42 protein-coding genes and 4 pseudogenes are annotated in these 54,714 nt (G+C 70.3%); 19 read left to right on the top strand and 27 right to left on the bottom strand.

Going from position 1 to position 54,714, the window contains the following annotated elements:
• The 8 genes and pseudogenes from GUY61_RS01660 to GUY61_RS41765 form a co-directional block, all read right to left on the bottom strand.
• Positions 1–2,489: sensor histidine kinase KdpD (locus GUY61_RS01660; RefSeq protein ID WP_166628222.1), on the bottom strand; the 2,489-nt coding region annotated here is incomplete at its 3' end.
• Positions 2,490–2,637: 148 nt separating this feature from the next.
• Positions 2,638–3,243, bottom strand: a complete 606-nt coding sequence (gene kdpC, locus GUY61_RS01665) for a potassium-transporting ATPase subunit KdpC (RefSeq protein WP_166628223.1) — start codon at positions 3,241–3,243, stop codon at positions 2,638–2,640.
• Positions 3,240–5,351: a potassium-transporting ATPase subunit KdpB gene (kdpB, locus tag GUY61_RS01670; RefSeq protein WP_166628224.1), complete on the bottom strand. Its 2,112-nt coding sequence runs from the start codon at positions 5,349–5,351 to the stop codon at positions 3,240–3,242. Before kdpB ends, kdpC begins: the two co-directional genes overlap by 4 nt.
• Before the next feature lie 77 nt (positions 5,352–5,428).
• Positions 5,429–7,090 (bottom strand): potassium-transporting ATPase subunit KdpA, encoded by a 1,662-nt coding sequence (kdpA, locus tag GUY61_RS01675; RefSeq protein WP_166628225.1) that lies wholly within the window; start codon positions 7,088–7,090, stop codon positions 5,429–5,431.
• A 7-nt stretch (positions 7,091–7,097) separates the two neighbouring features.
• Complete coding sequence (gene kdpF, locus GUY61_RS01680; protein WP_166628226.1) at positions 7,098–7,187, bottom strand: K(+)-transporting ATPase subunit F; 90 nt, start codon at positions 7,185–7,187, stop codon at positions 7,098–7,100.
• Positions 7,188–7,517: 330 nt separating this feature from the next.
• Positions 7,518–7,735, bottom strand: a pseudogene (locus GUY61_RS41760) (hypothetical protein); the annotation flags it as partial.
• Between the two features lie 22 nt (positions 7,736–7,757).
• On the bottom strand, positions 7,758–9,146 hold the full coding sequence (locus tag GUY61_RS01685; protein ID WP_166628227.1) for an NACHT domain-containing protein: 1,389 nt from the start codon (positions 9,144–9,146) through the stop codon (positions 7,758–7,760).
• A 506-nt stretch (positions 9,147–9,652) separates the two neighbouring features.
• Positions 9,653–10,557, bottom strand: a pseudogene (locus GUY61_RS41765) (NADP-dependent oxidoreductase).
• Positions 10,558–10,742: 185 nt separating this feature from the next.
• Between GUY61_RS41765 and GUY61_RS01695 the strand changes: the two are divergent.
• Both GUY61_RS01695 and GUY61_RS01700 read left to right on the top strand, forming a co-directional pair.
• Positions 10,743–11,645 (top strand): helix-turn-helix domain-containing protein, encoded by a 903-nt coding sequence (locus tag GUY61_RS01695; RefSeq protein WP_166628228.1) that lies wholly within the window; start codon positions 10,743–10,745, stop codon positions 11,643–11,645.
• Positions 11,646–12,086: 441 nt separating this feature from the next.
• On the top strand, positions 12,087–12,479 hold the full coding sequence (locus GUY61_RS01700; RefSeq protein WP_166628229.1) for a hypothetical protein: 393 nt from the start codon (positions 12,087–12,089) through the stop codon (positions 12,477–12,479).
• 240 nt (positions 12,480–12,719) lie between these two features.
• On the opposite strand, the gene GUY61_RS01705 is transcribed toward GUY61_RS01700, so the two are convergent.
• Positions 12,720–13,283 (bottom strand): hypothetical protein, encoded by a 564-nt coding sequence (locus GUY61_RS01705; protein ID WP_166628230.1) that lies wholly within the window; start codon positions 13,281–13,283, stop codon positions 12,720–12,722.
• A 291-nt stretch (positions 13,284–13,574) separates the two neighbouring features.
• Entirely contained in the window at positions 13,575–14,138 is a 564-nt protein-coding gene (locus GUY61_RS01710) for a TetR/AcrR family transcriptional regulator (protein WP_166628231.1), read from the bottom strand.
• A gap of 140 nt (positions 14,139–14,278) precedes the next feature.
• Between GUY61_RS01710 and GUY61_RS01715 the strand changes: the two genes are divergently transcribed.
• Positions 14,279–15,580: an oxygenase MpaB family protein gene (locus GUY61_RS01715; RefSeq protein ID WP_166628232.1), complete on the top strand. Its 1,302-nt coding sequence runs from the start codon at positions 14,279–14,281 to the stop codon at positions 15,578–15,580.
• 5 nt (positions 15,581–15,585) lie between these two features.
• Here the strand turns inward: GUY61_RS01715 and GUY61_RS01720 are convergent, their stop codons facing one another.
• Together GUY61_RS01720 and GUY61_RS01730 are read right to left on the bottom strand one after the other, a co-directional pair.
• The gene (locus tag GUY61_RS01720; RefSeq protein ID WP_166628233.1) at positions 15,586–15,981 is read right to left on the bottom strand and encodes a hypothetical protein; all 396 of its coding nucleotides are present in this window, start codon (positions 15,979–15,981) and stop codon (positions 15,586–15,588) included.
• Between the two features lie 304 nt (positions 15,982–16,285).
• The gene (locus tag GUY61_RS01730) at positions 16,286–17,326 is read right to left on the bottom strand and encodes a vWA domain-containing protein (protein WP_166628234.1); all 1,041 of its coding nucleotides are present in this window, start codon (positions 17,324–17,326) and stop codon (positions 16,286–16,288) included.
• 167 nt (positions 17,327–17,493) lie between these two features.
• On the opposite strand from GUY61_RS01730, the pseudogene GUY61_RS39585 reads away from it, so the two are divergent.
• Positions 17,494–17,592 (top strand): annotated as a pseudogene (locus GUY61_RS39585) (glycosyltransferase family 2 protein); the annotation flags it as partial.
• Between the two features lie 75 nt (positions 17,593–17,667).
• Here GUY61_RS39585 and sbnA read toward each other — a convergent pair.
• The 8 genes from sbnA to GUY61_RS01770 form a co-directional block, all read right to left on the bottom strand.
• Entirely contained in the window at positions 17,668–18,654 is a 987-nt protein-coding gene (gene sbnA, locus GUY61_RS01735; RefSeq protein ID WP_166628235.1) for a 2,3-diaminopropionate biosynthesis protein SbnA, read from the bottom strand.
• Between the two features lie 27 nt (positions 18,655–18,681).
• On the bottom strand, positions 18,682–19,746 hold the full coding sequence (gene sbnB / locus GUY61_RS01740) for a 2,3-diaminopropionate biosynthesis protein SbnB (RefSeq protein WP_166628236.1): 1,065 nt from the start codon (positions 19,744–19,746) through the stop codon (positions 18,682–18,684).
• Positions 19,743–20,756 carry a TauD/TfdA family dioxygenase gene (locus GUY61_RS01745; protein WP_166628237.1) on the bottom strand — a complete coding sequence of 338 codons (1,014 nt, stop codon included), beginning with the start codon at positions 20,754–20,756 and terminating at the stop codon, positions 19,743–19,745. Before GUY61_RS01745 ends, sbnB begins: the two co-directional genes overlap by 4 nt.
• 23 nt (positions 20,757–20,779) lie before the next feature.
• Positions 20,780–23,281 carry an amino acid adenylation domain-containing protein gene (locus GUY61_RS01750; RefSeq protein ID WP_166628238.1) on the bottom strand — a complete coding sequence of 834 codons (2,502 nt, stop codon included), beginning with the start codon at positions 23,279–23,281 and terminating at the stop codon, positions 20,780–20,782.
• A gap of 20 nt (positions 23,282–23,301) precedes the next feature.
• Positions 23,302–25,836: a Pls/PosA family non-ribosomal peptide synthetase gene (locus GUY61_RS01755; protein ID WP_313896457.1), complete on the bottom strand. Its 2,535-nt coding sequence runs from the start codon at positions 25,834–25,836 to the stop codon at positions 23,302–23,304.
• Between the two features lie 1,413 nt (positions 25,837–27,249).
• Positions 27,250–28,959, bottom strand: coding sequence for a DUF6895 family protein (locus tag GUY61_RS01760; protein ID WP_313896459.1), 1,710 nt, complete (start codon positions 28,957–28,959; stop codon positions 27,250–27,252).
• Between the two features lie 37 nt (positions 28,960–28,996).
• Entirely contained in the window at positions 28,997–29,203 is a 207-nt protein-coding gene (locus GUY61_RS01765; protein ID WP_166628240.1) for a hypothetical protein, read from the bottom strand.
• Positions 29,204–29,459: 256 nt separating this feature from the next.
• Positions 29,460–31,307, bottom strand: a complete 1,848-nt coding sequence (locus GUY61_RS01770; protein ID WP_166628241.1) for a sigma-54-dependent Fis family transcriptional regulator — start codon at positions 31,305–31,307, stop codon at positions 29,460–29,462.
• 217 nt (positions 31,308–31,524) lie between these two features.
• Between GUY61_RS01770 and GUY61_RS01775 the strand changes: the two genes are divergently transcribed.
• From GUY61_RS01775 to GUY61_RS41065, 11 genes are all read left to right on the top strand, one after another.
• Entirely contained in the window at positions 31,525–33,459 is a 1,935-nt protein-coding gene (locus GUY61_RS01775; protein WP_166628242.1) for a hydantoinase/oxoprolinase family protein, read from the top strand.
• A gap of 42 nt (positions 33,460–33,501) precedes the next feature.
• Positions 33,502–33,906: an acetone carboxylase subunit gamma gene (locus tag GUY61_RS01780; protein ID WP_208105430.1), complete on the top strand. Its 405-nt coding sequence runs from the start codon at positions 33,502–33,504 to the stop codon at positions 33,904–33,906.
• A gap of 27 nt (positions 33,907–33,933) precedes the next feature.
• Entirely contained in the window at positions 33,934–36,060 is a 2,127-nt protein-coding gene (locus GUY61_RS01785; protein ID WP_166628244.1) for a hydantoinase/oxoprolinase family protein, read from the top strand.
• 27 nt (positions 36,061–36,087) lie between these two features.
• The gene (locus GUY61_RS01790; protein ID WP_166628245.1) at positions 36,088–38,391 is read left to right on the top strand and encodes a hydantoinase B/oxoprolinase family protein; all 2,304 of its coding nucleotides are present in this window, start codon (positions 36,088–36,090) and stop codon (positions 38,389–38,391) included.
• Positions 38,392–38,451: 60 nt separating this feature from the next.
• Positions 38,452–39,507 carry a zinc-dependent alcohol dehydrogenase family protein gene (locus GUY61_RS01795; protein WP_166628246.1) on the top strand — a complete coding sequence of 352 codons (1,056 nt, stop codon included), beginning with the start codon at positions 38,452–38,454 and terminating at the stop codon, positions 39,505–39,507.
• A gap of 361 nt (positions 39,508–39,868) precedes the next feature.
• Positions 39,869–40,675, top strand: coding sequence for a hypothetical protein (locus GUY61_RS01800; RefSeq protein ID WP_166628247.1), 807 nt, complete (start codon positions 39,869–39,871; stop codon positions 40,673–40,675).
• 14 nt (positions 40,676–40,689) lie between these two features.
• A complete protein-coding gene (locus tag GUY61_RS01805; RefSeq protein WP_166628248.1) occupies positions 40,690–41,469 on the top strand; it encodes a CoA transferase subunit A in 780 nt (259 codons plus the stop codon).
• 2 nt (positions 41,470–41,471) lie between these two features.
• Entirely contained in the window at positions 41,472–42,110 is a 639-nt protein-coding gene (locus tag GUY61_RS01810; RefSeq protein WP_166628249.1) for a 3-oxoacid CoA-transferase subunit B, read from the top strand.
• Entirely contained in the window at positions 42,107–43,690 is a 1,584-nt protein-coding gene (locus tag GUY61_RS01815; protein WP_166628250.1) for a class I adenylate-forming enzyme family protein, read from the top strand. Before GUY61_RS01810 ends, GUY61_RS01815 begins: the two co-directional genes overlap by 4 nt.
• Positions 43,687–44,925 carry an acetyl-CoA acetyltransferase gene (locus tag GUY61_RS01820; RefSeq protein WP_166628251.1) on the top strand — a complete coding sequence of 413 codons (1,239 nt, stop codon included), beginning with the start codon at positions 43,687–43,689 and terminating at the stop codon, positions 44,923–44,925. Before GUY61_RS01815 ends, GUY61_RS01820 begins: the two co-directional genes overlap by 4 nt.
• On the top strand, positions 44,922–45,050 hold the full coding sequence (locus GUY61_RS41065) for a hypothetical protein (protein ID WP_279576751.1): 129 nt from the start codon (positions 44,922–44,924) through the stop codon (positions 45,048–45,050). Before GUY61_RS01820 ends, GUY61_RS41065 begins: the two co-directional genes overlap by 4 nt.
• A gap of 71 nt (positions 45,051–45,121) precedes the next feature.
• Here GUY61_RS41065 and GUY61_RS01825 read toward each other — a convergent pair whose 3' ends face one another.
• The 5 genes from GUY61_RS01825 to GUY61_RS01845 all read right to left on the bottom strand — a co-directional run bounded on the left by GUY61_RS01825 (position 45,122) and on the right by GUY61_RS01845 (position 47,628).
• A complete protein-coding gene (locus GUY61_RS01825; RefSeq protein ID WP_243766099.1) occupies positions 45,122–45,904 on the bottom strand; it encodes an ABC transporter permease in 783 nt (260 codons plus the stop codon).
• A complete protein-coding gene (locus tag GUY61_RS01830; protein ID WP_313896461.1) occupies positions 45,901–46,527 on the bottom strand; it encodes an ABC transporter ATP-binding protein in 627 nt (208 codons plus the stop codon). Before GUY61_RS01830 ends, GUY61_RS01825 begins: the two co-directional genes overlap by 4 nt.
• Before the next feature lie 89 nt (positions 46,528–46,616).
• Positions 46,617–46,898 carry a hypothetical protein gene (locus GUY61_RS01835; protein ID WP_166628253.1) on the bottom strand — a complete coding sequence of 94 codons (282 nt, stop codon included), beginning with the start codon at positions 46,896–46,898 and terminating at the stop codon, positions 46,617–46,619.
• Between the two features lie 130 nt (positions 46,899–47,028).
• Positions 47,029–47,313 (bottom strand): DUF2933 domain-containing protein, encoded by a 285-nt coding sequence (locus GUY61_RS01840; protein ID WP_166628254.1) that lies wholly within the window; start codon positions 47,311–47,313, stop codon positions 47,029–47,031.
• 51 nt (positions 47,314–47,364) lie between these two features.
• Entirely contained in the window at positions 47,365–47,628 is a 264-nt protein-coding gene (locus tag GUY61_RS01845; protein WP_208105431.1) for an SHOCT domain-containing protein, read from the bottom strand.
• A 198-nt stretch (positions 47,629–47,826) separates the two neighbouring features.
• Between GUY61_RS01845 and GUY61_RS01850 the strand changes: the two genes are divergently transcribed.
• The 3 genes from GUY61_RS01850 to GUY61_RS01860 all read left to right on the top strand — a co-directional run bounded on the left by GUY61_RS01850 (position 47,827) and on the right by GUY61_RS01860 (position 52,056).
• The gene (locus tag GUY61_RS01850) at positions 47,827–51,096 is read left to right on the top strand and encodes a heavy metal translocating P-type ATPase (RefSeq protein WP_243766100.1); all 3,270 of its coding nucleotides are present in this window, start codon (positions 47,827–47,829) and stop codon (positions 51,094–51,096) included.
• 35 nt (positions 51,097–51,131) lie between these two features.
• Positions 51,132–51,632, top strand: coding sequence for a hypothetical protein (locus tag GUY61_RS01855; RefSeq protein WP_208105432.1), 501 nt, complete (start codon positions 51,132–51,134; stop codon positions 51,630–51,632).
• Positions 51,633–51,855: 223 nt separating this feature from the next.
• Positions 51,856–52,056: a hypothetical protein gene (locus GUY61_RS01860; RefSeq protein ID WP_166628255.1), complete on the top strand. Its 201-nt coding sequence runs from the start codon at positions 51,856–51,858 to the stop codon at positions 52,054–52,056.
• A gap of 63 nt (positions 52,057–52,119) precedes the next feature.
• Here GUY61_RS01860 and GUY61_RS01865 read toward each other — a convergent pair whose 3' ends face one another.
• Positions 52,120–52,668, bottom strand: a complete 549-nt coding sequence (locus GUY61_RS01865; RefSeq protein WP_166628256.1) for a hypothetical protein — start codon at positions 52,666–52,668, stop codon at positions 52,120–52,122.
• 358 nt (positions 52,669–53,026) lie between these two features.
• A complete protein-coding gene (locus GUY61_RS01870; protein WP_166628257.1) occupies positions 53,027–53,413 on the bottom strand; it encodes a hypothetical protein in 387 nt (128 codons plus the stop codon).
• A 232-nt stretch (positions 53,414–53,645) separates the two neighbouring features.
• On the opposite strand from GUY61_RS01870, the pseudogene GUY61_RS01875 reads away from it, so the two are divergent.
• Positions 53,646–54,714: pseudogene (locus GUY61_RS01875) on the top strand (hypothetical protein); the annotation flags it as partial.

The raw sequence follows: 54,714 nt of genomic DNA on the forward strand, positions 1-54,714 counted from the left end.
GTCTTGAGGGCGAGCACCATGGTCAGGCCGCCGCCGGGGGTGTCCTCGGCGGTGAGTGTGCCGCCCATGGCTTCGGCGAAGCCGCGGGCGACGGCGAGCCCGAGGCCGACGCCGTTGCCGCGGGGGACGTCGCCGTGGCGCTGGAACGGCTTGAAGATCTCTTCCTTGGCGGAGTCGGGTACGCCGGGGCCCCGGTCGATGGTGCGCAGCTCGACGCGGTCGCCGAGGGCGCTGGCGGCCAGCAGGACGCGGCTGCCGGCGGGGCTGTACTTGACGGCGTTCTCCACGACGTTGGCGACGATGCGCTCCAGTAGTCCCTTGTCGGCGGCGACCATGGGCAGCGTCTCGGGGATGTCCAGGGCCACACTTTCCTCGGGGACGCCTTTGAGAGCCAGGGGCACCACCTCGTCGAGGTCGGTTTCGCGTACGAGGGGGGTGACGGCGCCGCTCTGCAGTCGGCTCATGTCCAGGAGGTTGCCGACGAGGTGGTCGAGCCGGTCGGCGCCCTCCTCGATGGCGGCGAGCAGTTCGGCCTCGTCCTGTGCTGACCAGGCGACGTCGTCGGAGCGCAGGGAGGACACCGAGGCCTTGATGGCGGCGAGCGGGGTGCGCAGGTCGTGGGAGACCGCGGCGAGCAGCGCGGTGCGGATGCGGTTGGCCTCCTCCAGGCGGCGGGCCCGTTCGGCTTCGTCGACCAGGCGCTGGCGCTCCAGGACGACGACGGCCTGGGCGGCGAAGGCACCCAGGACGCGGCGGTCCTCGGCAGGCAGCACGCGGCCTCGCAGAGCGAGGGCCATGCGTTCGCCGGCGGCGACGTCCACGTCCGCGTCGTCGGGGCAGGCCGCCGGTTCCGGCCCGACGCTGCCGGCGCAGGTCCACCGGCCACGGTCGTCGCTGCGCTCGAGCAGGGCCACGGATTCCATGGCGAAGGTCTCGCGGACCCGTTCCAGGAGGGCCGGCAGGGCGGTCTCGCCGCGCAGCACGCTCCCTGCGAGGAGGCTCAGTATCTCGGCCTCCGCGCGGAGCCGGGCGGCCTGGTGGGTGCGGCGGGCAGCCAGATCCACCACGGACGCCACAGAGATCCCCACCACCACGAAGATCACGATGGCCAGGATGTTCTCGGGGTCGGCGATCGTCCAGGTGTGGGTCGGGGTGGTGAAGTAGTAGTTCAGCAGCAGGGAGCCGACGACGGCCGAGGCGAGTGCGGGGAGCAGGCCGCCGAGCAGGGCCGCCGCCACCGTGCACGTGAGGAACAGCAGCATTTGGTTGGCGAACCCCAGGCCGGATCCGATGCTGGTGAGCACGGCCGTGAGCAGGGCGGGTCCCGCGGTGCCGGTGAGCCATCCGGCGACCGTGCGGGTGCGGCCCAGGCGCGCCGCGCGGGCGATGGGCAGGCCGCGGCCTTTGGCGGCGTGCTCGTGGGTGACGATGTGCACGTCCAGGTCCGGGCCGGATTCGCGGGCGACGGTGGCGCCGACGCCGGGTCCGAAGATGTACTGCCACGCCTTGCGGCGGCTGGTGCCGAGCACGATCTGGGTGGCGTTGACGCCGCGGGCGAATTCCAGGAGTGCGGTGGGGATGTCGTCGCCGATCACGGAGTGGAAGGTGCCCCCGAGGTCTTCGACCAGGTTGCGCTGGACGGCGAGTTCTTTGGGCGACGCGCTGGTGAGGCCGTCGCTGCGGGCGATGTAGAGGGCGAGGATTTCGCTGCCGGAGCCTTTGGCGGCGATCCGGGCGGCGCGGCGGATCAGGGTGCGGCCCTCCGGGCCGCCGGTCAGGCCGACGACGATGCGCTCGCGAGCCTGCCACACGGTGGAGATGTCGTGCTCGGCCCGGTACTGCTGCAGGTAGGCATCGACCCGGTCGGCGGTCCACAGCAGGGCCAGCTCGCGCAGGGCGGTGAGGTTGCCGGGCCGGAAGTAGTTCGACAGCGCCGCGTCGATCTTGTCGGCGGCGTAGACGTTGCCGTGGGCGAGGCGGCGGCGCAGCGCCTGCGGGGACATGTCGACCAGCTCGATCTGGTCGGCGCGGCGCACCACCTCGTCGGGAACGGTCTCACGCTGGCGTACCCCGGTGATCGCCTCCACGACGTCGCCGAGGGACTCGAGGTGCTGGATGTTGACCGTGGAGACGACGGTGATGCCCGCGTCGAGCAGCTCCTCGATGTCCTGCCACCGCTTGGCGTTGCGCGAGCCGGGGATGTTGGTGTGGGCCAGCTCGTCGACAAGGGCCACCGAGGGGCGGCGGGCGAGGACGGCGTCCACGTCCATCTCGCTGAACGTCGCTCCGCGGTAGGTGATCTCCCGGCGCGGGACGATCTCCAGGCCGTGCAGCATGACCTCGGTGCGCGCACGGCCGTGGCACTCGACGAAGCCCACCACCACGTCGGTGCCCCGCTCCAGGCGCCGGTGCGCCTCGGAGAGCATGTCGTAGGTCTTGCCGACGCCGGGGGCGGCTCCGAGGTAGATGCGTAGTTTGCCGCGGGCCATGGCTCCATTGTCTTCCGGGAGATCGGACGGTTCTGCCTCTGGTTGATCAGGTCTTGGGGCTGCGCCATCGGGAGATCCTGACACCGCCGGGACGAGGGGCACGGGTGCGGCCTTCGCGGCCGAGTGGTCCGGGCGGCCGTGAGCGGTGTCAGCCGCTGAGGTCGCGCAGGGCCATGTTCAGCCCCAGGACGTTGACGGTGGGCTCGCCGAGGAATCCTGCGAGCCTGGAGTGGGTTTGGTCCTTGACCAGCTTGTGGACCGCGGACGGGTCGAGACCGCGGGCCTTGGCTACGCGGTCGGCCTGGATGTCGGCATACGCGGGCGAGATGTGCGGGTCGAGGCCGGAGGCGCTGGCGGTGACCGCGTCGGCAGGCACGGCGGAGGGCGGAACGCCGTTGAACGCCGCGATTCGCGCCTTGCGCTCCTTGATCTGCTCCAGCAGCTTCGGGCTGGTGGCCGCGAGGTTGGACGCACCGGAGGCGAGCGCGTCGTACTGGCCGGCCGAGGGGCGGGGCTGGAACCATTTGGGGTCGGGCTTGCCGTCCCTGCCGTTCCAGGTCTGGCCGATCAGAGCGGAGCCCACGACCCGGCCGTCGGCCTCGACCCGGGAGCCGCCCGCCTTGCCGGGGAAGACGGCCTGGGCGATGCCGGTCACGGCCAGGGGGTAGAGCACACCGGTCACCACGGTGAGCACCAGCAGTGCGCGCGCTGCGGCCCACACCAGGCGTGAGGTGTTGCGAACGGTGGCGTTCATGATCCGATCCCGGGGATGAGCATGATGAGCAGGTCTATGATCTTGATGCCGAGGAACGGGGCGACGAGCCCGCCCAGGCCGTAGATGCCGAGGTTGCGGCGCAGCATCCGGTCGGCGCTCATCGGCCGGTAGCGCACGCCCTTCAGGGCCAGTGGCACGAGTGCCACGATCACCAGGGCGTTGAAGACGACCGCGGACAGGATCGCGGACTGAGGGCTCGCCAGACGCATGACGTTGAGCGTGTCCAGGCCCGGGTAGGCCACCGCGAACATCGCCGGGATGATCGCGAAGTACTTCGCGACATCGTTGGCGATCGAGAACGTGGTCAGGGCGCCGCGGGTGATCAGCAGTTGCTTGCCGATCTCCACGATCTCGATCAGTTTGGTGGGGTTGGAGTCCAGGTCGACCATGTTCCCGGCCTCCTTGGCGGCCGAGGTGCCGGTGTTCATGGCCACCCCGACGTCCGCCTGGGCCAGGGCGGGCGCGTCGTTGGTGCCGTCGCCGGTCATGGCGACGAGCTTTCCGCCCGCCTGCTCTCGTTTGATCAGCGCCATCTTGTCTTCGGGTGTGGCCTCGGCGAGGAAGTCGTCGACTCCCGCTTCCTCGGCGATGGCCCGGGCGGTGAGCGGGTTGTCGCCGGTGATCATCACGGTCCTGATGCCCATGCGGCGCAGCTCGGTGAAGCGCTCCCGCATGCCGTGCTTGACCACGTCCTTGAGGTGGATGACGCCCAGGACGCGCACGCCGCCGGAGTCTTCGCCGGCCACGAGCAGCGGTGTGCCGCCCGCTGCGGAGATGGTGTCCACTGCGCGCCGGGCGTCGTCGGGGACGGTGCCGCCGCGCTCGGTGACCCAGGCGGTCACCGCGGCGGCGGCGCCCTTGCGCACCCGGTGGACGCCGCCGTCCCCGGTGACGTCCACACCGCTCATCCGGGTCTGCGCGGTGAACGGGATGAACTCGGCGTGGCCCAGTTCGCCCTCGTGGCGGGCGCGCAGGCCGTACTGCTCCTTGGCCAGAACCACGATCGAGCGGCCTTCCGGCGTCTCATCGGCCAGCGAGGACAGCTGGGCGGCGTCGGCAAGTTCGGCGCCGTCGACGTTGTCCAGGGTCATGAACTCAGCGGCCTGTCGGTTACCGAGCGTGATGGTGCCGGTCTTGTCCAGCAGCAGGGTCGACACATCGCCCGCGGCCTCCACGGCGCGGCCGGACATGGCCAGCACGTTGCGCTGCACCAGACGGTCCATGCCGGCGATGCCGATGGCGGACAGAAGCGCTCCGATCGTGGTCGGGATCAAGCAGACCAGCAGCGCCACCAGCACGATCATCGACTGCTCGGCCCCTGCGTGGATGGCGAACGGCTGGAGGGTGACCGTAGCCAGGAGGAAGACGATCGTGAGTGCGGCGAGCAGGATGTTCAGCGCGGTCTCGTTCGGTGTCTTCTGCCGGGCGGCACCTTCGACGAGGTTGATCATCCGGTCGATGAAGGTCTCGCCGGGCTTCGTGGTGATCTTGACGATGATGCGGTCGGAGAGCACCTTCGTGCCGCCGGTGACCGCCGAGCGGTCGCCGCCGGACTCGCGGATGACCGGGGCGGACTCGCCGGTGATGGCCGACTCGTCCACGCTGGCGACGCCCTGGACGACATCGCCGTCGCCGGGGATGACATCGCCGGCCTCGCAGACCACCAGATCACCGACGTGCAGGTCGGTGCCGGGCACCCGCTCCTCGGCCCCGTCCACCAGACGGCGCGCCACGGTGTCGGTCCTGGCCTTGCGCAGCGCATCGGCCTGCGCCTTGCCGCGGCCCTCGGCGACCGCTTCCGCCAGGTTGGCGAAGACCACGGTCAGCCACAGCCACACCGTGATCGCCCAGCCGAACCAGCTGGGGTCGACAACCGCCAGCGCGGTGGTGAGCACCGAGCCGACCTCGACCACGAACATCACCGGTGACTTGATCATCACACGCGGATCGAGCTTGCGCAGCGCGTCGGGCAGGGACGTCATCAGCTGCCTGGGGTCGAACAGGCCGCCCCTGACGCGTTCGTGCGCCGGCGTCGTCGCAGCCGGGGCCAGGTGCTCGCGAGGCGGGGGGGAAGTGGTCGTGGACATGGGGGTGGAGCCCTCTGCTGGGTGTGCGGGTGGTGGTTGCTCGGGCGGCGGTTGCTGGGGGGTGCGGGCACGTGCGGTCATGACAGCCCTTCCGCGAGCGGGCCGAGAGCCAGGGCCGGGAAGAACGTCAGCCCGGCGACGATCAGCACCGCTCCGACGAGCAGCCCGGTGAACAGCGGCTTGTGGGTCTGGAGCGTTCCCGCGGTCGCGGGGATCGGCTTCTGCTCGGCGAGCGCACCGGCCAGCGCCAGCACGAACACCATCGGCAGGAACCGGCCCAGCAGCATGGCCAGGCCGATGGTGGTGTTGAACCACTGCGTGTCGGCATTCAGGCCCGCGAAGGCGCTGCCGTTGTTGTTGGCGCCGGAGGTGTAGGCGTACAGCACCTCGGAGAACCCGTGCGGACCGGAGTTCAGCATCGAGTGCGGCGGCGTGGGCAGGGCCATGGCCAAAGCGGTGAAGCCCAGCACCAGGGTCGGGGTGATGAGGATGTAGCAGGCCGCGAGCTTGATCTCCTTGGAAGAGATCTTCTTGCCCAGGTACTCCGGGGTTCGGCCGACCATGAGCCCGGCGATGAACACCGCGATGACCGCCATGATCAACATGCCGTACAGGCCCGAGCCGACACCACCGGGAGCGACCTCGCCGAGCATCATGCCCAGCAGCAGCACACCGCCGCTCAGGCCCGAGAACGAGGAGTGGAAGGAGTTCACCGAGCCGGTGGACGTCATGGTCGTGGAGACCGCGAACAGCGCCGACGGGCCCTCGCCGAAGCGAGTCTCCTTGCCCTCCATCGCCGCGCCCGCGGCCTGCGACGCCGCGCCCGGGTGGGCGAATTCCAGCACCGTCACCGCGACGACCCCGGCGAGCCAGATTGCGCCCATCGCCGCCAGGATCGCGTAGCCCTGCTTCACACTGCCCACGAGCCTGCCGAAGGTGCGCGGCAGGGAGAACGGGATGGCCAGCAGCAGGAAGATCTCAAACAGGTTGGTCAGCGCGTTCGGGTTCTCGAACGGGTGGGCGGAATTGGCGTTGAAAAAGCCGCCCCCGTTCGTCCCCAGGTCCTTGATCGCCTCCTGGGAGGCCACCGCCCCGCCAGGCAGATGCTGGGTGGCCCCGGTCAGTGTGGAGACCTCCTGCGGCGAGGCGAAATTCTGGACCGCACCCGCGGCCACCAGCACGACCGCCGCCACGACGGAGAGCGGCAGCAGGATCCGCACGACCCCGCGCACCAGGTCACGCCAGAAGTTGCCCAGCTCGCCGGTGCGGGACCGGGCGAAGCCGCGCACCAGCGCGATGGCCACCGCCATGCCCACGGCCGCGGAGACGAAGTTCTGCACAGCCAGACCGCCGGTCTGCACCAGGTGGCCCATGGCCGCCTCACCGGAGTAGGACTGCCAGTTTGTGTTGGACACGAACGACGCGGCGGTGTTGAACGCTTGGTCCGGGCTGATCGGCTTGAAGCCGAGCGAGAGCGGCAGCACGCTCTGGACCCGCTGCAGCAGATACAGGAAGAGCACGGAGACCGCGGAGAAGGCCAGTACGCCACGCAGGTACGCCGGCCAGCGCTGCTCGGCATCAGGGTTCGCGCCGATCGCGCGATAGATCAGGCGTTCGGTGCGCAGGTGTTTCTTCGAGCTGTAGACGGCGGCCATGCAGTCGCCGAAAGGACGGTGCACCAGGGCCAGCGCCGCCATCAGCGCGGAAACCTGGAGCACGTCCGCAAGAACCGGGCTCATCAGGCTGTCAGAACCTCTCCGGGAAGACCAGGGCGAGGACGAGGTAGCCCAGCAGGGCGACGGCAACGATCAGGCCGATCACGTTCTCGGCAGTCACAGCTTCGCCACCCCTTTGGCGACGAGGGCCGCCAGCGCGAACACCGCGACGGTGGCCAGGACGAAGGCCAGGTCGGCCATCGCTTGCTCCTAGGGAAACTTTTCGGGCCAAGGTGCTCACGAGTGCGAGCACAAGAACCAAGAAGACACCGCGATCCGCCCTGCGCAGCGACCGTTGACGGTCTCCTAACGCCCCCACGAGCGATCTTGACGAAACCCTGACGAGGACTGCTGGAGAGCAGCCGCTTGGAGTTCGAGGTACCGCGGCCGAGCTCCCGGGCGCCGGGCGGGTGACGGCCCCGCCCGGCTCCCGGCCTTGACCCGGTGTCCGTCAGTCCTGGTCGCCGTCGTCCTCGTCGAGCCCGGCCGCGTCCGGGTCGCGCAGGGGCCGCAGCCCGTTGCGCGCGGTGGACGGGGTGAAGCGACGTCCTCGTCGCGGATCTCGTGGCTCTCGGCACGGGGCTGGGCCACGGCCGCGTCGACGTAGCCGGCCGTCCGCGGCACCACGGCGTTCAGGACGAGCCCGGGCGGGCCGGGCCGGTCCTCCACGGCCCACTTGCCCCCACGTGAGTCACCGGTCGTCGGCGTGCTCGTGCGTGGCGGCGAGCCGGTGCTGCAACTCGATGTGCCGGAACTGGTGGACGGCCCCGACCCGACGGAGCACACCCCGCTCGTGGGCGTCGGCGAGGAAGGCCATGAGGTCGTACGGCAGTCCCGGGCGCAGGGCCAGATAGCAGCGGGCGACGGCGTAGTGGCCCCAGGCGGCCTGCCGGATCCCGATGGCCAGCCCGGTCAGGACGGCCGGGACGAGCCCGACCACGAACGCCCACAGGGGGCCGGCCGCCTCGGCACCCCACACCCGCGTCGAGCCCGTCAGCACGGCGCACCAGCCCTGGATCCCGATGATCACGGCGCCGACGACCGCCGCGGCCAGTACGCACGTGACGAGTGTGCGCCGGTCGTTGGCGAGCAGGGCCCGGCCGTCGACCGACACCGCCCTCCAGCGCTCGGCCGCCGCGGCACCGGGGCCCCCGGCGTCCCGGCGCAGGTAGTCCGCGACCTCCCCGGCGCCGAGCGGCTGGAGGTGGATGCCGGCCAGTTCCGCCGGCCGCGCGGGGACCGCGCCACGAGGCCGCAGCGCCGCCCGGTACTCGGCGGGACGGCTCGACACGACCATGCCGCAGCCGTACGGCAGCGCCTCGCTGACGCGGTGCAGGGCCAGCGCCCCCACCGCGGGCGGGAGCTCGTCGAACCCGTCGAGCACCGGCAGGACCAGCCGCCGCTCCAGCAGAAGCCCGGCCAGGGTGACCTGCCCGCAGGCGTCGGGCGCCGGAGCACCCAGCTCCGGGTGGTCCTGCACGAGCCGGCGCTCCATCCAGGCACGCAGGTCCAGCGCGGCCGGCTCCCAGGAGGCCAGCGGGAACAGCACGGGCACCGGCTCGTCGGCCTCCCGCCGCTCGAGCAGCGCCAGCACGAGCCGCACCAGCAGCAGGGTCTTGCCCGACCCGGGCTCACCGAGGACCAGCAGTCGCCGGGCCGGGACACGCCGCGTGAACACATCGGCGATCTCACCGTCCCGGCCGGCGAGCCGCTCCGGGTCCGAGGCCTCGGCCAGGCCGGGGTCGGCGCCCCGCCAGGCGACGGGCAGCGGGTACGGGTCCGCCAGGCGCCGCACCACCGCCTCGGCCTCCCACTGCCGCCGTACGGCGTCGGCGAGCCGGTCGGCAACCTCCGCGGGACTGCGCGCCGCGACCGACTCGGCCCGGTCGGCCCGGTCGGCCCGGTAGGCGCTCCAGGCCAGATAGGCGCCGGCCCAGGTCGGCGGCAGCGCCACGAGCACGGAAGCCGGATCCTCCAGGCGCGGAGCGGCCACGAGCGCCCCCGCGGTGGCCACGGCCAGCAGGGTCGGGTACACGATCCCGGCGCGCCGCACGCGTGCCCCGGGGACAACACCACTCATCCGACGAAGAATTGCGTACGTAGGCGGCAGCGGGCCTCTGATCGGCGCGTCGCCACACCAGTGGGTGAACGGCGCCAGGGGGCGTTCCCGGTCCGGGGCAAGGCACCGGACGTGGTTTCCCGGGGGCGACCTGAGCCGGTGGAACGCCGGCGCGGCAAGGGCGGGCAGAACTCGCCGCTGAAGAATGGGAATCGATCCGGCCGCTCCTGCCGGGCAGACGGGTTCGGAGCCCGCGCCCGGGCGGCTTCGGCCGCAGGCCGCGAGCGTGCGTGATCCGGCGGTTCCGCACCCGGCGGCCCGTGGCGGGACCTTCAGCCCGATCAGGACGACGGACCGGTTGCCCCCGCCCGCGTACGCGTGGTGCGGACCGAGCGGTGCAGACGCCGGCGACCACGCGGGTGACGAAGGTGGTGCCGGTCAGGCCGGTGGCCGCCGGGGCCCACGCCCCGCCGGGCTCACCCCGGCCTCCTGCCCGCCGGTCGCCGTGTGCCCGGCCGTCGGGCGTGTCAGAGGCCGAGGACGAGCTTGCCGCGCACCCGGCCCTCCTTGCTGACGCGGTGCGCCGCGGCCGCCTCCTCCAGGGGGAGGACGGACTGGACCTCGACGTGCACGGCCCCGGAGTCGATGAGCGCGGCGATCGTGTGCAGCGCCCCGCCGTCGGGAGCGACGACGACACCGCGGGCCGTGATGCCGGGGCGGCGGTGCGCCTCGTCCAGGGGCTCCGGGAGCGTGATCAGGGTTCCGCCGGGCCGCAGGAGCCGCCACGGCGCGTGCTGCACCGGGCCGCCGACGGTGTCCAGGACGATGTCGAACGGATCCCCGGCGGACAGGTCCGCCGTCGCGCGGTCGGCCGGTTTGTCGACGCCCAGCCGGCGCAGGAAGTCCAGGTTGCGCGCGGAGGCGGTGGCGGTGACGTGCGCCCCGAAGTGCCGGGCGAACTGTACGGCGAAGTGGCGACGCCGCCCGCCCCCGCGTGCACCAGGATCCGCAGACCGGCTCCCACCCCGGCCGCCTCCAGCGCCTGCCACGCCGTCAGGGCGGCCAGCGGAACGGCGGCGGCCTCCGCAAAGGACAGCCGGGCCGGCTTGGGCACCACCGCGGAGGCGGGCAGGACGGCCAGCTCCTGGTAGGCGCCCCCGTACGGCAGGGGCAGCATTCCGTACACGGCCTCGCCGACCGCCGGGCCGCCCGGCACCGTGGCCCGCACCACCCCCGCCACGTCCCAGCCCATGCCCAGCGGGAACGGGCGGTCGTTGCGCACTGCCCCTTCGCGGTGCTTCCAGTCGACCGGGTTCACCCCGGCAGCCATCACCTCCACGAGAACCTCGCCTTCCGCCGGATCCGGTTCCGGTCGCCGGGTGAGTTCCAGAACGCTCTCGTCGCCGTACCGCGAGAAGACCACTGCGCGCATCGAAGCCGCTCCTGTCATATCGGTCCTGCCCGTTCGTGTCCGCCGCGTCCGTCGTTTCGCGACGCAGCCACGGTGCGGGACCGCCGAAGAGGGAGCCACTACCCCCCGAGTACCAGGCGGGGAGGGAGCGGGGGGTACTGGCAGGGACAGGCTGCCGCGCGCCCTCCCGCGGGATACTGGCGCGCATGAACCCAGCCAGCGAACTCGGCAGCTTCCTGATGTCACGGCGTGCCCGGGTCACGCCGACGGCGGCCGGACTCCCCGCCTTCGGCCGGCGCCGGGTCGCAGGGCTCCGGCGCGAGGAGGTCGCCGAACTCGCGGGCGTCAGCGCCGTCTACTACACGCGCCTGGAACAGGGCCGCGCCCACAACCCCTCCGACGCCGTGCTCGATGCCCTGGCGCGGGTACTGCGGCTCGACGCGACCGAGCGTGTGCACCTGTACGACCTGCTACACCGGGCCCGCGACCGGAGCACCGCCGCGTCCGCGGCCGGCGCCGGAGAACCGGCGGCGGGCGTGCCCGTACGGGACGGGCTGCGGCGTCTCCTGACAGCGGTGGGCGCGGTCCCGGCGTACGTCCTGAGTCCGGCGATGGACGTCCTCGACGCCAACGACCTGGCCCACGTCCTCGTCGGCGCTCCGGACCCGGCTTCCGGCGGGAGGCTCAACCTCGCCCGTCATGTCTTCCTCGACCCCGCCGCCCGGGAGCTGTACCCCCGGTGGGAAGACGTGGCCCGCCAGACCGCCGGCTTCCTGCGCTTCTCCGCCGGCCGGCGCCCCCATGACGCGCGGCTCGCGCGGCTCGTCGCCGAACTGTGCCGCCACAGCCCGGAGTTCCGCTCCCTGTGGGCGACCCAGGAGGTGCGGGAGAAGTCGTACGGCACGAAGAGCTTCCGGCATCCCGTGGTCGGCGGCTTCGACCTCACGTACGAGACACTCGCACTTCCCGGAGACGAGTGCCGGTCCCTGGCGGTCTTCACCGCCCCCGACGCCCGTGCGGACGCCGCGCTGCGGCTGCTCGGCAGCTGGACGGCACCGGCCCCGACCGGCACACCAGCCGACAACGCGCATCACGGATTCGGGTGGTGATCCGCGACCGCCTCGCAGAGCGGTCGCAACGGCGGACTCCCCACGAAGCCGGTCTCGCCGGCGGTGAGAGATCCGGCCATGTACGGCGGCACGGCGGGAGTCCAGGACGGCGCGGCAACCGGCGCGGTCGCCGGATCCGCGCGGGCGCCGAGTTCGCCGAGGATGACGTGACGGTCACCGAACGAGACGGGTGCTGCAAGCCGAGGGATTCTTGCGGATTGCCGGGCGAACGCCGCGCCGCCGCCTCGTCGTCGCCGAGCACAACTGAACCTGCCTGCTGACCGGGCCTGTTCCAGGGCTGTGGCACCGGGGAAGACGCCCGGCTCGAGGAACCGCAGGTGCCGTCTCAGCGGACCGCCGCTCCTCGGGGCCGGCGGCCCGATCCCGCGAGACGACACGTCCTGGCCAGGGCAGCGGAAGCCGCTGGTAGATTCACCCGTCGTGCGATCACGTGAGTACGACCTCGACTTCCGTGACCGGGCAGGCCGGACCCGGGCCTGGGGCATCGGCCTGCTGGCCGTGGCCGGGCTGCTGTGGACCTGGTGCGCGCTGCTGCTCCTCACCCCGTACGAGGTGGACCGCGAGCCCGACGACCAGTACCCGGTGGAATGCGAGTCGCGGCTGCTGACGGGGCGCGGCACGGCCAACGAGGGCCTGGGACACGGCGACTACTGCCAGAACGAGCGCGACTGGCCGGAGGCCGTGGCCGTGCTGGGGCTGTCCCTGCCGGTGTCCGTGGCCGGAGCGGTCCTGTTCACCAGTGGCAGCGTCGGCCAACGGATGAGCGCCCACGCCGAGGCGATGCGCGAACTGGACCGGATTGCCGACGAGTGAGGGCGCTCATCCCGTGAAACCGGTCCTGCGCGGTGTGTTCGCCGCGCCGCGGTCCACGAGGATCGCCGGGCCGCAGCCCGCGGGCGGCTCGCTCCGCTTCCACCGAGCGCAGCAGGCGGGTGGTCTCGCAGTCACCGCGCGTTGACGATGTGCGCAGGGCGCGGTGACGACGGCGGGGCGGCTCATCGCCCGGGGGCCGGCTGCCGGTTGGCCGACGGCCGGCCCCGCACAGTCGGCTCGTCAGCCGAGACCGGGGGTCAGCCGCCACACCGTGAGGTCGAACGCGAAGGCGGTGGAGCAGGACAGCGGGACCGTCGTGCCGAGTACCTTCACCGTGGCCGCCGTGCGGAGCGGTGTGTTGGTGCCCTTGGTGATCACGTAGTGGCCGGCGGGGTCCTCGACGACCTCGTGCACGGGCTCGGGCCTGCCCGCGGCCGCGTAGGTGCCGCCGATGACCGCGTCGCCCGCCGGTTCGGCCGTGTCGTCCAGCTTCCTGACGGGGATGGCGGCCGCGATCGTCCCGTTCGAGAACAGCGTGGTGTCCTCGGGGCCGTAACCGCCGCCGTACTCACCCTCGGGCGTCTCGATCGACACGCTGGTGTGCGAGCCGAACGCGGAGTTCTGGTAGAGGTCAACGGCGACGGTGACGCCTGCGGACTGCCCGGCACAGGACAGCGCGTAGCCCTTCTCGATCGTCTTCACCGGCGTGGATCCGCCCTGCGCCGCAGGGGTCGCCTGTGCCGCCCCGGCGGTGGAGGCGACCACCCCGGCACCGATCAGGCAGGCCAGCGCGACTCGTGTCATGGTTCTCAACTCGGTTCCCCCCTGGGCTCTGAGCCCAAGTGTGTCGTTTTACACGCGTTGCGGGGGCTGAGACACACAAGACACGTATTCGGTTGCGGTAAGCACCAGGAATCTTCACGCGGCTCCCCGGCCGTGGAGCCGCACCATCCCCAGCCGCGGCAGGCTCGCCGACGGCGACCTGTTCACTGTCGGCCGCCCGGCACAGGGACAGCGGGACGACACCCGGAGGCACGAGGCTGCCCGTGGGCTCAGGCGGCCGGTGGCGGATCCCCCGTCCGGCGAAGGGCGGCGTCACGAGACCGGCCTGAGGTAGTTGAGGGCGAGTCGGGTGAGTTCCTCGAGGAACTGCTCCCTCGGGATGGGGGGTCGGTCGAGCAGATATCGGACGGTGACGTGCTCGACTGTGCGCACCAGCATCCACACCGCTGTGTCGAGGGGGGTGTCCGGGCGCAGGCCGCCGCGCTGTGTCGTCAGATAGGCGTGGACCAGCTCGCCGATGCGCTGCTCGAAGGCGCGCAGCGTGCGACCGTCGTCCAGCCGGGGGCCGTGCTCGACCGCGGCGCGCAGGAACGGCGGCTCGACGTCGAGTCCGTCCAACAGCGCTGCGAGGGTGGTCCGGACGATCACGGGCGCGGGTTGCTCGAAGTGGCCGGACATCCGGGTGGTGACGCTGGAGACGAGCGCGTCGCTGTAGCGCTCCAGCACCGCCGAGACGATGGCGTCCTTGTGGGGGAAATACTGGTACAGCGAGCCGGGGCTGATCCCTGCGGTCGTCGCGATCCGGCTGGTCGACGCGCCCTCGTAGCCGTACTCGGCCAGGACGTGCCGGCCGGCGTCGAGGATGCGTTCCACCATCGCCCGGGACCGTTCCTGGCGTGGTGTCCTGCGCGGTGAAATGCGAGCGGCCGTGGTGCGCCGCGCGTTCCGGCGAGGCGATGACATGGGCGTCAGGAAGCGAATTGAACGCGAGTACGACGGGCAGTCAGCATCGACTCATGGTCGCACACGAGCCGCCGCAGCGTGATACCCCCGTCGGGCCGAGTGACGTGACGACGCCCCCGTCTCCGTATCCGCGACGCTTTCGCGAGACCGAGGGCCTCAACCGCCGTCTGGGCAGACCGCTACGGCTGCTGCTGCGGCGCCAAGGCAGGACGGACCCGGCGCTGTTGGCGGCCATCGGGGAGCGGTTGACGGCGCGCGACACGGTCGGAGCGGCGCTGGCGAGCGCCATGCGGATCACCGACACGACGCATCCGGACAGGGTGACGATGAGGCAGTTCCGGGTTGCGCTCGCCGACGGGATCGACGCGGTACCGAACCCTCCGCCGGCTCTGCGGGAATTCTTCGCCGCGGTCGACCCGGTGCCGGACTGGGTCGACTTCGACCTGGTCAACGAGGGCGGCCGGGTGGCCCGCAGGTTCGGCCGCAACGCCGCTGACGTGATGCTGCAGCTGGCGCTGATCGGCTCCTACCGGTTCGACGGACCGCCTCGGCTGCTGGTCGAGACCGGCGGCCTGACCGGCGGTTCCGCCCTGCGCAGGATCGCCGAGACCCAGCAGTGGGCGACCGCGGTCACCGGTCACGACGCGATGCGCCGCTCCGGGCCGGGCTTCCGCCTCACGGTGCACGTCCGGCTCATGCACGCCCTGGTCAACCATCAGATGGAGCACAGCGGGCGATGGGACACCGGCCGCTGGGGACTGCCGGTGAACCAGTCCGATCTGGCCGCGACCCTCGGCCTGTTCAACGCGGTCCAGTTGCTCGGCGTCCGACTGCTCGGGGTACGCGTCACTCGCGCCGAGTCGCGAGCGCTCATGCACCTGTGGAAGTACGTCGGCCATCTGATGGGCGTGGACGAGGACTGGCTCTGCGACCACGAGCGATCCCAGCACCGGTTCAATTACCACCTGTTGCTCACCCAGAGCTACGGGGGCTCGGCCGGACCGCCCCTCGCCAACGCCCTCGTGGAGGCCCAGACCGCCCTGCACTTCGCCCACTTCGCCCGAGTGCGCCGCTCCTACGCCCGAGCGCGGCTGCTGAGCATGCTGCGGTACTTTCTCGGCCGCCGGGGTGTGCGGGATCTGCACCTGCCCGTGGCCCTGCCCTGGGCCGTGCCGCCCCTGCTGGCCGTCAACCTCCTGCGCTACCACGTCCTCGGTCGCACCTCTGCGGGCCGCGCATACCTGTTGCGCAGCGGTGACCGGTTCATCCGGCGGAATCTGCGGCGCTACTTCGGCGAACAGACCCCCGATGTCGGGGCACTTGAGGCCGGGCCCTCGGGGAATCCCTCGCACTGACGTCGTCACTCCTCCGGCAGCCGTACCCAGGGCGCCAGGCGCTCCCCGGCAGCCAAGTCGTCGCGCGAGTACCGGAACACGGTTCCCCGGACAATGTCGAGCTGCCCGGCGGCGATCAAGCCCGTGGCGGGCTGCGTGCCGCCGGCATCGGCCTCGAAGGCGACCAGCACGGCAGGTGTCTCACCGATCTGCCGGGACACGGTCCGGACCTCGTCCGGTGTCGGCTCACGGAAGGCCGGGTCGTGGAAGGCTGCCGGGCACATGACGAAGGCCGGATCGCTGAAGACGAGCTCCAGGCCGTGGTGGTACGACAGGTCGTGACTGGCGCCCAGCCGCAGACGAGCAGCGTCCCAGGCGACAACGTCCCAGTCCCACCAGGAACCTTCTGGAAGTTGAATCACGAGCCTGCCCCCCTGACATCGAACGCCAGCGCAGGCTACACCGGCGCCCAAGCTCTCGACTCGACCGCTTGGCACCGTGAGGTGTCTACCGCCTCACCACCACCCGAGCACGGGCCGGGGAGCCCGCCTACGCGGGCACCGGCCGGCCGCCGAGAATGCAGTACCCCGATGCGCCGCAGACCGTGAAGGACCTGGTCCTCGCGGCCGGCCGGACGGCGGCCAGGGCCGGTGTCCTGGCGGGAGGGATCCCGGCCGGGCTGCGGCCGGACCGGTAGACTCCGGGACCCGACCGGGTTCCAAGGCGTCAGAGCATAAGCAGGAGCCGCGTGTTCGGTACGAGCTTCCGGTTCACGCTGGTGCTCTGCACGAAGATCGTGAAGTCGTCGTTGTGGTCCGGCTTGACGCGAACTTCCTCGGCCGGCAGACCGAGCAGGCCCCGGGCCTCGGGCCCCGTGTACACCCGGTCCGTCTTCTTCTCCAGCACCGCAATCTGCTTCTGCGCCTGGATCTTCTCCGACTTGCTCAGCTGGTAGAACGCACCACCGGTACGGTAGGTGTGCCCGCATTCGATGACCCAGTCCCGGATCGCCGCGTTACGAGCCACTGGGATCAGCTGGTACTCCGACGGATTCACCGGAGTGAGGCCGGCCGCCTTGATGGTGTCCTTGTTGACCGCCTCCGCACCCATGGAGAACACCGCCCGCGATCCCCGGATGCCCTGTGCGCGGCCCACCATGAACTTCTCGGTGGCCTGCTGGATGACCTGCCCGGCCTCCTCCAGACCCTGTGTGCTCGTGGCGTCCCAGATGGCGATGTTGTCCTTCGGGAAACCGCACTGCATGGCCTCGCGCTTGCCCATCTGGTCCGGCACAAGGACGGCCAGCGTCCAGTTGTCCTCCTGTGTCCCGATCATCTCGGCCACGGCCTCGACCAGTTCACGCGGATCCCTGGTAGGGGCATCCGGGCAGCGGTGACTTGCGTTCTCCTGCCCGTCGGTGAGTACGAACGTCAGGAAGCTGTGGTCGCCGTACAGTTGAGCTGTCTGCGCCAGCTCCCGCTGTGACTTCAGTGCGGCCGCCAGCAGAGCCGTCATTCCACCGACCCGATACAGCTGCTTCAGCGACGGCATCCGCAGCACGTCCTTGTCGTAGACGACGCACTCCACCTTGTCTGCGAAGACGTACACCGTGACGCGGGTCTCCTGGTCCAGTTCCCTCGATCGGCGGGCAAGATATGCAATCTGCTGGTCGGCGACTTCGACGACCTTGCGGCGCAGGTGCGACATGGACGAACTGGCATCCAGCACAAGAGCAACGTGATTGATGTAGTTCTGGTCTCCGGACATGACAGCTCCCCCGCTTTCCGACGCGATGCCCCTACCGTCTCACCCACCACTGACAATCGATCTTGGCTCCGAGCTTGTCCCACCTCGCGCGGTTGTTCGATGCCCGCACGCCCGGCTATCGCGCGGCTGCAGGCCGCGGCCTGCACCGGCCCGAGATCGTCGTCCACCACCCCGCCACCGACCCGGCACGCCACGCAACGTTCTACCGCTTCAACGCACGCAACCGGGTGTGGCCGGCACGCCGCAACCTTCCGCTGCCCCCGGTCACAACGCGGAGGTTGCCGCAGTTTGAGGACCCACCCAACCGGGGGCTTCCCGCGGGGGACGCGACCGGCCACGCGTCAGACCCACTGGAACACGGCATCCGACCCCGCCCGGACGCCTGCCTCGTCGCTCAGGGCGTCGTGCGGCCAGCCCGCCTGGTAGACGGTGTCCAGGTAGCGCTCACCGAGGTCCGGGGCGATCGCCACCGCGGTCAGTGGCCGTCCTGGGTGACGGGCCAGCCAGTCCGACGCTCCGCTGACCACCGTTCCGGTGGAGCCGCCGAAGAGGAAGCCCCGGCCGGCCAGCAGGCGGCAGGTGTGGATGGTTTCCGCCTCTCCCACGTGCACCACCTCGTCGACGTAGGACTCGTCGAGCAGAGAGGGACGGACGCTGGTGCCCAGACCGGGAATCAGCCGGCGACCGGGCTTCCCGCCGAAGGTCACCGAGCCGGCCGCGTCCACCGCCACGATCCGCACCCGCCGGCGCCACTGCCAGAACCAGCGCGCGCACCCCATCAGCGTGCCCGTGGTGCCGGCCCCCACGAAGAGGACGTCCAGGTGGGGGAAGCGGCTGGCGATCTCCGGGGCCGTCGTACGGTAGTGCGCCTTCCAGTTGTTGGGGTTGGCGTACTGGTTCAGCCACACGTACCGGTCGTCTGAGGCGCACAGCGCACGCACGTGGGCGAGGCGGGCGCCCAGGAAACCGCCGTGCAGATCGGGTTTGTCGATCACGTGGACCGTGCTGCCCAGCGCCTCCATCAGCCGCCTGGTCGGCAGGTTGCACCGGGTGTCGGTCACGCACAGGAATCGGTAGCCCCGGCTCGCCGCGATCATGCTCAGTGCCACGCCGAGGTTGCCGGAGGAGGACTCGACCAGGACCGAGCCGGGCTTCAGGGTGCCGTCCTGTTCGGCGGCCCGGACCATCTCGGCGGCGGCCTTCAGCTTGATCGAGCCGGCGAAGTTGAAGCCCTCGCACTTCAGGAAGAGCGGGATGCCGAAGGTCGCCCGCAAGTTGACGTAGAGCTCCTCCTCGTTGAAGTCGGTGGGCTCGGAGATGACGGGCATGGCGGTCCCCTCGTTCATGGCGGCCGGTCAGCCGTACCGGCGCAGTTCGTTGAAGAAGCCGTCGACGACGCGCAGTTCGCCCCGCCGGGCCACTTCGTCGTGGACGTACCTGCCGATGGCGAGGTCCAGCACCCCCAGACCGAACGGTGAGAACACCACCGTCCGGTCCGCGGGGGCCGGCGCCCGCCCCGTCAGGACGTCGTGCAGGGTGCCGTTGACGAACTCCCGGTCCCCGGCCAGCTGTTCGGCCAGGTGCGGCGAGGTGTCGGCCTTGAGGCAGTGCTCGACGTCGTCGACGAAGTTGGCGGACGCGAGCAGGATCCGCGGGTCCAGGTCGCGCAGTGAGATGTGCAGCACCAGAGGGTGGTGTGCGAACCACGACGGGTCGTGGACGTGTGGCCGTGCCGCGACCGTCGCGAAGACCACCAGGTCGCTTGAGCGGATGAGTCCCTCGGCCGTGTCGTGCAGGGTGATGCGGCCCTTCGTCCCCGCCCTGCGCAGGTAGCCGCGGAAGCCGGCCGCGTGGTCGGTGGACAGGTCGTGGACGCCGGTCTCCTCGAACGTCCAGCCGGTGGCGGTGAGATGGGTGTGGAGGTAGCGGGCGATCAGGCCGGTACCGATGAAGCCGACGCGCCGGGGGCGCGGGCGGGTGCGGCTGAGCCGGTCGGCCGCCAGGGCCGCGGAGGCCGCCGTGCGGGTGGCGCTGATGACCGAGCCCTCCAGGCAGGCGTACGGGTAGCCGGTGTCGGGGTTGTTGAGGATGACGACGGCCGACGCGCGCGGGAGCCCGGAGGCCGTGTTCCCGGGGAAGCTCGCTATCCACTTCAGGCCGTCCACGCGCAGCGGCCCGCCCATCGATGCGGGCAGCGCGATGATCCGTGCCGCCGGGCGGTCCGGAAAGCGCAGGAAGTACGACGGTGGATTGACCGTCTCACCGTCGCCGTGCAGCCGGTACACGGCTTCGACCAGTTCGACGATCTCCTGTTCGCGCTCCCGCAGGGCCCGCTGGACCTGGGCGCCGGAGATGACGGCGAACCGCGGCTCGGCCGCATCGGCGGGCACCGTGGCCCGTGTGGAGTCCGTGGCGGTCATCGCGCGGTCACCTCGGGGGCCGGTGCGCAGTCGGCAGGGCGTACCGGCTCGGCCATGGCGACCAGCACCTCGCGCGGGTCCTCGTACGGCTCCCTGCTGTGCGCCATGCGAATGTTGTCGACGAGCATCAGATCTCCGTCCTGCCAGGGCTCGCGCAGGGTATGGGCCTCGTAGACCTCGTTGAGCAGGCGGACGACGTCCTCGCCGATCGCCTCGCCGCCGCCGAACCGGGTGGTGAACGGCAGCGCGTCGGCGCCGTAGACGTCCACGAGGTACTCACGTATCTCAGGGTCGATCGTCCACTCGCTCAGGAAGGCGATCTGGTTGAACCAGCAGTGCCGGCCGGTGGCCGGGTGGCGGACCACGGCGCTGCGCCGCTGGCTGGTGCGCAGCCTTCCGTCCGGCCCCCACGCACAGTCGATCCCGTTGTCGCGGCAGTAGTGCTCGACGGCGGCGCGGTCGTCGGTGCCGAAGGCCTCGGCGACGGATGCCCCGATCTCGTCGTTGTAGGTGCGGTCGAGCAGCCAGCCCTCCCGCAGGAAGCGCTCGGCCAGCGGGACGGGCAGTGCCTGGAGTACGGCCGCGGCGTCGGCCAGGCCCGTCGCTCCGCCGTCGGCGGGCGCCTCGAGGCACGCGAACAGCATCAGGCCGGGGAACCGGAGGGTGTAGCTCAGCTCGTGGTGCATGCACATCGGCTGGTTGGACGGCCACTTGGCGGAGGAGTACACGCCGTCGCCGTAGGAGCGGCGTGGCGCGAAGGCCTCCCGTTCGGTCATCAGGCCGGTGGCCAGCGCCCGGAAGGCGGCCCCGGCGCGTTCGGGATCGTAGAGTCCGAGGCCGCGCACGAGGACCGCTCCGTGCTCGGCGACCACGGCGCGCAGTGCGTCCTGGTACTCGGCCGCCCAGCGGGCCGGGTCGCCGGCGTCCTGGACCAGCAGGACCGGGGGCCTGCCGGGACGCAGGTCCACATCGGGCAGGAGCGCCGGGGATGAGGTGGGTGAGGCGCGCATCTCTGGTTCCTTTCGGTCGCCGCTCAGGCGGGCGTCGACGGGGCGGTGGACGGGCTGGGCGGCGGGGTGGTGACGGAAGTCCGGGGCGCCGTACTGCCGTCGAGCAGGCGGGCCAGGTCCGCGAGGACCGGGTGACGGGTGATGTCCTTGACGTCGACGGCCCGGTCCAGGGCGATCGCCAGCCTGACCGCCGACAGTGACGTGCCGCCCCGGTCGAAGAAGTGGTCCCGGCGGCCGATCCGCCGCGGCGGGATGCCGAGCACCTCCCCCCAGGCGGCTGCCAGGCGCCGCTCGGCCGGGGTGCCCGGAGCGTGCCCGACGTCCCCGGCGGTGTCGAGTTCCTCGGCGAGTGCGGTCAGTGCCGTGCGGTCGGTCTTGCCGTTGGCGGTCAGCGGCAGGTGATCCCGCCAGTGGAAGGCCGAGGGGATCATGTATCCGGGCAGCGACGCGGTCAGCCGGTCCCGCAGCGCGTCCGGCGGGACCGGCTGCTGTCCGGCGCAGAAGGCCACCAGGTGCCCGCCCCCGGCGACCACCACCGCGCACTCCCGGACTCCCGGCGTCCGCAGCAACACGTTCTCGATCTCGCCGATCTCGATCCGGAAGCCACGGATCTTGACCTGGGTGTCCCGGCGACCGAGGTACTCCAGCTTGCCGTCGGGCAGCCAGCGGCCGCGGTCACCGCTGCGGTACAGCCGCCGGCCCGGGCGGTGCGGATCCTCGGTGAACGCGGCCTTCGTGCGCTCCGGGTCGCCCACGTATCCGCGCCCGACGCAGATCCCGGAGAAGACGATCTCACCCGGAGCGCCGAGCGGCACCGGTGCGAGATGCTCGTCGACCACGTAGACATGCACGTTGCTGACGGGGCGGCCGAGCGGGATGCGGTCCCGGGCCGGCACCTCGTCCATCACCTCGTGGTTGGTGTCGTCGGAGGTCTCCGTCAGCCCGTAGGCGTTGACCAGCCGGGTTCCGGGCCGGGCCGCGAACCAGCGCCGTACGAGCTCCGTCTTCAGCGCCTCGCCGGTGGCCGACACGCACCGCAGGTCCGGCAGCGGGCGCGGGTGCTGCTCCAGCTCGGCGAGAACGGTCTCGAGATACGACGGCACGAGCTGGAGGACGTTGACCCGACCCCGGGCGATGGTGTCGACGAAGCGCGCGGTGTCCAGGATCGCCTCCTGTTCGACCAGCAGCGTGCGACCGCCCGCCACGAGGGCCGCCACCAGCTGCCAAAGGGAGATGTCGAAGCACTGGGGTGCGGTCTGGGCGACGACCTGCCCCTCGCCGATCCCCAGGTCGTCGATCTTGGCGAGGACGTGGTTGACGAAGCCCGCGTGCTCGCACATCGCGCCCTTGGGCTCGCCGGTGGAGCCCGAGGTGAAGTAGATGTACGCGAGCTGGCCGGCGGCGACGGCCACGGGTGGGTCGTCGTCGGCGTGGGCCTCCGCGCAGGCGTCCTCGATGCGTTGGGCCCGGACGTCCGGGGGTACGTGGACGGGCCCACGTCCGGTCAGTGCCAGGCGGCATCCGGCCCGGTGGAGCATGGCCGCGATGCGCTCGGGCGGGAAGTGCGGCTCGACGGGCAGGTAGACGCCGCCCGCCTTGAGGACGCCCAGGACGGCCACCGCCCACTCCAGGGTGCGCTCGGTGACCACCGCGACGACACCCTCGGGCTCCAGCCCTCGCACCAGCAGCGCCCTGCTCAGCCGGTTGGCACGGGAGTTGAGCTCCCGGTAGGTCCACTGCCGGTTTCCCTGTGCGACGGCGACGGCGTCCGGATGCATCCGCACCCGCTCCTCGAACAACTCGTGCACCCGGCGGTCGGGCAGTTCCCGCCGCGGACCGGCGAGGCCGTCGAGCTGGAAGCCCGTCTCCGGTGGGGACAGCAGGCTCTGCCGTCCGTGCTCGGCGTCCGGATCGGCGGCGATCGACGTGAGCGCCACGAGGTGATAGCCGGCGATGCGGGGTGCGCAGTCGGCGTCGAGCACGTCGGTGCGGTACCGCAGCCGGAGGGCGAGCCGGTCGCCGTACCGGACCGTGCCCACGCGCAGCACGGTGCCCTCGGGCAGTCCGCCGCCGCTTCCGCTGCCGCCGCCGGTCAGGTCGCACTCGGTCTCGAACGGCGGTCCGTCATGGCGGAGTTCGCGCGCGAGCGCGTCGACCGGAAAGTCCCGGTGCGCCGCCACCGCGGACTCGGCCGCGCGGGTACGCCGCACCAGTGCCCGCCAGGAGCGGGGGGCGGTCGTCAGCCTGCAGGGCAAGGGACTGGCGCCCGGCTCGGTCACCAGACCGGTCGTGACCTCCTGCTCGCCCGAGAGCGCGGCGAGCACCTTCGCGTGCGCGGCGAGCAGCGCGGTCTCCGGCGGCACCGGCAAGCGCCGCAGGCCCGCCAGGACGCCGTGGGGTACGGCCGTCTCGTGTTCCGCGGTGCCCGGCTCCGGCGCACGGGTCCACCGCGGGATCCGGGTGACCCCGCCGGCGGTGAGCACCCCGCGCCAGAAGTCCCGGGACGCGTCGGCTGAGTTGTCCATCGGTTCCCTTCCCGTCCCGGTCACGGAGCCGGGTGCGCGCAGTGGGAGGCGCCGGTCCGCTCGACGGCCGGATTGCCGCCCCACCGCGCACCCGGCGGGACGTCCTCGCCCTTCATGAGGAAGGAGTCGGCGGCGAGTTCGGCACCGTCGCCCAGCGTCACGCCGTAGTGGACGAAGGCGCCGACGCCGAGCGTGCAGCCGGCGCCGATCGTGACGTGGTCGGACTTGAACGTGCCGTCCTCCTGGGAGTGGCACTGGATCTTGCTGCCCGCGTTCAGTGTTGCGTCGCTGCCGATGGCGGTGAGCGTCCGCTCGGTGATGAAGCAGCCGTCATCGAAGACCCTGCGGCCGATCCGGACGCCCATCAGCCGCCAGACGACGTTCTTGAACGGAGTGCCGTTGAACACGATGAGGTGTCTGTCGGGCACCTTCCACAGGCGCTCGTGCCACCAGAAGTACGGGTCGTAGATGGAGCACAGCTGCGGACGCAGTCCGCCGAACCGCAGGACGGCGCGCTCCACGAGGACGAAGTAGAGGGCGGTGAAGACCACGCCGGACGCGACGGACGCGGCGATCAGCAGTTGTCCGGCGGCGCTGCCCGGGTCGTACGCGGTGACGGCGGCGGCGCCGATCACCAGGAGCCCGAAGGAGTGCAGCCACCGCAGGACCAGGAACTGGCCCATCGAGCGCAGGTTGTAGCGGTTCTTGGCGGCCAGTCGGCGGCGCTGCTCGTCGCCGGTCCGCAGGTGGTCGAAGCGGGTGTCGCGCTCCACCGAGCGGGGGATCTCGAAGGGGGGAGAGCCGAGCAGCCCCACTCCCTCGCGCACGTGCCCGTCGAGCGGCACCATCACCTTCGTCGCCAGGAGGCAGTCGTCGCCCGTCCTGCCCCCCGCGGGATAGGCGATGTTGTTGCCGAGGAAGTTGTGCGGTCCGATCGACACCCGTGCCAGGCGGAACGAGGTGCTCGAGTACTCGGCGTTGAGGACCGACAGCCCGTCGGCGACCATCGTGCCCCTGCCGACGGACGTCAGGACCGGGCTCTCGTGCTTCAGTTCGGTGCCGAAGTTCGAACCGGTCTGCTCGACGTGCGAGAGGTCGTAGCCGATGGCCCGCAGGTAGTGGACGATGTAGGAGCTGTCGCCGAACAGCCAGGTGAACAGCTTGATGTTGCTCGCCACGGCGACTGCGCGGTGCACCGAGTAGTGGAACCCGTACAGCGGATAGACCCGGCCCGGGCGGACCAGCAGGTTCGTCAGGCGGGGCAGGACGGTCACGGCGGCGAGGCCGGCGGTCAGGAGGCCGAAGAACAGCACGAAGGACAGGACCAGCGCCTTGCCGTAGAACCAACCCGAAGTGACGCCGTGTACGGCGGGATCGAACAGCGTGGGCATGTCCGGCAGCCAGGCGAACAGCATGTACGAGCCGCCGACGGACAGCGGCAGGTACACGAGGAACAGCTGGAGCAGGGTGACGAGGCCGTAGGCCGCCCGGCGCGCCGTGCCGCAGTCCGCAGGTGCGATCCCCGGAAGGCTCACGTCCGTCCGCTGGGCCGGAGAGCCGTGCCACCGCTGGCCCGCCGGGACCGACACGCCCCGGTGCAGTGCGGACGCGTGGCCGAGCTGCGCCCCGTCGCCCATCACGGTGTCGATGTCGATCACGGTCCGCTCACCGACGAGTACGTCCCTGCCCAGGACGACCGGGCCGGTCTGGATGCGCCCGGCGTGAGCCCGGTAGCAGAGGAGAGCGCAGTCCTTGCGGATCACGGTGCCCGCGCCGACCGTGAGCAGGTCGGTGCAGACCGGCACGGTGCGGGTGAGGATCGTGACCCCCCTGCCGATGCGTGCACCGAGGGCCCGCAGGTACAGCACGTACAACGGGTTGCCGACGAGGAGGACCATGGGGTTGGCGTGGAGCAGCACCCTGACGGTCCACAGGCGGAGGTAGGCCGGCCCCCACACCGGGAACTCGCCGGGTTTCCAGCGGCCGACGAGCATCCACTTGGCCGCGACCGGCAGGGCGCAGGCGCCGGCGAAGACGGCACCGCCGAAGACGGCCGAACGCAGGTAGACGCCGGCCACTCCCTTGCCGCCGGAGACCCAGGAGTAGCCGCGTGCGAGGACGATCCCGGTGAACAGGCAGTAGCCGCAGAAGAACAGCAACTGTGCCGTCCCGCACAGCACATACCGTCGTGTGCCGTGCGCGGACGGTGTCTGCTCCGGGGTGCGGACCGGTTCCGGGGCCGGTGGGGGCGGGCTGTCCGCGAGGGCCTGCGCGAGCGAGCGGATCGTCGGGTGCCGGTAGATGTCCCTCATCGACACCGACGGCAGATCCGCCCGTTTCCTGACCCGGGCACAGAAGTGCGCCATCAGCAGTGAGTTGGCGCCGAGGTCGTCGAAGAAGTGGCTGTCGACCGGGACCCGGTCGACGCGCACCACGTCGGCCAGCAGCTCGGCGAGGGTCGTCTCGGTGCCGGCCGCCGCGTCGGTGCGTCCGCTCGCGGTGGCCGCGGGCTCGGGCGGAACGGCCGTGGAGACCTCGCTGGATTTTCCCGCCACGTGAACTCCTCGGGGGTGATGGTCACAGCCTGTGGGTGCGGTGCGGTTCATTGCGTGTGCCGGCTGCCGGGACGAAGGGTTCCCGCAAGGGCTCCGTGCTCTTCGGTCGCATGCCCGCGGGCCCGTGCGGCAGCCTCCTCGCACGACGGGGTCGGCGGCCGCGGCCTGCGGCGGCCCTGCTTCTGCGTCTGCTGTCGGAGGGCCGCGAGCAGCGGGCTGGCCCACAACCGGCGGGGTTGCGGCGATGCCGAAAAAGTGGGGTGCAAGGGGACGGGATCTGCGCTGCCGCACACCAGGGGGTCACGCAGGTGCCGGTGTGCCGTGATGATGCCGGGTGACGTATCGTCACCGCCGGTCCCGGACGATTCATGGACGACGTGTTACGCGGCAGCCTTTGCCGTGGCTGGGAAATCCGCGTTGTGGTCGACCGCATTCTGCTGCGCCTGGTACTCGCTGGGGTATATCTCACTCGGCGTCTTCATCGGATTCGGCCTCCGTGGTGAGAGCTACCGGACAAGGCGCAGGCACATCGCGGCGGAATCAGCGTTCCGGCGGGGTGTCGCACCGTTGCACCGTGCATTCCGCCGCGCGCCTTGCGCCCGTGCGACACGTGTCCCACCCACCATGCTGCTCGCGGTGCAGACAGCCCGCAAACGCGGTGATCATTCCGTATTTCCGGCTGGGGGGAGACATCGGCGGGAGCATCGGCATTCGGTCGGCCTTGACGCCGAAGCGGTGCCGCTCCGCCGACGGTGCCCGTCCAAGGCGCTGCGCAACTGCGACCGTCTCCGCGTACTTCGCAGTGTCCGGAGTGCGGCCACGGTCGCGGGTGAGGTGCTGAGATCCGTCGGCCTCCAGGACGACGCGCTGCCCATGAGGCAGCGGCAGGAGGAAATCCGTCCGGGAGCGCAGCAACGCCTCGCGGCCGCGCTCTCGCACGGTCCTGTGGTACCAGCGCAACCGCACTTCGGGCAGGAGAGCCGGATCCCCGGGGGACGGCCCGGGAATCTGGTGGTAGGCGACGAAGAGGTTCTTCCGGCGTTCCGAGTTGCGCGGCAGGCTCTTGAGGAGTCGCAATTCGGCTGTATCAACGCCGGGCAACTGTGTCCGTCGGCGGCGTGCACGGCGCAGTCCGAAAAGGACCGCGACCGGGTAGCGGCCGTTGGCTGCGGTACCCCAACCCGGCGAGCTCCGCAGGCTCCGGCTGCGCGGTGTGACCCCGGGCACGGGGCCGGCCCATCTCAGCCGACCCGACCGAAATGAGGAGGCTGGCTCGCGCACGGCCGCATAGTGCCGTTGCCAGTCCGCCAGCCACTCCGGGTTCCAGTGGCAGGCCCGCGGACTCCACTTCACGCGGTTGCCGACGCCGCGGGCATGCGGGGTCGACTGCGGTGCGGTTCGCTGCCGAGCAGTTCAGTTCTGGGTCGGTGTTGGTTCGCTTCGCCACTGCCTGGGGAGGGCGGGTGGTTTCTTGACTGTGGTGGCGAGGGCGGTGACCGCGCTTCGGGTCCAGGAGTACTGGGCTTTTACGCGTGTTGTCCGGTCGTCGGAGGCGGGGTAGCCGAATGCGCCGTCGGTGTTCTGCTGGGCGATGAGGAAGGCGATGGCGTCCTGGGTGATGCGGTGCCGGCCCCATCCGTTCTGGGCAAGGGTACGGATGGTCGCTGCGATCTGGCCGAGGTGGTAGGTCTCCAGGGACTCGTGCAGGGAGACAGCGGAGTTCAAGGGGTAGGCACGCTGTTCACGGTGCGTGGCTTGCCGGGGAATGAATGCCGCGGTGGACGGGCTGATGAGACCGAGGCCGATCAGCTGGTTGACACCGTCGGCAATGTCGGCAGGGATGCTGTCGAGGGAGCTGACCACGTCAGCTGTCGCCTTGAGGAAGTCGTCCAGGGAGGGGCATGCGGCTCCTGCTGCGCGGAGGGCGAGGCTGAGCTCTCCTGCGACTTCCATGCCCTGTTCCTGCCAGAAGGCCGGGTTCGCGTCGGCGAGGTGTGCTGCGTAGTACTCGAGTACCGGCCGGGCGAGGTGGTGTTGCTGGATTGCGGCGGCCCCGACAGCGGCGGCCGTGACTCCGGCAAGCCCCACGCGGGGGTCCTGGGCCATGCTCTCGTTGCACAGCCACACGACCGCGCGCCTCAGGGGCATCTCGACGGAAACTCTGGCGGTCGGCGGGTGGGGGAGTGGCCTGACGGGGCGTCGGGGGCTTCGCTCGAGCAGGCCGGCCAGGGCGGCGACGATGGTGGTGTGGTAGCCCTCTGCCCAGCTCCGGAAGTAGTTGTCTCCGCCGTGGATCCCGGGGTGGAGGATGCCTTCAGGGCCGTTCATGCGTCCGCTGTCCTCCTGGACGGACTCCAGGAAGGCCCAGGCCCGGTCTGCCGCGTGGGAGTCGGTGGCACCGAGGCAGTACAGGCAGCACAGAAGCTCGCCGACCAGGTCGGCGTTCGCACGGGCTTCGGCCAGGACGAGGAGGGCCTCGAGGAGTTCGACACCCTCGCCGGGGTGGTATCCGCGAGGCCACACGGGCTCACGCAGGCCGAAGTCCGTGACGTAGAAGATTGTGTGAGTGATGGCGTAGACGTCGCGGTCGGCCAGCTTGAGGACGTTCGGACGGCGGCACAGGATCGTGAACGGCAGGACATCGTCCATGGATGTCAGGCCGTGTTCGATGCCGCACAGGTACAGGGTGTGGAGCAGGTCGAGCTGCCTGTACGGAACGCGCTCGAACGCTGCCGCATATCCGCCGTGAGTGGCCTGTTGAATGATGCGCTTGAATTCCGGGTCCTCACGGCCGCAGAGCCGCAGTGCCGCGTAGGTCCCCGCATACAGCAGCAGAGCTGTCTCGTCCCGGGCAATCATCTCTCGATAGGAGGGTTGCCGGGCGACGTCCTCAACCTGCTGAAGAATGGCCGCATAGTCACCGTCAAGGGGCGCATCATCGAGCCGGGCACGCAGCCCCACCAGAAAAGCCGTCTCGATCAGAGCTTTGCGGGTGAACAGCACACTGTCGGGCTGAGCGTTGCGCGGATCCAGCAGATCCCGGCGCGCAGCGAGCCAGGCAACCGCCCGGTCCTCCACCGCGCGCCTTCGAGATGACCGGACGCCGGGTTCTTCTGTTTCCACCGTGTTCCTCCCGGCAGTCACCTTGATCAGCGATCGTTCAGCTGTCTGCGGGCGCAGGGGCGTCCGCTACCTCGTTGGCGACGACCAGGACGTAGCGCTCCCAGGCCAGCACATAGCCTGCGACATCGTCCAGTTGGCTGACCTGGCCGACGACGCGCTCCAGGGGAACGCTGAGATCGACCAGGCCGCTGGTCCTGAGGAAATCCAGCGCTTTGCGCGCGTCAACCGGCGGGGGACAGGACATGGCGAACCTCCTGCTAGAAAGTCCAGCATTTCCCCTCTACTATCTTCCCCCTGGCCATGGCAGCGGAATATGCGTGCGATAACTCATATAGTCACACCACTCCGCTCGGATTTCCCATATAAGGCTCCAGCGAGCCTCCCAGTAAAATACTGGATGGCGCCCACCTGCTCGTCAGATCCAAGCGGCCGCCGAGGCCGGCTGCCAGGGCCTGGGCGCGCAGACCGGCGGGACTCCCTGCCTGCCGCGCACGAGCTCGTCAGATCGTGGTGACACCGAAGCTCTTGAGCTTGCGGTACAACGACGAGCGCGCGATCCCGAGTATCGCCGCTGCCTGGACGCGGTTTCCGTTGGCGTCGTGGAGGGCCTTGATGATGGCGTCGCGCTCGATGGCCTCCATACCGGTGAGTCGGCGCCGGGCCGCGTCGTGGCAGTACCCCGGCAGGTCCTCTGGCTGGATCTCCCCGACGGGGCGTCTGAGCAGCGTCGCGGTCAGGGCTTCCTCGAGCTGCCTGATGTTGTGGGGCCATGTGTAGCGGCAGATCACCCGGAGCGCCGCCGGGCTGACCCGGGTGTCCCTCTTTCCGGAGATCTTGTTGAGCACCTGGGCGACCACTGCGGGGATGTCCTCGCTGCGGTGGCGCAGCGGCGGCACCGTCACGGCCTGCTGGAAGTGCACCAGAAGGTCGTGGAACGGCAGATCGGAGTCGATGTTGGCGTCGGAGAGCGTGGCGGCGACGTAGACGGGCCGGTCGCTGTCGGCCAGGGCGAGCAGGAAGGTGTTGAGCCGTTCGACGCCGTCCGTCGAGAGCTGGTCGATGTTCCTGAAGATGTACAGCGTCGGGAGGGCTGTCGCCTCCAGGGCGGTCTCGGCATCGGCGTCGGCGTAGCTCGAGCGCGAGATGTCGACCGCGTCGATGAGCAGGCTTCGCCCGCGGGGATTGACACGATGGTAGATCTCGGCGACGAGTGAGAACTTGCCCGTGCCGGTCTCTCCCATGACCAGCAGCGCCTCATGGCGGGACAGGGCCGAGGCGATGTCGCCGCACGCCCTCCTCCACAGGGGTGACCGGCCACTGCCGCTCAGCGTGGACGGTGTGAGGAGCTGCGACAGGCTCAGGTTCGCCCCGGTGCCCATCCGCGGGGTGCGGACTGCCTCCTCGGCGACCGGGGAGCCCGGCCCGGGGGCAGTGCCCTCCGCGATCAGGGCGACCTCGACGACGATGCCGACCACGTCGTGTCCTGCGGTGATGCGGGTGCCGCGGACGCGGACGACCTTGCCCGTGTTCAGTTCGAGCTGGTCCACGGCGCGATCCTGTCGGCTCATGAGGTGTCGCGCGTGGTCATGGACGGTCTGCTGTTCCCCCGGCGTGAGCAGCACGTGGGCGAAGGCGTTGGCCATCGTCACGGATCCGCCGAGTGCCATGACGGCGTCGCGCGACCGCGCGTCGGTACGGACGAACGTCTCGAAGAGGGCCTGCTGACTATGGCTGCGGTCGATCAGCAGGTTGCGTTCGATCTCGTGGACGGCCGACCTCACCAGCGAGTGCATCAGCGGATTCGAGTGCTCGGTCAGGCAGCTGATGTCGAGCACTCCCTCGATACGGCCGCTGAGCGGATCCCGCACGGGAGCTCCCGAACACGCGAAGGGCTGCAGGCATTCGTGGAAGTGCTCCGGTCCCACGATCTGGACCGGCTGGCCGGACTCGAAGACGGTGCCGACGCCGTTCGTCCCGATCCCGCGCTCCGCGTATTCGAAGCCGGGGGCGAAGGAGACGTTGTCCAGCATCAGCCCGATCGTCCGGGCCGTGTCGACACGGGTCAGCACCCGGGCCTTCCCGTCGGTCAGGGCGATGCTGAGCGGAATGTCCGCTGTCTCCTCGCTCAACCGGTCGATGATCGGCCGTGAGCAGCGGACCAGCCGGCTGGACATGTCCAGGTCGGTGTGGAAGGTCGCCTGAGAGGCGGTTGCGTCCACACCGGCTGTCCGCGAGCGCTGCCACGACGCGACCACGACATCGGGGACCGCACCCTCCACAGCCGATCCGGAGGTGAGAAACCCGGTGCGTGCGGCGGCGATCACGACTCGCCGGTCGGCAGCTTCCATCTGGCACCCCTTCGCAGGTGGGGATCCTTCGATCTTCTCGACCGGAACACTCCCAGGGAAGGGCCGGGAGCAGAACCGGAGACCGGTGCAACTGTCCGAATGTGGGACACGCCGCCCGCCGGGCGAGGCCGCACATTTGTCGCCAGCCCTCCTGGGAGCCGCCCGCAGGAGTTTCTGCATCACCCCTCATCCCTCGGATAACCCTAAGGGAACCCTCATGCAACGTCTGATCAACATCGACAATGGTGGAACCCTCACCGACATCTGCGTCTGGGACGGACAGGACTTCACCTACACCAAGACGCTGACCACGCCGTTCGACCTGTCCAAGTGCCTCTTCGACGGCATCACCAAGGCGTCGGAGGCGATCCACGGGGTCGCCGACATCGAGGCTCTGCTGCACAGCACACGGCACATCCGGTACTCGACCACCCAGGGAACCAACGCCCTGGTGGAGCGCAAGGGTCCCCGCATCGGGCTCATCACCGACGATCCGGCAGTCGTCGGGGAGCTGCGATCCACCGGGGGCGAGGCCGGTCTCTTCGACGACCTCGTCGGCACCCGGGTCGCGGTCATCGATCCCCGCGCGGACGAGGAGTCCCTCGGCTTCGACCTCGTGCAGCGGGTCAACAAGCTGACGACCGACGGCGCCGCCCGCATCGTGGTCGCGGTCGGTGACGCCGGCGGCCAGGACGAGCGCCGTCTGCGCGGCATTCTGCTGCGCAAGTTCCCCCGGCATCTGCTGGGCTCGGTGCCGATCCTCTACTCCTGGGAGCTCACCGCGGACCGCGTGCGTGCGCGGCGGATCTGGTCCGCGGTGATCAACGCCTTCCTGCACCCGACGATGGAACGATTCCTGTACCACGCCGAGGACCGCCTCCGCTCGCACCGCGTCCGGAATCCGCTGCTCATCTACCGCAACGACGGGGCCTCCTCCAGGGTGGCCAAGTCGGTGGCGCTCAAGACGTACTCCTCGGGTCCGCGCGGCGGCCTTGAGGGGACCCGTGCCCTGGCCAGGGCGTACGGCCTCAAACACGTCCTGATGATCGACGTCGGGGGAACGACCACCGATGTCGGATCCGTCAAGGACTCCCGGATCGAAGTCGACCGCCGCGGCTCGATCGAGGGCGTGCCGATCTCGTTCCCCATGAGCAACGTCCACTCGACCGGGGTCGGCGGCAGCTCGGTCATCACCGTCCGGGACGGCGGGATCACGGTCGGGCCGGAGAGCGTCGGTGCGGCGCCCGGGCCCGCCTGCTTCGGGTTCGGTGGCAAGAGCGCCACCATCACCGACGTCAATCTGCTGCTCGGTGTCCTCGACCCCACGACCTACCTGGACGGCGGGTTCAGCCTGGACGCGGAGCGTTCGAAGGCCGCCGTCACCGCGACGGTCGCCGAACCGCTGGGCATCACCCTCGAGGAGGCACTCGTCCGGATGGAGGCGGCGTACTTCGCCACCATGGCGGACGCGTTCGCCGACGCGATCGAGGACGCCTCGCAGACGACCATCGCGGCCTTCGGCGGCGCCGGCCCGATGAGCGCCTGCGGCGCGGCCCGGCTGGGCGGCGTCAAGACCGTACTCGTCCCGAAGCTCGCGGCGGTCTTCTCAGCGTTCGGGATCAGCTTCTCCGACATCGGACAGAGCTACGAGGCCGGCCTTCCGGAACCCTCGGCCGCGGCGGCCGCAGTGGTGCACGACTCGCTGCTGGAGCGCGCCGAGCGCGACATGTTCCAGGAAGGGCACGAACTGGTCTCGTGCGTCCAGGAGTGGAGCATGGTCGTGGAGGAGCAGGACGGCACACTGGTCTCCGAGGTCCCCTACGCATACGGCGACGTCCCCGAGGTCGGTCCCGGCCGTCACGGTTCGCTCAGGCTCACGGTCACCGCCGCACTGCCTCATGCCGATCTCGCCGGCAACGAGGCGCTCGCCCCCGTGCCGGCCGTCGCATCGGGCACCCGGCGGGTGCGCGCGAGCGCGGACCGGGTGGAGGACGTGCCCGTCTACTCGCTCGTGGAGCAGCAGCCCGGTGCCACCGCCGCGGGCCCGGCCATCGTCGAGGGCCCCTTCTTCACTGCCCGTGTCCTGGAGGACTGGCAGCTCCACGTCACGGCCGGCGGCGACCTGATGCTCACCGACACCCGCCGACTGTGAATCCCCCGGCTCGCGAAAGGCCAGATCACCATGCGCGTACCCATGACCGAATACCTGCTCATCGACCTGGACACCGAGCGATGGATGTGCCGGGTCTGTGACCACGACCTCGGCGACGCCCGCGGCAACTACAAGGAGGGGACGCTGGTCTACGACCGCGACCCGCGCGAGATCCACCAGCCGATCATCGACCCGCAGCGGTACGAGTTCACGTTCTCCCCGGACCCGGCGTACTGCCGCATCCTCGAGTTCTACTGCCCCGGCTGCGCCACCCAGATGGAGACCGAGTACGTGCCGCCGGGGCACCCGCCGGCCGTCGACATGCTCTGGGACATCGACGCGCTGCGCGCCCAGTGGCAGGAGCGCGGCACCGACCCCATGACGGCCGTCGCGTACGGGCCCGGCGAGGACGTCCAGCGGCACAGCCACGCCGCCGACGCCCACTGACAACTCAGCCAGAAAGGAGACCGTCACATGAAGCGCATCTCCGTCGACATCGGCGGCACGTTCACCGACTGCTTCTTCGTCTGGGACGAGAGTTACGTCGAGGCCAAGGCGCTGACCACCCATCACAATCTGGCACTCGGCTTCAACGAGGCGCTGGACCTGGCCTGTTCACGGGCCGGCCTGGACCGCGACCAGGTTCTCTCCGAGGTCGACTCCGTGCGTTACGCGACCACGCTCGGTACCAACGCGCTCATCGAACGCAAGGGCCCCAAGGTCGGCGCCATCGTGACGCACGGATTCGAGGACACCATCCCCCTGTCCCGGGGCCGCGGCTACGGCGAAGGGCTGGACCCTTCCATGCAGCAGAACCTGCCGGCGGCCGAGCGCCCGGAACCGCTCGTGGCCCGGCAGCTCATCCGCTCGGTCAAGGAGCGTGTCAACTCCGCGGGCAAGGTCGTCGTCCCCCTCCACGAGAAGGACGTGCGCAGCATGGTGCGCGAACTCGTGGACGCCGGCGCCGAGGCGCTTGTCGTCTCGCTCACCAACGCCACCGAGAACCCCGAACACGAACTGAGGATCCAGGAGATCATCCTCGAGGAGTACCCGCCGCACGAACTCGGTGCCATCCCCGTCCTGCTGGGACATCAGGTGTCCGGTCGCAAGGGCGAGTACGTGCGCGCGACGTCCACGATCGTGGACGGATTTCTCCACGAGATCATGTTCCACGCCCTGAGCCAGCTCGCGAACAACCTGCGCGAGTCCGGTTACGACAAGCCGATGCTGGTCATCCACAACTCCGGCGGCATGGCGCAGATGAACTCCACGGACGCCCTGCAGACGATCCACTCCGGTCCCATCGCCGGCGTCGGAGCCGCCGAGCACCTGTCCGCCGAGACCGGGATCGGTCACGTCATCTCCACCGACATGGGCGGCACCTCCTTCGACATCGGCCTGGTCCCCGAGGGGGGTGTCAAGCACTACGACTTCCAGCCGACGATCGACCGCTGGCTGGTGTCCGTGCCGATGATCCACCTGCTGACGCTGGGGGCCGGAGGCGGCTCCATCGCCTCGTACGACCGTATCCACAAGGGCGTGAAGCTCGGTCCGGAGTCGGCGGGCTCCGATCCCGGCCCGGCGTGTTACGACCGCGGCGGGCTGCGGGCCACCGTCACCGACGCCGACCTGCTGCTCGGATACCTCGACCCGGACAACTACGCCAACGGATTCATCAAGCTCAACCCCAAGCGGTCCGTCTTCGCGATCGAGGAGACGCTCTGCGACGAACTCGACATGGACGTCATCCAGGCGGCCAAGGAGATCAAGCGCGGTGTCGACGAGCAGATGGCCATCGGCATCGCCAAGGAGCTACGGGTACGGGGCTATCTCCCCGAGGACTTCACCATGCTCGCCTACGGCGGCAACGGTCCGCTGCACGCCTGCGGAATCGCCGACCACGCGGGAATCAGGAAGATTCTCGCGCCACCGTTCGCCTCGGTGTTCTCCGCCCTCGGCGCCGGCAACATGAAGCAGCTGCACATCCACGAACGCGGCGCTCACGTGGTGATGTACAACGCCACGACGCGGGCGCTGTACGACCGGTACGACGAGTTCAACACCATCGTGGAGGAACTCGAGACCAAGGGCCGGGAGGACCTGGTGCGCCAGGGCTTCGACCCCGCGGACGTGCGCTACCGGCTCGAGATGGACATGCGCTACGGCAACCAGCTCGTCACGACCGCCGTCGTGTTCGACATCAACCGGATCCACGGAGTCGGCGATGTCCTGCACATGATCCGGACCTTCTCCGACATCTACGGCCAGCGCTACGGCGAGGGTTCCGAGGCACCCGAAGCCGGCATCCGTGTCCAGACCATCCGCGTCGCCTCGTTCGTCGACGGCGACGTCGTGAAGTTCGACTCCCTCGAGTACGCGGGCGAGCGCACGGTGCCGGCACCGGTGGACCACCGCGAGGTCCATTTCGTCGGCGTGGACGAGCCGGTCAGCACGCCGATCTTCGACGCCGGTGCGCTGACCCACCGGCACAGGATCCCCGGCCCGGCCATCGTCACCACCGAGAACACCACCTACCTCGTAGAACCCGGCTGGTGTCTGGAGCCCACGCCGCAAGGCGCCGTGTGGTTCCTGCGCGACTGAGCCCCACAGACCTCAAGGAGTAGCGAAATGACTGCCATACACGAGTCTCCGGGCTCCGGACTGACGGCCCAGGAGCAGAGTTGGGTCGACCAGTTCATGGACGAGACGACCCTCTTCCTCGGCCCCGACCGGGAGATCATGCGCTCCCACCACATCGCGCCCCGCTCGGTGCTGGAGGAGGAGTGCATCGCCAGGGGCATCGATCCGCTGCAGATCGACCGCATCCGCAAGCGGCTCGCCGGCGCCCTCGACGAGGGCTACGAGATGTGCGAGGCCATGGGGGCGGCACCCGGCGCCAAGTGGGGCGATCTCACCACTGCCGTCTACACGGCCGCCGGTGACGTCACCTACCTGTCCTGCCACGGTGTGATCGCCTTCTCGGCGATCCTGCACCACCCGATCCGGTACATCATGAAGTACTGGAAGGACGAACCGACGGTGGGCATCCACCCCGGCGACGGCTTCATCCACAACGACGCCCGCTACGGCAACGTGCACAACACCGACCAGTCCATGATCATGCCGGTCATCCGCAACGGCCAGGTCATCGCCTGGGTCGCCGCCACGATCCACGAGGGTGAGAACGGTGCCTGCGAACCCGGCGGCATGCCCTCCGGCTCCGAGACGCCGTTCGACGACGGGCTGCGCATGAGCCCGTTCAAGATCGTCGAGCGGGGTGAGCTGCGCCGCGACCTGCTCACTTTCCTCCAGCACTCCGTCCGAGACCCCAAGCTGCAACTCGCCGACCTGAAGGTCAAGATCGGTGCGGTGCAGCGCATCATGGAGCGCATCGACCTGCTGATCGACGAAGTCGGGGTCGAGACCTTCGTCGCCGCGCTGCGCGTCACCGTCGAGGACGTCGAGGCGGAGGTCCGCCGCAGGATCAGGGAACTGCCGGACGGCACGGTCCGGTTCAACCAGTTCATGGACTCCACGCTCAAGGAGAACATCCTCATCAAGTTCGCCTGCAAGGTGACCGTCAAGGGCGACAAGATGACGGTCGACCTGCGAGGGACGGGGCCGGAGATCCTCAACCGAGCCATCAACTCCCCGCTGTGCTCGGTGAAGTCGATGTTCATGCAGGCGATCCTGGCCTTCTGGTGGCCGGACCTGCCCCGGTGCACCTCGGCGATGAGCCCGATCGAGATCATCTCCGACGAGCACACCTGGGCCGACGCCGGCTACGACGCGCCGATGGGGCAGTCGCTCCAGGCGTCCTTCCGCGGCTTCTCCGCACTGCAGTCGTCCTGGGCGAAGCTGCAGTTCGCGAATCCGGAGAAGTTCTCCAATGTGATCGCTCCCTGGTTCAACCAGATCAACACCTTCCTGTGGGGCGGTGTCACCCAGCACGGCGACCAGGTCGGCAACCTCTGCGCGGACCTGAACGGGATGCCGGGCGGGGCCAAGCCCTTCCTGGACGGCGAGGACGCCGTGTCCCCGCTGTTCTGCGCCATGGCCGACACGGCCGAGCAGGAGGTCATGGAGGAGGAGGTCCCCTTCATGCAGCTGGTGTCCAAGCGCCTCGTCCGCGACAACATGGGCTTCGGCAAGCACACCGGCGGCATGGGCTACGAGATGATCGTCGCCAGCGAGGGAACACCGCTGTGGGGATTCATGACCGTGACCTCCGGAGCCAAGTTCTCCTCGGTGTACGGCATGTTCGGCGGCTACGGCTGCGGCACCTACCCGCTCGCACGCGTCAAGGGCATCAACGTCTACGACATTCTGCGCAAGGACCCCGGTCGCTTCGATCTGTCGATCGAGAAGGTCATGAACGAACAGCCCTTCGAGGGCGGCCGGTACATGACCGACCACATGGGGCTGCAGTTCGACGTCGCCAAGGACGGCGAGCTGTACATGATGAGCCAGGGGGCCGGCGGCGGCTACGGCGATGTCCTGGAGCGGGACCCGCTCGCCGTGGTCAAGGACGTCGAACTGAAGCGGATCAGCGAGAAGGTGGCCCGGGACATCTTCGCGGTCGCCTTCGATCCGGACACCTTCATCCTGGACGCCGAGGAGACGAAGGAACTTCGCGCCCAGGCCCGCAGGGACCGGCTCGAGCGAGGCAAGCCGTACGCCGAGTTCGTCAAGGAGTTCGTCACCGCCGAGCCCCCCGAGGAACTGCTCTACTACGGCTCCTGGGGCGACGACACCGAGGATCTGACCGCCACGGTGTTCGGCATCGACGGACCCGAGCGAGTCACCGCCCCGATCACGCAGATGCCGATCGTCATGCTTCCGGACCGCCGGGACCTGAAGGTCGCCCAGCTCGAAGCCCGGGTACGGGAGCTGGAGGACAAGCACGGAGAAGAGGTCCACCGCAAGTCCTGACCCCCGGACCTCCTCAGCTCCGCCCCAGCGATTCCGTCGCTGCCTGCAGAAGGACACGAAGTGAAAGCTCTCGTATACCACGGTGCCGGCCAGAAATCGTGGGACACGGTCCCCGATCCCAGAATCGAAGAGCCCACCGACATCATCGTCAAGATCGACTCCACCACCATCTGCGGAAGCGATCTCCACATCCTCAAAGGAGACGTGCCCTCGGTCCCCGAAGGGCGCGTGCTCGGGCATGAAGGCGTGGGCACGATCGTGCAGAGGGGCAGCGCCGTCCGCACCCTGAAGACAGGGGATCAGGTGATCCTCGCGTGCATCAAGAACTGCGGGCGGTGCGGCTACTGCCGCCGGGGCATTCATTCCCACTGCGCCGGGAAGGAGGGTGCCGCCGGCATGGGATGGATCCTCGGCCACCTCATCCACGGCACGCAGGCGGAGTACGTGCGCGTGCCGTACGCGGAGACATCGGTGCACAAGCTCCCGGAGGAAGTCAGCCCCGCGCAGGGCGTCATGCTCTCCGACATCCTTCCCACCGGCTTCGAGATGGGCGTCCTCTACGGCCGGGTCAAGCCCGGTGACACCGTCGCGGTCATCGGAGCCGGCCCCGTCGGACTGTCCGTGATGGCCACGGCCGGCCTGCAGGGGGCTTCCCGGGTCATCGCCATCGACGTCGACAGCAACCGGGCACGGCGCGCCCAGTCCTTCGGCGCGACCCACTCGGTCAACTCCGGCGACCTCGGCTGGCGAGAAGAAGTCCTCGCCCTCACCGACGGAGACGGCGTGGACGTCGCTGTCGAAGCGGTGGGCATTCCACAGACGTTCCAGATGGCACTCGACATCGTCCGTCCCGGTGGGAACGTCGCCAACGTCGGGGTGCACGGGCGCCCGGTGGATCTGCCCCTGCAGGATCTGTGGATCAAGAACATCAACATCTCCATGGGCCTGGTGAACACCAACACCCTTCCCCTGCTGCTCCGACTCGTCAGGGACGGATCCCTGTCCGTGGACAGGTTCGCCACCCACCACTTCGGACTCGACCAGATCCTGGACGCCTACGACACCTTCGCCGACGCCGCGAAGACAGACGCCCTCAAGGTCATCCTCAACGGCTAGGCCGTGAACCAGAAGCAGGCCTGCCCGCCCGAGAGGCGGGGCTCGCGGCGCCGGGCAGGTGCCGTCGCGCGACGGAGCACCGCCCATGTACAAAGGCGTACCCGGGTGCCACCGGCCGCGCCGTGAGTGCGCCTACCGGGCGCCGCGAGCCGGCCGGGACCTCCGCACCCCCGCCCGGCACCACCGACAGGGGAGCCCCTGCTCACCCGCACCCGAGCCGGAGGCGGTCCGTACATCGTGACGGCACCGCCTGCGCACCGGCACCGGCGGGAAGCGCTGCTCCCCGCCGGTGCCGGAACCCGGCCGCCCCTCCCGCAGACCGCAGTACTCCGAGCCCATCATCTCGACGCCAGGATCCCTCATGGCCATGGACTTCACCTCGATCGTGTCCGCACCGCCCTCGGGCCGCCGGACCGCGCTCGTCATCGACCACTACCGGTACACGCAAGCCGTCATCCTGCAAGGACGACCGGTCCCGTGGGACGACCCCACCGCCCACGCGCAGTACGCGCGGCAGGCCCAGGGCCTGCTCACACCGGACACCACCCTGCTCAACCTGGGGGCCCTCTACGACCACGCCCTCGCCGCCGACGACAGGCTCAGATCGTCGCTGTCCGCGCGGCGCCGCACCGGATACGCCCTCAAGACCCTCCTGGCCGACGACAGGCTCGCCGCTCGCGCCGCCGAACTGGCCAGTGCCGTGTCGCAGACCACCGGAGCGCCGCTGACCGTGCAGATTCCGTCACCGATCCGCTGGCTGGCACGGGCCCATACGCTCAGTGGCGCCGGGTCCGTGACGGACCTGAACGCCGATCACGGGGAGACCGCGGCCATGTACGTCGCGGACTGGCTGCGGAGGCTGTCGGCCCTCTCGGTGGCGATGCTGCTTCTCGACGACCGCTGGACGGGTACGCAGCAGCTGCCGCGGGTCGAGGACTCCGCCTACAAGCCCGTCTCCAACGCCACCGAGCACTACCGGTGGACTCTGGGCCGACGCACCCACGACGGTGTCGCCGTCCTCGATTCCGCGCTCCGAGGCACTCTGGTCCCGCACTCCTACTGGCGGACCGACGCCGCGGACGTACCCACGGGCGACTTCCTTCTCGCCGACATCCCCGCGGACGCCGTGCCCGAGACCGTTCTCTCCCAACTCGCCAGACTCGCCTGAAAGGGAAACAGCCAGTGGACAAGGTGGTCGCCAACGCCACCCAGGCCATCGCCGGCATCGGCGACGGAGCAACCATCGCCTCGGGCGGCTTCGGCATCTGCGGAATTCCGGCCGTACTCATCGGCGCCGTCGCCGAGGCGGGCATCCGGGACCTGGAGATCTACTCCAACAACTGCGGAACCGACGGGGTCGGCCTGGGAAGACTCCTGGAACGCAAGCAGATCCGCCGCATGGTCTCTTCGTACGTCGGGGAGAACAAGGAATTCGCCCGCCAGTACATGAGCGGCGAACTCGAGGTGGAACTCACACCCCAGGGCACGCTGGCGGAGCGCCTGCGTGCCGCGGGGGTCGGTATACCCGCCTTCTACACCATGACCGGAACCGGAACCCAGGTCGCGACCGGGGGACTGCCCTGGCGGTACGCCGCTGACGGCTCGGTGGCTGTCGCGTCGCCGCCGAAACCGGTCGCCGAATTCGGGGGAAGACCGTTCCTGCTCGAACGGGCGCTGCCTGCCGACTTCGCTCTCGTACGCGCCTGGAAGGGCGACAGGCACGGCAACCTCGTGTTCCGCATGGCAGCACGCAACTTCAACCCCGTGTGCGCCATGGCCGGAAGGATCGCCATCGCCGAGGTAGAACACCTGGTCGAAGCGGGTGACCTCGATCCCGACTCCATCCACCTTCCCGGCATCTACGTCGACCGGGTGCTGCCCCTGACGGCCGCGCAGGTGGCGGACAAGGGCATCGAACGACTGACGACCCGCCCCCGCCCGTCCGAGATCCCGGGAGAGTGACGATGCCCCTGAACAGGGAACAGATGGCGGCCCGCGCCGCGCGGGAGCTGCGCGACGGCGACTACGTCAACCTGGGAATCGGCCTGCCGACGCTGATCCCCAATCATGTGGACCCCGGCATCGAACTGGTCCTGCAGTCCGAGAACGGCATCCTCGGCACGGGCCCGTATCCCTGGGCCGGGGACCAGGACCCGGACCTGATCAACGCGGGCAAGGAGACCGTGACCGTCCGGGCGGGTGCCAGCTTCTTCGACTCGGGCACGAGCTTCGGCATGATCCGCTCCGGCAAGATCGACGCGGCGATCCTCGGGGCGATGCAGGTCTCGGCGCAGGGCGACATCGCCAACTGGGCGATCCCCGGAAAAATGATCAAGGGAATGGGCGGTGCGATGGACCTGGTCCATGGCGCCCGCAAGGTCATCGTCCTCATGGAGCACCGCGCCAAAGACGGCAGCTTCAAGATCGTCAACCGCTGTTCCCTGCCGCTCACCGGCCTGCGGGTCGTCCACCGCATCATCACCGACCTGGCCGTCCTCGACGTCACCGATCACGGGCTGCGGCTGGTGGAATGCGCCCCCGGTGTCACCGAGGCCGAGATCAGGGCGGCAACCGAGCCCGACCTCGTCACGAGGCCGGCATGAACACCGCGCTGCTGCTCCACCGCGCCGCCACCGACGCACCCGAACGGACGGCCGTCTACCTCGGCACCCGGCCGCTTCACAGCTACCGGGAGCTGAGGGACCGGGTCGCCGCACTGAGCGCGGCGATGACCGGTCTCGGATGCGCTCCCGGCGAGCGGGTCGCGGTCGTCATGAACAACCGGCCGGAGTACCTCGAAGTCCTCTACGCCGCGTGGTGGGCCGGACTCGCCGTCGTGCCGGTCAACTCCAAGCTTCATCCCGCCGAGGTGGCCTGGATCGTCCAGGACGCCGGGGCACGCCTCGTGGTCACCGACGAGGAGCACCTGGAGGAAGTCAGCGGTGCGGCGCCGGGAAAGCCGCTGCTGGTCGCGGACGGCGCCGAGTACGACGCGCTCGTCGGTTCCGGAGGCACTGTGCTGCCGCCGTGGCCGACGACCGCGACCGACCTCGCCTGGCTCTTCTACACCTCGGGCACGACCGGGCGTCCGAAGGGGGTGATGCTCGGCCACCGGCAGCTGCTGGCCCTGGCGCTCAGCTATCACGCCCAGATCGACAGGGTGGGCCCCGACGACCGCACCCTGTACGCCGCGCCGATGTCCCACGGAGCGGGCCTGTACAGCCCTGTGTTCACCCTCCGGGGCTCGGCTCACGTCTTCCCGCCGAGCGGCCGGTTCGACGCGGCGGAGACCTGCCACATCGCACGGGTTCTGGGGCGTGTGTCCCTGTTCGCCGCACCCACCATGGTCAACCGGCTCGTCAGGCATGTCACCGAGACCGGGACACCCGTCGAGGACACCACGGCGTTCAGGACCATCGTCTACGGCGGCGGCCCCATGTATGCCGACGACCTGGTCAGGGCGCGTGATGTCATGGGCGACTGCCTCACCCAGATCTATGGCCAGGGTGAGTCCCCGATGACCATCACCACCCTCGGCCGGGACGTGATCGCCGACGAGGGGCATCCGCGCAGGCAGCACCGGATCGCCAGTGTCGGCACGGCGTTCGCCCTGTGCGACGTCAAGGTGGTGGACACCGACGGGGCGCCGCTGCCGCCCGGAACGACCGGAGAGATCGTCGTACGAGGCGACACCGTCATGCTCGGGTACTGGCACGATCCCGAGGCCACCGCCGCCGCCGTCCGCGACGGCTGGCTCTGGACCGGCGACATGGGAAGCCTGGACGAGGACGGATACCTCACGCTCAAGGACCGCTCCAAGGACGTCATCATCTCCGGCGGCACGAACATCTACCCGCGCGAGGTGGAGGAGGTACTCCTCCAGCACCCCGATGTCACCGAAGTCTCGGTGATCGGGAGCGCCGACCCCGAATGGGGCGAGACCGTGGTCGCCTGCGTCGTGGCCGACGGCTCGGTCGACGCGCACCAGTTGGACCGCTTCTGCCGGCAGCGCATGACCGCCTTCAAGCGCCCCAGGCGCTACCACTTCCTGGACACCCTGCCCAAGAGCGACAACGGCAAGATCCTCAAGAGCGTGCTCCGCACCATGCACTCACGACCTTCACCCGCGCCCGCCACGGCAGCCCGCCGGCCCTCGGCACAACCACCGGAGGAACCCTCATGACGACGCAGCAGCCCGTGTGGATCATCGGTGGCTACCAGAGCGACTTCGCCCGCAACGTCACCAAGGAGTCCCGGGACATCGGCGACCTCGTCGCGGAGACCGCCACGGGCAGCCTGAGCGCGGCTGGCATCTCGGCCGAGCAGGTCGATGTCATCCATGTCGCCAACGCCATGGGCGAGTTCTACGTCAGACAGGGCCACCTGGGTTCCATGGTCGCCAGCGTCGTACCGGGCCTGTCGGGGGTGCCCGCGACACGGCACGAGGCGGCCTGTGCGTCCGGGGGAGTGGCGGTGATGGCGGCCATGGCCGACCTCGAGTCCGGCCGGTACGACGTCGCGCTCGTGCTCGGTGTCGAGATCGAACGCAATGTGCCCGGTCCGGTGGGCGCTCGCTACCTGGCGTCGGCCTCATGGGTCGGCCACGAAGGCGATGGGCAGGACTATGTGTGGCCCTTCACGTTCTCCCGGATCGCCGAAGAGTACGACCGGCGTTACGGACTCGAAGACCGGCACCTGCGGCTGATCGCGAGGCAGAACATCGCCAACGCGAGGACCAACCCCAAGGCGCAGACGCGGGACTGGTCGACGCCCCCTGCCTGCTTCGCCGACGACGACGCGGCGAACCCAAGGATCGTCGGCCGCGTGCGCAGGTACGACTGCAGTCAGGTCACCGACGGCGGTGCAGGCATCCTGCTGGTCTCCGACCGGTGGCTCCGTCACAGCGGCGGCAGCGTGCGCGGACCTGTCGCGCGCATCGCCGGCTGGGGGCACCGCAGTGCTTCCTTGCACCTGCAGGACAAACTCGATGCGAGCGCGGGCGCCGACTTCGTCTTCCCGCACGTTCGCGGGGCGATACGGGACGCGTTCTCCCGGGCCGGGATCGACGATGTCTTCGAGCTCGACGGAATCGAGACGCACGACTGCTTCACGGTCTCCCAGTACCTGGCCATCGACCACTTCGGCATCACCAAGCCCGGCCGCAGTGGCGACGCGGTCGACAGCGGCATCACACGACGGGACGGTGCGCTCCCCGTCAACCCCAGCGGAGGACTGATCGGTGTCGGCCACCCCGTCGGCGCGACGGGTGTCCGCATGATGCTCGACGGCTATCTGCAGGTGACCCACCAGGCGGCGGGATACCAGGTCCAGGGCGCAAGGCGTTTCGCGACGCTGAACTTCGGAGGCAGCACCGCCACAGTGGTCTGCACCGTGATTTCCCATGGAGCCGGAGCGTGAACCGGTGCTCAGCCCTGTGCGGGAGCGACCCGGCCAGGACCAACCTCGTCCTGGAGGCCGAGGCCGGCAACCGGGAGTTCGCCGCCGACGAGTTCCTCGACCGCGAACGCTCGATGTCCTCGTAGCCGAGGGACGTCGGCTTCGCGCGCTCCTGGTCGACCGCGGGGAAGCGCGGGTGCCGACGGGGCGGTTGGACTCATCGGAGGCCCGCCCATGCCTCAACGCGGAGTGCGAGCGCCTCGTCAGCGGGCCGGGCGCGGCGGTGTCCGTGACGGGTGCGGCTGGTGGCGGTGATCACCGTCCACGCTGCGGCCAGAGCGGCGGCGGTCCAGGCCAGGGCCCAGCCGAGATCGCCAAGGCGTCCGCCGTGGCCGGAGGGCAGGTCCACCGTCCACAGGGTCACGAAGTGCGTGGGCAGCACGCGGGTGAGGGGCTGGTCGGCGGTACCGAGGACGGGGCCGAAGAACACGTCCAGGATCCACACGAACAGCACCAGGACGGTGCCGTTGACCGGATTGGCGACCAGGGCGCCGATCAGTGCGCCGATCGCCAGGTAGATCACCGCGAACATCACTGTCCCGGCCACAACCCGCCCCGGTTCGTCGCCCAGACCGGTGCGCGTGGCCAGCGCCGCCAGGGCCGCGCCGGCGGCAAGCAGCGCCAGTGTCAGTCCGGTTGCCATACGGGCGGCCACCAACCGGGCCGGGACCAGTCCCGCCAGGACCAGGCGGCGGTCGGCGGCACGGGCCGCGCGCAACTGGAAGTACATGGCGATGGCGGCAATGAACCCGGCGGCCCATCCCGCAGTGGCGGTCTGCACTGCGGGCCCGCCGGGCCCGCCGAGCAACTCGGCGGCGTCAGCCAGGGGGCGGGAGGCCACCACGACGAACACCACCGGCACCAGCACGAGCACCAGCAGGTTCATCGGGGTCCGCGCCGCGTCGGTGAGGAAGCGCCGGGCGAGCAGTGCGGTGGTCATCGCGGTACCGCCTGGCCGTCGCGGAGCTGGACGATCCGGTCGAAGCGTTCCTCGTCGGTGACGAAGTGGCTGATGATCAGCACCGACCGGCCCGCTTGCCGGCGTTGGGCCACCAGGTCCCAGAACTTCAGGTAGGTGTCGAAGTCGAACCCGGCGTAGGGCTCATCCAGCAGCAGGACCTCGGGGTCGGCCAGCAACGCCAGGCCCAGATTGAGCTTCGACAGCGTGCCACCGGAGAGACGGTCGGCGCGGGCGGCGGCGTAGCGTTCGAAGCCCAGTTGGCTGTAGATGAGGGCGCGGGAGGCACGCTCGGACTCGTCGGTCAGACCGTAGGCACGGCCGAACAGCTCGAAGTGCTCGTCGCAGGTGAGGCGTTCGTACACGACGGGCTCCTGCGGGCAGTAGCCGACCCGCCCGCCGTGGGTGACGCTGCCGGTGTCCGCGGCCAGTTCTCCGACCAGGATCTTCATCAGCGTGCTTTTGCCGGAGCGGTTCTCCCCGACCAGGCCGACGACCTCGCCCGCGGCCAGTTCGAGATCCACGCCGCGCAGCACTGGTGTGCGGCGCCGGGCCGGCCACATGCCGCGCCAGTACGCCTTGGCCACTCCCGTGGCGGCCAGCACGACCTCCAGGGAGGTTTCCGGAGCGGTTCTACCTGCGGCTGCCGGTGTTGTCCGGGTGCTCGAAGGCGTGGGACTGGCTTGGTTGCCGGTCACGACGTTCTCCGGGCCTTGCCTGCTGCCCGGTCGGGGAGGTCGCGCAGGGTGTCGGCGACGGCCCATGTCAGGGCGGCGGAGATGGTGGTCGCGCCCCATAGGCCCCAGGCGGCCGCGGGCGCGTCGTGGGACAGGAGCCCGGGGAGGGCGAGCACGGCTGCCACTGGCAGAGCAGCCGCCACGCCCTGCGACGGGCGGCCCACGCGGAACACCCGGACGCCGCACGCTGCGACGGCGATGACACCGGCGGCGGCCAGTATCCAGGTCAGTGCCGTCATCACCGATCACCTCCAGGCGGCGGGCCGATGCGGGCCGCGAGCGCGCCCAGCCGGCCGGTCAGCGTCGATCGGCCGGTGACGCAGTTTCGGCCAGAACACCGGGGGTGCGCTCCGCGTAGGCCCGGGCCGGTCAGGCCCGACCGGGCCCGCTGGGGTGGTCGTGCTTGCGCATGGGGTCTCCCCTGCTCGAAGAGCTTGGGGAAGGGTCCTCGTCCCGCTCGTTGTGGTGCTGATCGCGCCCGCCCTGCATGCTCTGGCCGCGCATGCCACGCATCATGAAGAACATCATCAGCGGGCAGGCAGCGACGAGGGCGAGCCAGACCAGGCTGTCCAGTGACGCGCCGACGATCAGGGCGCCGACCACGACGATCGCGGCGGCGAGCGCGTACATGCCGTAGTTCCGCCTGTCGTTCATCGCGGGCCTCCTCCATCGGAGGGCCGGCAAGGGGGATGCGGCCGGTGAATTTCAGGGTTTGGTGAGGGGCCCGGCGTGCAGTGCGTTCAGGCGGCGCCGGTAGTCGTCCTCGTCGATCTCACCGCGGGCCAACCGCTCCCGGAGGATGTCCTCAGGCGTGGGCACGGCGGGAGTGTGCGGGTGCTCGGGGGGCCGGTTGAGGGCCCGGAAGAGCAGCACAGCAAGTGTGATGATCAAGGCCCAGAACAGAATCATGCCGACTGACATCGCGAACCAGCCCCAGCCGCTGACGCCGTGGTCGTACCAGAACATCATCGCCACTCACCTGCTTCGGCCTCGTGCCCGAATGCGGAGAGCATCCGGCGACTTCTTGCCTTACCTGCATGGTCCCGCTGTTCAAGGTGGCGGTCTGGGGCCGAATGGTCCAGGCCCAGTGGGCCCTCCAGCCCCTACCAGGTAGGGGTAGCCGGGCGCAGGGTGGAAAGCGAAACCGACGAAGGAGGCGAGCAGCCCATGGGTGCTCTCGAAGCCGCCGTCGTCCTGGTCTCGGCTGCGCTGATCGCCGCGCTGGGCTGGTACTTCTTCGGCCCGCGCCGTGCCGGAGCCGCCCGGCTGGAGGGCGGGGTGCAGCGAGTGGAGGTGACGGTGCGGGGCGGCTACAGCCCAGACGTGATCAAGGTCCGGCAAGGCACCCCGGTGGAGCTGGTCTTCGATCGGCAAGAGGCCGGCGAGTGCACCTCCCGTGTGGTCTTCCCCGACCTCAAGGTCGGCGCCGGACTGCCCGCCCACACGCGCACCACGGTGCGGCTGAACCCGGATCGGCCGGGTTCCTTCGGCTTCGCCTGCGGCATGAACATGATTCACGGCACGCTGCTGGTCGAACCCTCTCAGGACTCCGCACCGCCCGTCCCGGACGGCCACGCCGCGGCCGCACCTCCTCCTGGCCCTCCTATCGCCGCTGGCGGACCGTCGGCGGGCGAGGACCGGACCGCCGCCGAGGCCGAGGCCGCGGATGCCTCCGAACGGCAGGCCGAAATCAAGGACCTCACCCGTCGGGTCCTGGTGGGAGCCGTGCTCACCGCCCCCGTGCTGTTCGCGGTGATGGCGCACGAACTGTTCGGCGCGAACTGGGTGCCCGGCTGGATGCTCAACCCCTGGCTGCAGCTGGCCCTGATCACCCCGGTGATGCTCTACACCGGGTGGCCGATCCATGTGACGGGCTGGCTGACCCTGCGCCACCGCGCCGCGGACATGAACAGCCTCATCACTCTCGGCACGACCGCCGCCTACGGCTACAGCCTGCTGGTCGCCCTTGCCCCCGCCCTGCTTCCGGAGGAGGTGCGCGAGGTCTACTTCGAAGCGGTCGGCGTCATCCTGACCCTGATCCTGCTCGGCCGGCTGCTGGAAGCGCGTGCGAAGGCCGGCACCGGCGAGGCCATTCGCGCCCTGCTGGGACTGCAGGCCCGCACTGCCCGCGTCGTGCGGGACGGCGCCGAGGCCGAGATCCCCGTCGAGGACGTCGTGGCCGGCGACGAGCTCGTCATCCGGCCCGGCGAGAAGATCCCCGTGGACGCCGAGGTCCTCTCCGGCTCCTCCGCGGTGGACGAGTCCATGGTCACGGGCGAGCCGATGCCGGTCACCAAGCGCGCCGGGGACACGGTCATTGGTGCCACCGTCAACGGCACCGGGTCCCTGCGCGTGCGGGCGGCCAAGGTCGGCTCCGACACGATGCTCGCCCAGATCATCCGCCTCGTGCAGCAGGCCCAGGCGTCCAAGGCCCCCATCCAGCGGCTCGCCGACGCAGTGTCGGCGTACTTCGTGCCCGCGGTCATCGCCGTCGCGATCGGTACGTTCGCCGTCTGGTTCACCGTGGGCCCCACACCGGCGCTGACCCTGGCCCTGGTCTCCGCGGTCGCCGTGCTGATCATCGCCTGCCCGTGCGCCCTCGGACTGGCCACCCCCCTGTCGGTGATGGTCGGCACCGGCAAGGGCGCCCAGGCCGGGATCCTGATCCGCTCCGCCGAAGCCCTGGAGACCGCCCACAAGCTGGACACCGTGGTCCTGGACAAGACCGGCACCGTCACCGAAGGCAAGCCCGTCCTGACCGACGTCCGTCCCGCCGGCGGGTTCGACGAATCCGAGCTGCTGCGTCTGGTGGCGGCGGCCGAGGCAGACAGTGAACACCCCCTTGCCCAGGCCATCGTCACGGGTGTCCGCGGGCGCGGGCTCGAGTGGCCGGCCGCGACCGGCTTCGACTCGGTCACCGGCAAAGGCGTCCAGGCCACCGTGGACGGCCGCGCCGTCCTGGTCGGCACCACCCGGCTCCTGGGCGACGTCGGTATCGACACCACCAAGCTCACCCCCGTCGCGGCCACCCTCTCCTCCGAGGGCAAGACCCCCGTCCTCGCCGCGGTCGACGGACGTCCCGTCGGTGTGCTCGCCGTCGCCGACACCGTCAAGGACGAATCCGCCGCCGCCATCACCGCCCTGCAGCTCCTGGACGTCGAGGTCGTCATGCTCACCGGGGACAACGCCCGCACCGCCGCCGCGATCGCCGCCCAGGTCGGCGTCACCCGGGTGCGGGCCGAGGTGCTGCCCGAGCACAAGGCCGACGAGATCCGCCGCCTGCAGGGCGAGGGCCGCACCGTCGGAATGGTCGGCGACGGCATCAACGACGCCCCCGCCCTGGCCGCCGCCGACGTCGGCCTGGCCATCGGCACCGGCACCGACGTCGCCATCGAAGCCGCCGACATCACCCTGATCTCCGGCTCCCTCGGCGGGGTCGTCACCGCGATCCGGCTGTCGCGGGCCACCATGCGCAACATCCGGCAGAACCTGTTCTTCGCCCTGATCTACAACGCCATCGGCGTCCCCCTCGCCGCAGGAGCCCTCTATCCGCTGTGGGGCATCCGACTCAGCCCGATCATCGCCGCCGCCGCCATGGCGCTCAGCTCGCTGTCGGTCGTCACCAACGCCTCCCGGCTGCGCCGCTGGCACACCCAGCCGCTGCCCGACCGCGACGGCACCCTGACCCTGACCGCCACCACCACCGGCGTCTACCGCGTCAGCCTGGACGCACTGGGGCTGAGCGACCTCGCCGACGAGGACGACACCGTGGAATGGGAGCGCGAGGCCGCGCCCTCGCAGAGCGCCGCCGTCCTGCTCGCCGAACACGCCGCGATCGAGGCCGCGGTCTGCCTGCCCTTCCAGCGCGAACACCGCAAGCAGCGCCTCCTGCTGCCCGCCCCGGTGTCGGACGAGCCGACGATCCGGTCCGTCATCGCCGGAGCCGACTACGTTCTGAGGTTCTTCACCTTCGCCAGCGTCCTTGGCCGCCTTCACGAGCGCGTGGGCTCCGCCCAGGGGGCAGCCGACGGCCACTGGCGAACCGACCCCCTCGCCGAAACCCCGCCCGACCACCCGGCCACCCTCACCGCTCTCATCAGCGACTGGTGCGCACTGCCCTCACCCCACCACGGCGAAGCCGCCAACACCGCCACCGTCGACAGCCCCTCCTACCTCCACCACCTCGCCGCCCACCGCGCGGCGCTCGACCCGTTCGTCACCCGCTACCTCGCCGCCGCCGACAGCCTCCCCGGCGCGCGCACCTTCGAAGAGCGTCACCTCGCCGGCTTCGCCGCCCTGCGCACCACCGACCTGTCCGCCCTGGCCCGCACGGAGGTACGCCCCACCGGCGAACGGCTCCTGCGTCTGGTCAGGTCCATCCCGCAAGACCCCGCCCATCTGACCGCCTGGTACGAACACCACCTCGACCAGTCCTGAACCCCGCCGCCACCGGAAGAAGGAGCAACCGCACGATGAGCGATCAACTGCCAGACCCGGCCACGTTCATAGGCTCCATCGGACGGGGGAAGGCGCCGCTGCCGGCCGACGCCGACGCCGACGCCGACCAGTGCGCGGCCGTGCTGAGGCGCGCCCTGCACACCGTCGAATGCCGCGAACTCGGTCCGGAGGCCGCCGGGCAGAAGTTCGGACCGTTCGCGGACACCGCGGACGGCCGCGTGAGCGTGCTCGTGGACGAGCACCAGCTCCGGGCCCGCCACCCCGGCCACGCCGAGCTCCACCACCTGGCGCGCGCGGTCCGTGAGCGAGGACCGGCCGTGGACGTCGTCCTGGTGCCGCCCAAGCCGACCATGGTGTTCATGGACGAGATGGCCCACGTCGTCAGCACGGTCGCCGGCCCCGCCTCCGGCCCGGCGCTGGCCGGGCGAACCCGCTGGGTGTACGAGCTGAGTCGGCCATTGCGACCGGTCTGGTGGTCTCCGAGGGGGGATCGTGAAGCGGCGGACGAGCGGTGAAGACTGGGGCCCTGAGGCGGTGGTCGACGCGTTCGCAGCGGCGGACGTGCGCACGGGCGAGCCTGCCAGGAGCGGCGGGCGGCCGGTCGGGAGCGAGGAATGCCTGGGAAGCGGCCCGACGAAATCTCCTCGGGCCGCAGTTCGGAATCTGTATACGCTTTCGCAGCCGGCCTGTGTGCCGGCCTTTAGCCGGGCCCGGCCCGGGACGAATCAGGGGGACGAGATGACCACCACGAAGACCTCAAGCCCGGCAGCAGCAGCGCCCGGCCGGACGCCGGGCACCCTGGGCGACCTCTTCAGCGACGAGGCGTCTGCGGTGACGAGGGCCGTGCCCGGCGCGGCCCGGAACCTGCCGCGGCCCCTGGACACCTTGACTTGGCAGGAGCCCCCCGCCATGGAGGATGCGGACGACGACGCGCGGTGAGCGCATGGCACGGGGCCGTCGCCTCTCGCCGCTCGGCTGAACCGCTCAGGCGCTCGACCACGGTCAGCGGTTGTGCCAAGCGGAGTGGTCCTCGCTCCACTGCTCGCGGGCCCGGGCCCGCTCCGCTTCTGCGTCCAGACGTTCGATGCGCGTTCCGTCCTCAATGTAGGCATCGGCGTGCGACGAACCGGCGTGGTACCGGTGGCGTTGGCTGACCGTGACCACGGTCCGGGCGATACCCGCCTGGTTCGGCATCGCCATCGCCGTCGACACGAAGGGCCCTGCCGGGCCGCCCGGCACCGAGATCCAGTCGTCCTCGTCGGCCTGCCAGGGGAAGATCAGGTCTCCTCCCTTGGGGCCGGTGCCGGAGGGAAGACCTGCGGGTGCCGGTTCATGGCCGGCGGTCAGCCTGGCGAGCGCCTCCAGTTCGAAGACAGCCACCTGGAATTCGTCCCCGGGGGCGGCCATCTGCCCGAGCATGGCGAGTTCTGAGGACACCCGGCGCCAGTCCTCCGCGCGGTCACCGGTGATGCTCTGTTCCGTGCTCAGTGTGGTGAGGGTGCGGGTGACGAAGGTGTGACGGGCACGTTCTCGGCCTGCGTTGCCTCGCATGGCCGGGGGCAGAGGCGGGAGGCGGTCGGCGAGGTGCTGGGCGCGGAGTCGGGTGTCCGGGGCGGGCATCGGGGTCCTCGAAGTCGAAGGGTGTTCGGGTGGGTTCTGGCCTGCTGCTGCGTGCCGGTCCGGTGCCGTCGCGGACTAGTACGACGGCACCGGACTGGGCGGAGTGGGTTCGGCGGGCTCCGGCTAGGACGGCGAGGGGGCTACTCGCCCCAGGTGCTCCAGCCGAAGAAGCACCAGGTCGGCTGGTCTGCCGGGGTGCGCAGCAGCAGTGCGGCGGCGCCGGATCCGACGATCGGGTCGTAGTCCTCGATCAGGCGGTCGGCGAGCCAGTCGGCGGTGGGAGAGCGGGTCAGCCGAGCGGGGTGCTCCAGCCGAAGAAGAGCCAGCTCGGCTCCGGCCCGGTGGTTTCGAGCAGCAGCGCTCCGGCGCCGCCGGATCGGACGCACGGGGCGTCGTCCTCGATCAGGCGGTCGGCCAGCCAGTCGGCGTCGTCCTCGTCGAGGGGGGCGCCGTACGGGACAGGCGACGGAACGGAGTCGTTGAAGTAGCCCGCGATGACGGGGCCCAGCGCGGAGCGGTCGCGCACGACGGTGACGCGGCCGACCTTCGTCAGGTCCGCGCGCCGGGCGAACGGGTCGACCGGAAGTTCCCGGTCCTTGGCGGCGTGGTTCGCGAATGCGCTCTCGGCGCTGGTGCCGCTGGCGGTGAAGCGGAAGACCATGGGGTCCAGGTGCATGGCGATCCTCGCAAGTGTGGCGCCGTGTAGCCGTCGGCGCACAGGGCAAGCCGACGCGACGCGGGCGAAGTGAAAGGGTGCCGGAACTCGGCGACATGACCAAATTACATACTGAAATGCGAATACGCAACAGTCTTGGTGTGGGGTGCTCGTGTGTACGGCACCGACCTGACGCGCACGCAGGTCACAATGGGGGCGGTCTCGACGGCGTCCGGCTACTGGGGGAGTGTCTTTGTCCATCGACCGCCTGCAGCCCATCAGTCCCGCAGCGCTGGCCGCCCGCACACCCCGAGTCCAAATCCCGCCCTCCCGCGCCGACGCCGACGCCTCGGCCGAGAGCACGCCCTTGGCCCTGATGGACGCGGACGCCTTCCGCAATACGCTTCAACGCGCCGTCGCCCAGGGCGCATCCGCGGCCGCCGTAGCGTCCGAAGCCACCCGCCGGATCGCCCGGGGCCACCTCGACGTCGCCGCCCTGCGGACCGTGCTGTTCGAAACGGCCGGAACAGACGTCTGGGCGCCCGTACGGCAAGCCGCCATCACCGCCGTCGCCGCCAGCCCGGCCCTGGCGCCGAGCATCATCTCCATGCACGCCCAACTGCTGCGCACCCCCTCCGCAACCGTCCGGGAGGGACAGGGGGATGACGGTCAGCTGTTCTTCGTCGCACAGGCCACCTTCGCCCCAGCCGGCCGCGACATCACCGGCAGCGCCCAGCAGGCCCGCACCCGCAAGGCGGCGCGGCAGCAGGCCATGACCACCCTCATTGCCGCGCTCGCCGAGCTGCCGGACCCCCTCGCCAATCGCGCGGCGCCCGACTGGAACTGGGACACGCCCGCCGCCCAACCCCAGGCACCCGCTCCAGCGGCGGAAGCCAACGCGGTGTCGGCCTTGAACGAGTTCCACCAGGCCGGCCACATCACCCGGCCCGACTACCGGCCCCCCACACCGACGCCCACCGGCTTCACGGCCACGGTCACCGCCGTCCACCGCGGCCGACAGCTCACCGGCGAAGGGACCGGCCCCACCAAACGGCAGGCCCGAGCCGAAGCAGCCGACCGGCTCCTCAAAACCCTGCAGACCGCCCTCGGCGCCGACGCCGAGCCCCCGGCCGCGACCGAACCGGCGGCGGCCGCGCCCGTCCAACCCGCGCTCCCCGTACCGCCCGCGCCGACAGAGAACCAGGAGCCTCCGCGCGCCCTCCCCGCCGGCCCGGCCGACCTGTTCGCCGCCCAGCACGTTCTCGAGCAAACCCTCGCCGACGGCGCCGCCCTGACCCTGCTGCCCTCACGCCACCCCGGCC

This window comes from Streptomyces sp. GC420 (assembly GCF_009916105.1).
Taxonomy (GTDB): domain Bacteria; phylum Actinomycetota; class Actinomycetes; order Streptomycetales; family Streptomycetaceae; genus Streptomyces.

What these genes read in the sequence shown, in the direction of transcription:
- sbnA (WP_166628235.1), bottom strand. Translation starts at nt 18,654, where the DNA reads ATGCCCGTCATCTCCGAGCCCACCGACTTCAACGAGGAGGAGCTCTAC.
- GUY61_RS01715 (WP_166628232.1), top strand. Translation starts at nt 14,279, where the DNA reads ATGGTCGCACACGAGCCGCCGCAGCGTGATACCCCCGTCGGGCCGAGT.
- GUY61_RS01840 (WP_166628254.1), bottom strand. Translation starts at nt 47,313, where the DNA reads ATGAACGACAGGCGGAACTACGGCATGTACGCGCTCGCCGCCGCGATC.
- GUY61_RS01850 (WP_243766100.1), top strand. Translation starts at nt 47,827, where the DNA reads ATGGGTGCTCTCGAAGCCGCCGTCGTCCTGGTCTCGGCTGCGCTGATC.
- GUY61_RS01865 (WP_166628256.1), bottom strand. Translation starts at nt 52,668, where the DNA reads ATGCGAGGCAACGCAGGCCGAGAACGTGCCCGTCACACCTTCGTCACC.
- GUY61_RS01820 (WP_166628251.1), top strand. Translation starts at nt 43,687, where the DNA reads ATGACGACGCAGCAGCCCGTGTGGATCATCGGTGGCTACCAGAGCGAC.
- GUY61_RS01810 (WP_166628249.1), top strand. Translation starts at nt 41,472, where the DNA reads ATGCCCCTGAACAGGGAACAGATGGCGGCCCGCGCCGCGCGGGAGCTG.
- GUY61_RS01685 (WP_166628227.1), bottom strand. Translation starts at nt 9,146, where the DNA reads ATGAGTGGTGTTGTCCCCGGGGCACGCGTGCGGCGCGCCGGGATCGTG.
- GUY61_RS01790 (WP_166628245.1), top strand. Translation starts at nt 36,088, where the DNA reads ATGACTGCCATACACGAGTCTCCGGGCTCCGGACTGACGGCCCAGGAG.
- GUY61_RS01705 (WP_166628230.1), bottom strand. Translation starts at nt 13,283, where the DNA reads ATGACACGAGTCGCGCTGGCCTGCCTGATCGGTGCCGGGGTGGTCGCC.
- GUY61_RS01825 (WP_243766099.1), bottom strand. Translation starts at nt 45,904, where the DNA reads ATGACCACCGCACTGCTCGCCCGGCGCTTCCTCACCGACGCGGCGCGG.
- GUY61_RS01775 (WP_166628242.1), top strand. Translation starts at nt 31,525, where the DNA reads ATGCAACGTCTGATCAACATCGACAATGGTGGAACCCTCACCGACATC.
- GUY61_RS01750 (WP_166628238.1), bottom strand. Translation starts at nt 23,281, where the DNA reads ATGGACAACTCAGCCGACGCGTCCCGGGACTTCTGGCGCGGGGTGCTC.
- kdpC (WP_166628223.1), bottom strand. Translation starts at nt 3,243, where the DNA reads ATGAACGCCACCGTTCGCAACACCTCACGCCTGGTGTGGGCCGCAGCG.
- kdpB (WP_166628224.1), bottom strand. Translation starts at nt 5,351, where the DNA reads ATGTCCACGACCACTTCCCCCCCGCCTCGCGAGCACCTGGCCCCGGCT.
- GUY61_RS01770 (WP_166628241.1), bottom strand. Translation starts at nt 31,307, where the DNA reads ATGGAAGCTGCCGACCGGCGAGTCGTGATCGCCGCCGCACGCACCGGG.
- GUY61_RS01835 (WP_166628253.1), bottom strand. Translation starts at nt 46,898, where the DNA reads ATGACGGCACTGACCTGGATACTGGCCGCCGCCGGTGTCATCGCCGTC.
- GUY61_RS01815 (WP_166628250.1), top strand. Translation starts at nt 42,107, where the DNA reads ATGAACACCGCGCTGCTGCTCCACCGCGCCGCCACCGACGCACCCGAA.
- GUY61_RS01860 (WP_166628255.1), top strand. Translation starts at nt 51,856, where the DNA reads ATGACCACCACGAAGACCTCAAGCCCGGCAGCAGCAGCGCCCGGCCGG.
- GUY61_RS01695 (WP_166628228.1), top strand. Translation starts at nt 10,743, where the DNA reads ATGAACCCAGCCAGCGAACTCGGCAGCTTCCTGATGTCACGGCGTGCC.
- kdpA (WP_166628225.1), bottom strand. Translation starts at nt 7,090, where the DNA reads ATGAGCCCGGTTCTTGCGGACGTGCTCCAGGTTTCCGCGCTGATGGCG.
- GUY61_RS01780 (WP_208105430.1), top strand. Translation starts at nt 33,502, where the DNA reads ATGACCGAATACCTGCTCATCGACCTGGACACCGAGCGATGGATGTGC.
- GUY61_RS01785 (WP_166628244.1), top strand. Translation starts at nt 33,934, where the DNA reads ATGAAGCGCATCTCCGTCGACATCGGCGGCACGTTCACCGACTGCTTC.
- GUY61_RS01710 (WP_166628231.1), bottom strand. Translation starts at nt 14,138, where the DNA reads ATGGTGGAACGCATCCTCGACGCCGGCCGGCACGTCCTGGCCGAGTAC.
- GUY61_RS01745 (WP_166628237.1), bottom strand. Translation starts at nt 20,756, where the DNA reads ATGCGCGCCTCACCCACCTCATCCCCGGCGCTCCTGCCCGATGTGGAC.
- sbnB (WP_166628236.1), bottom strand. Translation starts at nt 19,746, where the DNA reads ATGACCGCCACGGACTCCACACGGGCCACGGTGCCCGCCGATGCGGCC.
- GUY61_RS01765 (WP_166628240.1), bottom strand. Translation starts at nt 29,203, where the DNA reads ATGTCCTGTCCCCCGCCGGTTGACGCGCGCAAAGCGCTGGATTTCCTC.
- GUY61_RS01855 (WP_208105432.1), top strand. Translation starts at nt 51,132, where the DNA reads ATGAGCGATCAACTGCCAGACCCGGCCACGTTCATAGGCTCCATCGGA.
- GUY61_RS01870 (WP_166628257.1), bottom strand. Translation starts at nt 53,413, where the DNA reads ATGCACCTGGACCCCATGGTCTTCCGCTTCACCGCCAGCGGCACCAGC.
- GUY61_RS01730 (WP_166628234.1), bottom strand. Translation starts at nt 17,326, where the DNA reads ATGTCCGGAGACCAGAACTACATCAATCACGTTGCTCTTGTGCTGGAT.
- GUY61_RS01845 (WP_208105431.1), bottom strand. Translation starts at nt 47,628, where the DNA reads ATGATGTTCTGGTACGACCACGGCGTCAGCGGCTGGGGCTGGTTCGCG.
- GUY61_RS01800 (WP_166628247.1), top strand. Translation starts at nt 39,869, where the DNA reads ATGGCCATGGACTTCACCTCGATCGTGTCCGCACCGCCCTCGGGCCGC.